Source organism: Geodermatophilus sp. SYSU D00703 (genome assembly GCF_054050155.1).
The window spans coordinates 57420-97840 of the sequence record NZ_JBJGYU010000018.1 but is presented as its reverse complement, the minus strand read 5'-3'; the positions used below and the strand labels follow the sequence as shown (position 1 = coordinate 97840).

General features: G+C 74.3%; 40 protein-coding genes and 4 tRNA genes (1 of these 44 only partly in view). 11 read left to right on the top strand and 33 right to left on the bottom strand.

Annotation, left to right across the window (positions count from 1 at the left end; genetic code table 11):
- Positions 1–148: 148 nt before the first annotated feature.
- From aspS to ACI782_RS17100, 4 genes are read right to left on the bottom strand one after another with little or no spacing between them, the layout of a single operon-like run.
- A complete protein-coding gene (aspS, locus tag ACI782_RS17115; protein ID WP_456911272.1) occupies positions 149–1936 on the bottom strand; it encodes an aspartate--tRNA ligase in 1788 nt (595 codons plus the stop codon).
- Positions 1937–1960: 24 nt separating this feature from the next.
- Positions 1961–2941, bottom strand: a complete 981-nt coding sequence (locus ACI782_RS17110; protein WP_456911271.1) for an aldo/keto reductase — start codon at positions 2939–2941, stop codon at positions 1961–1963.
- A gap of 5 nt (positions 2942–2946) precedes the next feature.
- Positions 2947–4215 carry a histidine--tRNA ligase gene (hisS, locus tag ACI782_RS17105; RefSeq protein ID WP_456911270.1) on the bottom strand — a complete coding sequence of 423 codons (1269 nt, stop codon included), beginning with the start codon at positions 4213–4215 and terminating at the stop codon, positions 2947–2949.
- Positions 4212–4907 (bottom strand): MBL fold metallo-hydrolase, encoded by a 696-nt coding sequence (locus tag ACI782_RS17100; protein WP_456911269.1) that lies wholly within the window; start codon positions 4905–4907, stop codon positions 4212–4214. The genes hisS and ACI782_RS17100 overlap by 4 nt, the downstream gene beginning before the upstream one ends.
- Positions 4908–5076: 169 nt before the next feature.
- On the opposite strand from ACI782_RS17100, the gene ACI782_RS17095 reads away from it, so the two are divergent.
- The 3 genes from ACI782_RS17095 to ACI782_RS17085 are packed head-to-tail and all read left to right on the top strand — an operon-like array spanning position 5077 to position 7165.
- Positions 5077–5898, top strand: a complete 822-nt coding sequence (locus tag ACI782_RS17095) for a peptidylprolyl isomerase (protein WP_456911268.1) — start codon at positions 5077–5079, stop codon at positions 5896–5898.
- Entirely contained in the window at positions 5895–6602 is a 708-nt protein-coding gene (locus ACI782_RS17090) for a peptidylprolyl isomerase (protein WP_456911267.1), read from the top strand. The genes ACI782_RS17095 and ACI782_RS17090 overlap by 4 nt, the downstream gene beginning before the upstream one ends.
- Positions 6602–7165 (top strand): DUF3105 domain-containing protein, encoded by a 564-nt coding sequence (locus ACI782_RS17085; RefSeq protein ID WP_456911266.1) that lies wholly within the window; start codon positions 6602–6604, stop codon positions 7163–7165. The genes ACI782_RS17090 and ACI782_RS17085 overlap by 1 nt, the downstream gene beginning before the upstream one ends.
- Before the next feature lie 51 nt (positions 7166–7216).
- On the opposite strand, the gene ACI782_RS17080 is transcribed toward ACI782_RS17085, so the two are convergent.
- The 24 genes from ACI782_RS17080 to ACI782_RS16965 all read right to left on the bottom strand — a co-directional run bounded on the left by ACI782_RS17080 (position 7217) and on the right by ACI782_RS16965 (position 29373).
- Positions 7217–9673, bottom strand: a complete 2457-nt coding sequence (locus tag ACI782_RS17080; protein WP_456911265.1) for a RelA/SpoT family protein — start codon at positions 9671–9673, stop codon at positions 7217–7219.
- An 88-nt stretch (positions 9674–9761) separates the two neighbouring features.
- Positions 9762–10349: an adenine phosphoribosyltransferase gene (locus ACI782_RS17075; protein ID WP_456911264.1), complete on the bottom strand. Its 588-nt coding sequence runs from the start codon at positions 10347–10349 to the stop codon at positions 9762–9764.
- On the bottom strand, positions 10346–11740 hold the full coding sequence (gene secF / locus ACI782_RS17070) for a protein translocase subunit SecF (RefSeq protein ID WP_456911263.1): 1395 nt from the start codon (positions 11738–11740) through the stop codon (positions 10346–10348). Before secF ends, ACI782_RS17075 begins: the two co-directional genes overlap by 4 nt.
- The gene (secD, locus tag ACI782_RS17065; RefSeq protein ID WP_456911262.1) at positions 11737–13413 is read right to left on the bottom strand and encodes a protein translocase subunit SecD; all 1677 of its coding nucleotides are present in this window, start codon (positions 13411–13413) and stop codon (positions 11737–11739) included. The genes secF and secD overlap by 4 nt, the downstream gene beginning before the upstream one ends.
- A 14-nt stretch (positions 13414–13427) precedes the next feature.
- Positions 13428–13778 (bottom strand): preprotein translocase subunit YajC, encoded by a 351-nt coding sequence (yajC, locus tag ACI782_RS17060; RefSeq protein WP_456911261.1) that lies wholly within the window; start codon positions 13776–13778, stop codon positions 13428–13430.
- Between the two features lie 162 nt (positions 13779–13940).
- Positions 13941–15065 (bottom strand): Holliday junction branch migration DNA helicase RuvB, encoded by a 1125-nt coding sequence (gene ruvB / locus ACI782_RS17055; protein ID WP_456911260.1) that lies wholly within the window; start codon positions 15063–15065, stop codon positions 13941–13943.
- Entirely contained in the window at positions 15062–15703 is a 642-nt protein-coding gene (gene ruvA, locus ACI782_RS17050; protein ID WP_456911259.1) for a Holliday junction branch migration protein RuvA, read from the bottom strand. Before ruvA ends, ruvB begins: the two co-directional genes overlap by 4 nt.
- Positions 15700–16266 carry a crossover junction endodeoxyribonuclease RuvC gene (gene ruvC / locus ACI782_RS17045; protein WP_456911258.1) on the bottom strand — a complete coding sequence of 189 codons (567 nt, stop codon included), beginning with the start codon at positions 16264–16266 and terminating at the stop codon, positions 15700–15702. The genes ruvA and ruvC overlap by 4 nt, the downstream gene beginning before the upstream one ends.
- 139 nt (positions 16267–16405) lie before the next feature.
- A complete protein-coding gene (locus ACI782_RS17040; RefSeq protein WP_456911257.1) occupies positions 16406–17158 on the bottom strand; it encodes a YebC/PmpR family DNA-binding transcriptional regulator in 753 nt (250 codons plus the stop codon).
- A gap of 76 nt (positions 17159–17234) precedes the next feature.
- The gene (gene pdxT / locus ACI782_RS17035; RefSeq protein WP_456911256.1) at positions 17235–17888 is read right to left on the bottom strand and encodes a pyridoxal 5'-phosphate synthase glutaminase subunit PdxT; all 654 of its coding nucleotides are present in this window, start codon (positions 17886–17888) and stop codon (positions 17235–17237) included.
- Between the two features lie 11 nt (positions 17889–17899).
- The gene (locus ACI782_RS17030) at positions 17900–19000 is read right to left on the bottom strand and encodes a heparan-alpha-glucosaminide N-acetyltransferase domain-containing protein (protein ID WP_456911255.1); all 1101 of its coding nucleotides are present in this window, start codon (positions 18998–19000) and stop codon (positions 17900–17902) included.
- 52 nt (positions 19001–19052) lie between these two features.
- Positions 19053–19958: a pyridoxal 5'-phosphate synthase lyase subunit PdxS gene (gene pdxS, locus ACI782_RS17025; RefSeq protein WP_456911254.1), complete on the bottom strand. Its 906-nt coding sequence runs from the start codon at positions 19956–19958 to the stop codon at positions 19053–19055.
- A gap of 50 nt (positions 19959–20008) precedes the next feature.
- Positions 20009–20560, bottom strand: a complete 552-nt coding sequence (locus ACI782_RS17020) for a hypothetical protein (RefSeq protein ID WP_456911253.1) — start codon at positions 20558–20560, stop codon at positions 20009–20011.
- A gap of 11 nt (positions 20561–20571) precedes the next feature.
- The gene (locus ACI782_RS17015) at positions 20572–21804 is read right to left on the bottom strand and encodes a glycosyltransferase family 4 protein (protein ID WP_456911252.1); all 1233 of its coding nucleotides are present in this window, start codon (positions 21802–21804) and stop codon (positions 20572–20574) included.
- On the bottom strand, positions 21804–22841 hold the full coding sequence (locus ACI782_RS17010; RefSeq protein ID WP_456911251.1) for a phosphatidylinositol mannoside acyltransferase: 1038 nt from the start codon (positions 22839–22841) through the stop codon (positions 21804–21806). The genes ACI782_RS17015 and ACI782_RS17010 overlap by 1 nt, the downstream gene beginning before the upstream one ends.
- Entirely contained in the window at positions 22838–23482 is a 645-nt protein-coding gene (gene pgsA, locus ACI782_RS17005; protein WP_456911250.1) for a phosphatidylinositol phosphate synthase, read from the bottom strand. Before pgsA ends, ACI782_RS17010 begins: the two co-directional genes overlap by 4 nt.
- Positions 23483–24067: an HIT family protein gene (locus tag ACI782_RS17000; RefSeq protein ID WP_456911249.1), complete on the bottom strand. Its 585-nt coding sequence runs from the start codon at positions 24065–24067 to the stop codon at positions 23483–23485.
- On the bottom strand, positions 24064–26100 hold the full coding sequence (gene thrS / locus ACI782_RS16995) for a threonine--tRNA ligase (protein WP_456911248.1): 2037 nt from the start codon (positions 26098–26100) through the stop codon (positions 24064–24066). The genes ACI782_RS17000 and thrS overlap by 4 nt, the downstream gene beginning before the upstream one ends.
- 107 nt (positions 26101–26207) lie before the next feature.
- Positions 26208–26759 carry an MOSC N-terminal beta barrel domain-containing protein gene (locus ACI782_RS16990; RefSeq protein WP_456911247.1) on the bottom strand — a complete coding sequence of 184 codons (552 nt, stop codon included), beginning with the start codon at positions 26757–26759 and terminating at the stop codon, positions 26208–26210.
- Positions 26756–27196 (bottom strand): HNH endonuclease, encoded by a 441-nt coding sequence (locus ACI782_RS16985; RefSeq protein WP_456911246.1) that lies wholly within the window; start codon positions 27194–27196, stop codon positions 26756–26758. Before ACI782_RS16985 ends, ACI782_RS16990 begins: the two co-directional genes overlap by 4 nt.
- 87 nt (positions 27197–27283) lie before the next feature.
- Positions 27284–27355, bottom strand: a tRNA-Val gene (locus ACI782_RS16980).
- 25 nt (positions 27356–27380) lie between these two features.
- Positions 27381–27851: a TIGR02611 family protein gene (locus ACI782_RS16975; protein ID WP_456911245.1), complete on the bottom strand. Its 471-nt coding sequence runs from the start codon at positions 27849–27851 to the stop codon at positions 27381–27383.
- 14 nt (positions 27852–27865) lie between these two features.
- Positions 27866–28744 (bottom strand): anti-sigma factor domain-containing protein, encoded by an 879-nt coding sequence (locus ACI782_RS16970; RefSeq protein ID WP_456911244.1) that lies wholly within the window; start codon positions 28742–28744, stop codon positions 27866–27868.
- A complete protein-coding gene (locus ACI782_RS16965) occupies positions 28741–29373 on the bottom strand; it encodes a sigma-70 family RNA polymerase sigma factor (protein WP_456911243.1) in 633 nt (210 codons plus the stop codon). Before ACI782_RS16965 ends, ACI782_RS16970 begins: the two co-directional genes overlap by 4 nt.
- Positions 29374–29499: 126 nt before the next feature.
- Here ACI782_RS16965 and ACI782_RS16960 point away from each other — a divergent pair, with 126 nt between their 5' ends.
- From ACI782_RS16960 to ACI782_RS16945, 4 genes are all read left to right on the top strand, one after another.
- Positions 29500–29949, top strand: a complete 450-nt coding sequence (locus ACI782_RS16960) for an SsgA family sporulation/cell division regulator (protein ID WP_456911242.1) — start codon at positions 29500–29502, stop codon at positions 29947–29949.
- A gap of 67 nt (positions 29950–30016) precedes the next feature.
- Positions 30017–30089: transfer RNA gene (locus ACI782_RS16955), tRNA-Gly, on the top strand.
- Between the two features lie 43 nt (positions 30090–30132).
- Positions 30133–30203, top strand: a tRNA-Cys gene (locus ACI782_RS16950).
- Positions 30204–30234: 31 nt separating this feature from the next.
- A tRNA-Val gene (locus tag ACI782_RS16945) sits at positions 30235–30306 on the top strand.
- Positions 30307–30475: 169 nt separating this feature from the next.
- Here the strand turns inward: ACI782_RS16945 and coaE are convergent.
- Positions 30476–31072 carry a dephospho-CoA kinase gene (gene coaE / locus ACI782_RS16940; RefSeq protein ID WP_456911241.1) on the bottom strand — a complete coding sequence of 199 codons (597 nt, stop codon included), beginning with the start codon at positions 31070–31072 and terminating at the stop codon, positions 30476–30478.
- A gap of 234 nt (positions 31073–31306) precedes the next feature.
- Between coaE and ACI782_RS16935 the strand changes: the two genes are divergently transcribed.
- Positions 31307–31489, top strand: a complete 183-nt coding sequence (locus ACI782_RS16935) for a hypothetical protein (protein WP_456911240.1) — start codon at positions 31307–31309, stop codon at positions 31487–31489.
- 289 nt (positions 31490–31778) lie between these two features.
- On the opposite strand, the gene rpsA is transcribed toward ACI782_RS16935, so the two are convergent.
- Positions 31779–33239, bottom strand: coding sequence for a 30S ribosomal protein S1 (rpsA, locus tag ACI782_RS16930; protein WP_456911239.1), 1461 nt, complete (start codon positions 33237–33239; stop codon positions 31779–31781).
- Between the two features lie 213 nt (positions 33240–33452).
- Between rpsA and ACI782_RS16925 the strand changes: the two genes are divergently transcribed.
- A complete protein-coding gene (locus tag ACI782_RS16925; protein WP_456911238.1) occupies positions 33453–34301 on the top strand; it encodes a class I SAM-dependent methyltransferase in 849 nt (282 codons plus the stop codon).
- A 344-nt stretch (positions 34302–34645) separates the two neighbouring features.
- Here the strand turns inward: ACI782_RS16925 and polA are convergent, their stop codons facing one another.
- Positions 34646–37321, bottom strand: coding sequence for a DNA polymerase I (gene polA / locus ACI782_RS16920; protein ID WP_456911237.1), 2676 nt, complete (start codon positions 37319–37321; stop codon positions 34646–34648).
- Between the two features lie 171 nt (positions 37322–37492).
- On the opposite strand from polA, the gene ACI782_RS16915 reads away from it, so the two are divergent.
- A complete protein-coding gene (locus ACI782_RS16915) occupies positions 37493–37897 on the top strand; it encodes a PaaI family thioesterase (protein ID WP_456911236.1) in 405 nt (134 codons plus the stop codon).
- 31 nt (positions 37898–37928) lie between these two features.
- On the opposite strand, the gene ACI782_RS16910 is transcribed toward ACI782_RS16915, so the two are convergent.
- Together ACI782_RS16910 and ACI782_RS16905 are read right to left on the bottom strand one after the other, a co-directional pair.
- A complete protein-coding gene (locus tag ACI782_RS16910; protein WP_456911235.1) occupies positions 37929–38324 on the bottom strand; it encodes a VOC family protein in 396 nt (131 codons plus the stop codon).
- 50 nt (positions 38325–38374) lie between these two features.
- Complete coding sequence (locus ACI782_RS16905) at positions 38375–39016, bottom strand: GNAT family N-acetyltransferase (protein ID WP_456911234.1); 642 nt, start codon at positions 39014–39016, stop codon at positions 38375–38377.
- A gap of 245 nt (positions 39017–39261) precedes the next feature.
- Here ACI782_RS16905 and ACI782_RS16900 point away from each other — a divergent pair, with 245 nt between their 5' ends.
- Positions 39262–40421: the 5' portion of an ABC transporter permease subunit gene (locus ACI782_RS16900; RefSeq protein ID WP_456911233.1), read on the top strand. Its footprint extends 145 nt past the window's final position; only the first 1160 of its 1305 coding nucleotides appear in the window; it begins with the start codon at positions 39262–39264; the stop codon falls past the right edge of the window.

The window sequence follows — 40421 nt, the reverse complement described above, 5'->3', positions numbered from 1 at the left end:
GGTCTTCTGTCGGGCGGGGCCTCAGGCAGTCTGAGGTCGGGGGGGAGGCCCCCCGGCCCCGCGCCGCGCCCCCGCCCCCCCCCCCCCCCCCCCCCCCCCCCCCCCCCCCCCCCCCCCCCCCCCCCCCCCCCCCCCCCCCACCGGGTGCTCAGGGGCGGATGGTCACGGAGGTCGACGTCGGCCCGGGGGCGCCGGGCTCGTCCGGCAGCGGCGGCTCCTCGGGCGCGACGTCGATGCCCGCCTCCTTGCGCTGCGCCTCGGTGATCGGCGTCGGCGCACCGGTGAGCGGGTCGTACCCGGCGCCGGTCTTCGGGAAGGCGATCACCTCGCGGATGGAGTCCACACCCGCGAGCAGGGCGGTCAGCCGGTCCCAGCCGAGGGCGGCACCGGCGTGCGGCGGCGGGCCGTAGGCGAAGGCCTCCAGGAAGAAGCCGAACCGCTCCCGGGCCTCCTCCCGCGACATGCCGAGCGTCTCGAACACCCGCTCCTGCAGCTCGGGGTCGGCGATGCGGACCGAGCCGCTGGCCAGCTCGTTGCCGTTGACCACCAGGTCGTAGGCGTCGGAGAGGGCGCCGGCCCTGTCCTCGGCGAACCGCTCCCGCCACTCCGGCGTGGGCGAGGTGAACGGGTGGTGCATGAACGTCCACTCGCCGTCCTCGGTCTCCTCGAACATCGGGAAGTCGACGACGAAGAGGAACGACCACGAGCCCGGCTCGACGAGCTCCAGCCGGCGGGCGATCTCGTTGCGCGCCGCGCCGAGCAGCTCCTGCGAGGGACGCCGCTGGCCGGCGGCGAAGAAGACGCAGTCGCCGGGCTGTGCCCCGACCGCGGCGACCAGGCCCTCGCGCTCGCGGTCGGAGATGTTCTTGGCGACCGGGCCGCCGAGGGTGCCGTCCTCGGCGATGGTCACGTAGGCCAGTCCCCGCGCGCCGCGGGACTTCGCCCAGTCCTGCCAGGCGTCGAAGGCCCGTCGCGGCTGCGACCCGCCGCCAGGCATGACCAGGGCACCCACGTAGGGCGCCTGGAAGACGCGGAACGGTGTCTCGGCGAAGTAGGAGGTCAGCTCGGTGAGCTCGAGGCCGAACCGCAGGTCGGGCTTGTCCGAGCCGAAGCGGTCCATCGCCTCGCGGTAGCTCATCCGCGGGACCTCGCCCACGTCGTGGCCGGCGAGCTCCCGCCACAGCGCCCGGACGACGTCCTCGATGACGGCCAGGACGTCGTCCCGCTCGACGAAGCTCATCTCGAAGTCCAGCTGGGTGAACTCCGGCTGCCGGTCGGCGCGGAAGTCCTCGTCCCGGAAGCAGCGGGCGATCTGGTAGTAGCGCTCCAGCCCGCCGATCATGAGCAGCTGCTTGAACAGCTGCGGGGACTGCGGCAGGGCGTACCACTTGCCTGGCTGCAGCCGGACCGGGATGACGAAGTCGCGCGCCCCCTCGGGCGTGGAGCGGGTCAGGTTCGGCGTCTCGACCTCGACGAAGCCGTGCTGCGCCATGACGCCGCGGGCCACCCGGTTGACCTCGCTGCGCAGCCGCAGGGTCCGCGCGGCGCTCTGCCGGCGCAGGTCGAGGTAGCGGTACTTGTAGCGGACGTCGTCGCTGGCCGCCTGGTCGGTCTCGATCGGGAACGGCAGCGGTGCCGACGGGCTGAGCACGCGCAGCTCGGCGGCCGCGACCTCGATCTCGCCGGTCGGCAGCTCCGGGTTCTCGTTGCCCTCCGGCCGCCGGCGCACCTCGCCGGTGACCAGCACGCAGAACTCGTTGCGGAGGTGGTGGGCCTCCTCCTCGCGGACGACGACCTGGACGTACCCCGAGGCGTCGCGCACGTCGAGGAAGACCACGCCGCCGTGGTCACGGCGGCGGGCGACCCAGCCGGCGAGGGTGACGGTGGAACCGGCGTCGGACGCGCGCAGCGTGCCGGCGTCGTGGGTGCGGAGCACTTCAGTGCCTTTCCGGGGAGGGGGTCACCAGCGGTCGTGCACGTGGGCGCGGATGCGCTCGTCGTACACGCGCTCGAGGTCGGTGAGCTGGGTGTCGGTCAGGGACGGGAGCGAGGCGGCGGCGACGTTGCCGCGGACCTGGGCCACGGTGCGGGCGCCCGGGATGACGGTGGTGACCCCGGGCTGGTCGATGACCCAGCGCAGGGCGAACGCCGCTGTCGGCGCGTCGCCGGCGATCTCGGCGACCTCGCGGGCGGCGGCGACGCCGACCTCGAACGGCACGCCGGAAAAGGTCTCGCCGACGTCGAAGGCCTCGCCGTGCCGGTTGAAGGTGCGGTGGTCGTCGGCCGGGAAGGTCGTCGACTCGTCGTACTTGCCGGTGAGCAGGCCGCTGGCCAGCGGCACCCGGGCCAGGACGCCGACGCCGGCCTCCACCGCGGCCGGCAGCAGCTCCTCCAGCGGCTTGCGCCGGAAGACGTTGAGGATGACCTGGATCGTCTGGACGCCGGGGTGCTCCAGCGCGGTCAGCCCCTCGGCCACGGTCTCCACGGAGACGCCGTACGCGGCGATCGCCTGCTCCGCCACCAGCACGTCGAGGGTGTCGTAGACCCGCTGGTCGCGGTAGACCGCCGTCGGCGGGCAGTGCAGCTGCACCAGGTCGAGGGTCTCGACGCCGAGGTTGCGGCGGGAGCGGTCGACCCAGGCGCGCAGGTTCTCCGGTGTGTACTGCGCGGCCTCGAACGGGTCGGCGCGGCGGCCGGCCTTGGTGGCCACGAAGGGCCGCTCCGACCGCGGCGCCAGCGCCTGGCGGATGCGCTGCTCGGAGCGCCCGTCGCCGTAGACGTCGGCGGTGTCGAGCAGGGTGACGCCCGCGTCGAGGGCGGCGTCGAGGACCTCGGCGGCGGTGTCGTCGTCGACGTCCCCCCAGTCGCCGCCCAGCTGCCAGGTGCCCAGGCCGACGACGCCGACGTCGGCCCCCGTCCGCCCGAGCGGTCGCTGCTCCATGCTCGTCACTCCCCCACCGTCGCACGCACGGTCTCGAACAGCTCGCCCACCGGAACGGCCCGCTGCTCGCCCGTGCGCATGTCCTTGAGCTGGCCGACGCCCTCCGCCAGGTCGCGCTCACCGATGACCACCACGTGCGAGGCCCCCGAGCGGTCGGCGGCCTTCATCGCGCCCTTGAGCCCGCGGTCGCCGTAGACGGTGTCGGCCGAGACCCCGGCCTGCCGCAGCCGCCCCACCAGCTCCACCGCCAGCCGCTTGGCCTGCGCCCCCAGCGGGACGACGAACGCCTGCACGCCCGGCTGCGCGCCCACGTCGAGCCCCTCGGCCTGCACCGCCAGCAGCGTGCGGTCCACCCCCACGGCGTAGCCGATGCCGGACAGGTCCGGGCCGCCGAGCGCCGCGGACAGCCCGTCGTAGCGCCCGCCGCCCCCGATCGCCGACTGGGCGCCCAGCCCGTTGTGCACGAACTCGAACGTCGTCTTCGTGTAGTAGTCCAGCCCGCGGACCAGCTTCGGCGCCTCGGTCCAGGTCACGCCGAGGTCGGTCAGGTGCTGGCGGACGGCGTCGTAGTGGGCCTTCGCCGAGTCCGACAGGTGGTCGACCATGACCGGCGCGTCGTGGAGCTGCGCCTGCACCTCGGGCCGCTTGTCGTCGAGCACCCGCAGCGGGTTGATCTCCGCGCGGCGGCGGGTGTCCTCGTCGAGGTCGAGCCCCGCCAGGAAGGCGACCAGCTTCTCTCGGTACTGCGGGCGGCAGGTGTCGTCACCCAGCGAGGTGAGCAGCAGCTCGAAGTCGGTCAGCCCCAGGTCGCGGAAGCCCTGCACGCCGAGGGCGACGACCTCGGCGTCCAGCGCCGGGTCGTCGACGCCGAGGGCCTCCATGTCGACCTGCGTGAAGTGCCGGTACCGGCCGGCCTGGGGACGCTCGTACCGGAACGCCGACCCGACGGTCCACAGCTTGACCGGCAGGGCGCCGGTGTGCAGCCGGTGCTCGATGAAGGCCCGCATCAGCCCGGCGGTGAGCTCGGGGCGCAGGGTCAGCGAGCGGCCGCCGCGGTCGTCGAAGGTGTACATCTCCTTCGTCACGACGTCGGTGGACTCGCCCACCCCGCGGGAGAAGACGGCGGTGTCCTCGAACACGGGTGTCTCGACGTAGCCGTACCCGGCCCGCCGGAGCGGTGCGGTGAGCGCGTCGCGGACGGCCAGGAAGCGCGCCGACTCCGGCGGGAGGGTGTCGAAGGTGCCCTTCGGCGCCCGCATGATCTCGCTGGTCACAGTCCTCTTCCCCTGGGGACCGGGCCCGTCCCCGCGGCGGCCTCGGCCAGGTACGGGTTCGTCGCCCGCTCCCGCCCGATGGTCGTCGCCGGCCCGTGCCCGGGCAGGACGACCGTCTCGTCGTCCAGCGGCAGGACGACGTCGCGCAGGGAGCGCAGCATCGCCTCCCACGACCCGCCGGGCAGGTCGACCCGGCCGACCGACCCGGCGAACAGCACGTCGCCGGCCAGCAGCCCGGGCGCCTCCCCGAGGTCGAGCGAGAAGACGACCGAGCCCTGCGTGTGGCCGGGGGCGTGCCGGACGGTCAGCTCCACCCCGGCCAGCGACAGGACGGCGCCGTCGTCCAGGGACCGCACGTCGGACGGGTCGGGCAGCCGCACGCCGGTGATCAGCGGGGCCAGCTGCGGACCGTGCCAGCGCACCGGGTCGGCGAGCATGCCGGAGTCGTCGGGGTGCAGGTAGGCGGGGATGTCGTAGCCGTCGCAGACCGGCAGCACCGAGAAGGTGTGGTCGAGGTGGCCGTGGGTGAGCACGACCGCGACCGGCTTGAGGCCGTCCTCGGCGAGTACCCGCGCCAGCGGCTCGACGGCGTCCATCCCGGGATCGACGACCACGCACTCCCGCCGCGGACCGGACGCGACCGCGTAGCAGTTCGTGCCGAACGCGCCGGCCGGGAACGAGCGGATGAGCACGCGTGCAGGTTACGCGGGGCCCCGTCGGCGCTCCGGGGCTTCCCGGCTGTCAGGGGACGGCCAGGTTCGCCACCTAGAATCGCGGATCGACCAGCGGTGCGCGGGCGCGCGTTCCGGTGCGACCGCCGCGCCCCGCCGCAGCACCCGTCCGTTCCGAGGAGTACCACCCGTGCCGAGCAACAAGCAGCGCCGGCAGGCCGCCCAGCGACGCCTGCAGCGCCAACTCGAGCGCCGTGCCGAGCTGGCCCGCAAGCGCCGCCGCAACCTGCTCATCGGGGTCACCGCGGTCGCGGTGCTGATCGTCATCGGCGCCGTCTGGCTGATCACCGGCGTCGGCGGCGACGACAGCGACAACGCCGCCGCGGACCCCACCAGCGCCGCACCCACCAGCCCGGCCGTCGTCGACGGCAGCGACGGCACGTGCGACTGGACCCCGGCCGACACCTCGAGCAACCCCGACCTGGAGGCGGACTCCGGGACGCCGCCCACGGAGGTGAACCCGACGGGCACCACCCCGGTCGCCATGACGACGAACTTCGGCGCCATCGGGCTGACCCTCGACAACGCCAACGCCCCGTGCGGCGTGGCGAGCATGGCCTTCCTGGCCCAGCAGGGCTACTTCGACGGGACCGTCTGCCACCGGGAGACCGACGGCGAGGGCCTCAAGGTGCTGCAGTGCGGTGACCCCAGCGGGACCGGCCGTGGCGGCCCGGCCTACGAGTTCCCCACCCAGGTCACCGGCGACGAGACCTACCCGCGCGGCACCGTCGCGATGGCCAACAGCGGGCAGGGCTTCGACGGCAGCCAGTTCTTCCTGGTGTGGGGCGACAGCCAGCTGCCGCCGAGCTACACCGTCCTGGGCACCATCGACGAGGGCGGCCTCGCGGTGCTCGACACCATCGCCGCCAACGGCAACGACGGCTCGAACGGCCCGGGTGACGGCGCGCCGACCCAGGAGGTCCGCATCGAGTCCCTGACGGTCGCCGCGTGAGGCTGCGGGCGGTCGCCGGCCTCGCGGGGGCGGTGCTGGCCCTGGGGGCCTGCTCGAACAGCGTCCCCGGTGAGGCCGGGTCCTCGGGCGCCCCCGGCGGGTCGGGGACCGGTGGACCGGCAGGCTCGGGCGAGGTGACCACCTGCGCGTGGTCGGACAACCCCGCCGGCAACCCCTACCTCATCGAGGTGGACCCCCCGGCCGACGAGGTGCCCGCCGCGGGGACCGCCGACCTGGTCTTGTCGACCGACCTCGGCGACCTCACCCTCACCCTCGACCAGGAGCGCACCCCCTGCGCGGCCGCCAGCCTGGTGCACCTGGCCGAGCGCGGCTTCTTCGACGACTCCCCGTGCCACCGGCAGGTCGACAGCGCCGGCCTGCAGGTGCTGCAGTGCGGCGACCCCACCGGGACCGGCGCCGGTGGACCCACCTACACGTTCCCCACGGACGTCACCGGCGACGAGACCTACCCACGCGGCACCGTCGCGATGGCCAACAGCGGGCAGGGCTTCGACGGCAGCCAGTTCTTCCTGGTGTGGGGCGACAGCCAGCTGCCGCCGGACTACACCGTCCTGGGCACCATCGACGAGGCCGGCCTCGCGGTGCTCGACACCATCGCCGCCAACGGCAACGACGGCTCGAACGGCCCAGGTGATGGCGCCCCCACGGTGCCGGTGACCATCGCGTCGATGACCGTCGCCTGATGGGGCCGGCCCGCTCGGTCGCCGTCCTCGCCACCGCGGTCCTCGCCGGCTGCACCACCGCCGTCCAGGGCTCACCGGAGCCGGCGGGTCCGCCGGTCACCCTGGACGGCACCCGGGTGGCGCAGTACGCGGCGGGCCAGCCGCACGTCCCGGGGGACGTCGACCACGCGGAGCGCCCGCCGGTCGGCGGTCCGCACGACCCGGTGTGGGCCGACTGCACCGGCAGCGTCTACGACGTGCCGATCCGCCCGGAGAACGCCGTCCACTCCCTCGAGCACGGCGCCGTGTGGATCACCTACGACCCCGACCTCCTGGGCGCGGACGGCGTGGCGGACCTGTCGGACGCGGTGCGGGGCGCCTACGGGCTGATGATGTCGCCGTACCCGGGGCTGGGCACCGCCGTCTCGCTGCAGGCGTGGAACCACGCGCTCCGGCTCGGGGCCGTCGACGATCCCCGGCTGGGCGAGTTCACCCGGCTGCTGACCGGCAACCCCGAGAACACGCCGGAGCCCGGCGCCCCCTGCGACAACCCGGCCTTCCTCGCTGCCCCGCGCACCGCCTGAGAGAGTGGACCTCGGTCGCCGGCGCTCCCTGCGGTGCTCCCGCGGCTGTCGTCACGCAGTGACGCGCTCGACGTCGAAGACGCCCTCCACGTTGCGCACCGTCTGCAGCACCGCATCGAGGTGTGCCGGGTCGGCCAGCTCGAAGGTGAACCGGCTGATCGCCACGCGGTCCCGGCTGGTCTGCACCGACGCGGACAGGATGTTGACCCGCTCGTCGGCCAGCGCCTTGGTGACGTCGGAGAGCAGCCGGTGCCGGTCGAGGGCCTCCACCTGGATGGCCACCAGGAAGACCGAGCCGGGCTGGCTGGCCCACTCCACCTCCACCAGGCGCTCGGGCTTGCGCTCGAGGTCCGCGGCGTTGGTGCAGTCGCGGCGGTGGACGCTCACGCCGCCGCCCCGGGTGACGAAGCCGAGGACGTCGTCCCCCGGCACCGGGGTGCAGCACTTGGCGAGCTTGGCCCAGACGTCGCTCATCCCGTGGACGACGATGCCCGGGTCCCCGCCCGCGGGCCGCCGGTGCGCCGGCCGCCGCATGGGGATGGTGGTCTCGGCGATGTCCTCGACCGCGCCCTCGGTGCCCCCCAGGGCCGTGATCAGCTTGTCGACGACGGAGGACGCCGAGATCTGGTTCTCCCCCACCGCCGCGTACAGCGCGGTGACGTCGGCGTGGCGGAGGTCCTTGGCCAGGGTCGAGAGCGCGTCGCCGCCGAGCAGCCGCTGCAGCGGCAGCCCCGCCTTGCGCATCGCCCGGGCCAGCGCCTCCTTGCCGGCCTCGACGGCGTCCTCGCGGCGCTCCTTCGTGAACCACTGCCGGATCTTCGTGCGCGCCCGGGAGGAGCCGACGAACGCCAGCCAGTCCTTCGACGGGCCCGCGGTGGGCGACTTCGACGTGAAGATCTCCACGACGTCGCCGTTGGTGAGCTTGCTGTCGAGGGAGACCAGGGCGCCGTTGACCCGGGCGCCGATGCAGCGGTGCCCGACCTCGGTGTGCACGGCGTAGGCGAAGTCGACGGGGGTGGAGTCGCCGGGCAGGCTGACCACGTCGCCCTTGGGCGTGAAGACGAAGACCTCCTGCGGACCGAGGTCGTAGCGCAGCGTCTCCAGGAACTCGCCGGGCTCCTGCGCCTCGCGCTGCCAGTCCAGCAGCTGGCGCAGCCACAGCATGTCGTCGGGCGAGCCGGCCTTGGCCGCGCCGAAGTTCCCGGCGTCGGGCTTGCCGCCGGCCTTGGCCTTCTCCTTGTACTTCCAGTGCGCGGCGATGCCGTACTCGGCGGTGCGGTGCATGTCGTGCGTGCGGATCTGCAGCTCGACCGGCTTGCCCTGCGGCCCGATCACCGTCGTGTGCAGCGACTGGTACATGTTGAACTTCGGCATCGCGATGAAGTCCTTGAACCGGCCCGGTACCGGCTGCCAGTGCGCGTGCATGATGCCCAGCGCGGCGTAGCAGTCGCGGACCGTGTCGACCAGGATCCGGATGCCGACGAGGTCCCAGATGTCGGCGAAGTCGCGGCCCCGCACGATCATCTTCTGGTAGATCGAGTAGTAGTGCTTGGGCCGGCCGGTGACGACCGCCTCGATCTTGGCGGCCTTGAGCTGCTCGGTCACCGACGCGGTGACCTCCGCCAGGTAGGTGTCCCGGGACGGCGCGCGCTCGGCGACCAGCCGCACGATCTCGTCGTACCGCTTGGGGTAGAGCGTGGCGAACGCGAGGTCCTCGAGCTCCCACTTGATCGTGTTCATGCCCAGCCGGTGCGCCAGCGGGGCCAGGATCTCCAGCGTCTCGCGCGCCTTCTTCTCCTGCTTCTCCGGCGGGAGGAAGCGCAGCGTGCGCATGTTGTGCAGCCGGTCGGCGAGCTTGATGACCAGCACCCGGGGGTCGCGGGCCATCGCCACGATCATCTTGCGGATCGTCTCCGCCTGCGCCGCGTCGCCGAGCTTGACCCGGTCGATCTTCGTGACGCCGTCCACCAGGTGGGCGACCTCGGGGCCGAAGGCCGCGGTGATCGACTCCAGGGTCTGGCCGGTGTCCTCCACCGTGTCGTGCAGCAGCGCGGCCACCAGCGTCGTGGTGTCCATGCCGAGGCCGGCGAGGATCGTCGCCACGGCCAGCGGGTGGGTGATGTACGGGTCGCCGCTCTTGCGCTTCTGCGTGGCGTGCGCGGTCTCGGCGACGTCGTAGGCCCGCTGCAGCAGCGCCAGGTCGGCCTTCGGGTGGCTCTGCCGGTGCAGCGCCGCCAGGGGCTCCAGGACCGGCCGCACCACGCCGCTGCGCTGTCCGGCGACGATCCGGCGGGCCAGCCGGTCGCGGACCCGCCTGCGCGGCGCACCCGCCGGCTCGTGCTCCCCCGCCGGCTCGGGGACGACGTCGTCGGGACGGCGGACGACCGGACGGCTCGGCAGGGGCGGGCGGTCCCCCTCACCCGGCGGCGCGGCCGCTCCGGTGCCGGCGGGGAGCGCCGGGGCGTCAGCCCGCGCTGCAGCCACGTTGGTGGCGGCGTCGGGGCCCATGGCGACTCCTGCAGGCCGGAGGAGGGACGACCCTCTCATGCTAGTCGGCCGACACTCCGGTGACGCGTGCGGAGGCGACCGCCATCCCTCAGGTGGCCCAGAGGGCGTGGACGGTGTGCGGCGCGAGCCGCTGCCGCCCGGCCAGGGCGGCCAGCTCGATGACGACCGACACGGCCACGACGACGCCGCCGAGCTGCTCGACCAGCGCGATCGCCGCGGCCAGCGTCCCGCCGGTGGCGAGGACGTCGTCGACGAGGAGCACCCGCTGCCCCGGCCGGATGGAGTCGGTGTGCAGCTCCAGGGTGGCTGTGCCGTACTCGAGCGCGTACTCGGCGGCCACCCGCTCGCGGGGCAGCTTGCCCGCCTTGCGCACCGGGACCACCCCCACCCCGGCGTCCAGGGCGACCGCCGCGGCGAGCAGGAAGCCGCGCGCCTCGACACCCACGACGACGTCGAAGCCCGGGTCGGTCCCGCCGGCCCCGTGCGCGGCGGCCCGGGGGTCGGCCAGCGCCGGGGTGGCGAGGCCGTCGATCATCCGTCGGAACGCGGGGCCGTCGGCGAACACCGGCGTCAGGTCCCGGAACAGCACGCCCGGCTGGGGGTGGTCGGGGACGTCGACGGTCAGCCCCGCGATCACCTCGTCGAGGGGCTGGTCCGCGGCCGGCTCGGCGATCACCGGCGCTTCTTCCCGGAGGGCCGGCCCGGCCGCTGCGGCCGGACCCTCGGCCGCGGCGCCGACGTCCCGCCGGTGCGCGGCGCGTCCGGGCGCACCGACGCCGGCGACTCGACCACGACGTCGGCCGCGGCCGGACCGAGGTCCGTCTCGCGCTCGGCGACGGCGACCCCACCGCTGCGTCGGGCGGTGCCCGCTGCGCGGCGGGCGCTGGCGACCGGGGCGGTGCCGGCGGTCGCGGTGGTCCCGGCCTGCCGGGCCTGGGCCGCGCGCCGGGCGAGCACCCGCTTGCGCAGCGCCTGGACCTCCGGCTCGCGCTCCTTGAGGTCGGCCACGATCGGCGTCGCCAGGAAGATCGACGAGTACGTGCCCGCCGCCAGGCCGACGAAGAGGACCAGGGCGAGGTCCTTGAGCGTGCCGACGCCGAGCAGGCCGGCGCCGACGAACAGCAGGCCGGCCACCGGCAGCAGCGCGATGACCGAGGTGTTGATCGACCGCATCAGGGTCTGGTTGACCGCGAGGTTGGCCGCCTCCCCCCAGGTCATGCGCGCGCTCTTGGCGAGGTCCTTGGTGTTCTCGTCCACCTTGTCGAAGACGACGACGGTGTCGTAGAGGGAGAACCCGAGGATCGTGAGGAACCCGATGACCGTCGAGGGGGTGACCTCGAAGCCGATCAGCGCGTAGACGCCCGCGGTGACGATGATGTCGTGCACCAGTGCGGCCATGGCGCCGATCGCCATCTTCGGCTGGAACCGCACGGCCAGGAACAGCACCACCGCGACGAAGAAGACCGCGAGGGCGATGAGGGCCTGGTCGGTGATGTCGCGGCCCCACTCGGCGCTGACGGCCTCGGGGCTGACCTGCGAGGGCTCGATGCCGGCCGCGCCGGCGACCGCGTCGACGACGGCCCGCTCGGCGTCGTTGTCCAGCGCGCCGGTGCGCAGCAGGACGGTGTCGCCGCCGACCACCTGGGCGCTGGCGACGTCGGCGCCCGCCTGCTCGGCCGCCTCCCGCACCTCGGAGAGCTGCGCCTCGGTGCCCGACAGCCGGAAGCTGTTGCCGCCGGCGAAGTCGATGCCGAAGTTGAAACCGCGGAAGACGATGGCCGCGATGCACAGCAGCACGACGACCGCGGTGACCTTGTAGATCAGCCGGCTGCGGCCGACGACGTCCAGCCCGGCCTCGCCGTTGTAGAGCCGGTGCGCCAGCGAGGCCCGGTGCGCGGGACGCACCATCGCGGAGTCACCCTCGCGGGGCAGGCCGGCGTCGGCCAGGGCGGCGTCGTCGGCTGCGGCCGCGGCGTCGTCGGAGGCCGAGCCGGCGTCGCGCGTCTCGTCCTCGGCGGTGCCCACGGGCAGCTCGTCGTCCTCGCGGCGGGGGTCGCGGCCGCTCATGAGTCGCTCCTGTCCTGCGCGGTGCCGGCGGACCCGCTGCCGGCACCGACGAGCTCACGCCGGGCGGAGGGGCGCCGCCCGGCGGGCCGGTCCGGGCGGTCGAGGCTGCGGCCCAGGCCGGAGAACCGGCTGCTGCCGAACGACCGGAAGCGGGCCAGCACCGCCATCAGCGGGTGGGTGAAGAGGAAGACGACGACCAGGTCGAGCACCGTCGACATGCCGAGGGTGAAGGCGAAGCCCTTCACGTCGCCGATGGCCAGCACGTAGAGGATCGCCGCGGCCAGGAAGCTCACCGCGTCGGCCGAGAGGATGGTGCGCCGCGCCCGCACCCAGGCGCGGGGCACCGCCGACCGCAGCGTGCGGCCCTCGCGGACCTCGTCCTTCAGCCGCTCGAAGTAGACGACGAACGAGTCCGCGGTGATGCCGATCGACACGATGAACCCGGCGATGCCCGCGAGGCTGAGGGTGAAGCCGATCTGCCGTCCGAGCAGCACGAGGACGGCGTAGACGACCACCGCCGACAGGACGAGGCTGGCGATCATCACCAGGCCGAGGAGCCGGTAGTAGACCAGCGCGTAGACGAAGACCAGCGCGATGCCGATGGCGCCGGCGATCAGGCCGGCCTGCAGCTGCTCCTCACCGAGCTCGGTGGAGATCGACTGCGCGGTCGCCTGGGTGAAGGTCAGCGGCAGCGCGCCGTAGCGCAGCTGGTTGGCCAGCTGCTCGGCCTCCTGCTGCGTGAACTGCCCGGTGATCGTCGTCTGCCCGTTGATCGCGCCCTGGATGGTGGGCGCCGACACGACCCGGCCGTCGAGGGTGAAGGCGACGTTCTTGCCGATGTTCGCGGCGGTGTAGGTCGCCCAGGTCTCGCGCCCGGTGGAGTTGAAGTCCAGCAGCACGACCCACTCGGCGGTGGCCTGCTGGGTGCCGGCCTGGGCGTTGACGATGTCGGTGCCCTCGAGGATCGCCGGGCCGAGCAGGTACTTGAACTGGCCGTCCTCCGAGCAGGCCGCGACGAAGTCCTCGGGCCGGTCGACGGCGGCCTCCGGGTCGGTGGTGTCGCAGGTCAGGGTGGCGTAGGCCGCCTGCGCCTGCTCCTGGGTCACCGGCGGGGCGTCCGGATCGGGGATCGACGGGTCGGCGACCGCCCCGTCGGTGGGGGTGGCTGCGTCCGTCGGGGCGGCGGAGTCGGTCGGGGCCGCGCTGTCGGTCGGCGTGGCGCCGTCGGTCGGTGTAGCCGCGTCGGTGGGCGTCGTCCCGTCGGTGGGGGCGGCGCTGTCCTCGGCGGCCGGGGTGGCCGGCTCCGGACCGGAGACCACCGGGCGGAACCGCAGCTGCGCGGTCTGCCCCAGTTCGCGGGCCTGGTCGCCGTCGTCCCCGGGGACGGAGATGACGATGTTCGAGTCGCCCTCGGTGACCACCTCGGCCTCGGCCACACCGAGGCCGTTGACGCGCTGCTCGATGATCTGCCGGGCGAGCTCGAGGTCCTCGGGAGCGGGGGCCTGCCCGTCGGGGGTGCGCGCGGAGAGGGTGACCGTCGTCCCACCGCGCAGGTCCAGCCCGAGCTGGGGGGTGCGGGTGTCGCCGGTGAGGAAGATCAGGCCGTAGAGGACGGCGATGATCAGCACGAACGCGCCGAAGTACCGGCGCGCGGGCAGCTGACGCTGGGCCACGGGGGGCTACCGGCTCAGTGCGCCCGGTCGGCCGGACCGCCGTCGGCCGGGCCGTTGGCGTCGTCCCCCGGGACGGCGGGACCGTCGGCGGCCGGGCCGGCCACGGCGGGCCGGCGGACCTCGAGGATCGCCTGCCGCGCGAAGGTGACCACCACGCCCGGGGCGATCTCCAGGTCGACGGTTGTGTCGCCCAGGGCGGCGACCGTGCCGTGCAGCCCGGCGGTCGTCATGACCGGGGTGCCCGGGGTCAGCGACTCCTGCATCGCCTGGGCCTGGGCCTGCGCCCGCTTGCGCTGCCGGGCGGGCAGCACGATGAGCAGGACGAAGGCCAGGGCCAGGAGGACGAGCGGGAAGTACTGCTCCACGACAGATGTGCCTCTCTACCGCGCGGCGTTCCGCGGTGGGTGCGGCCCGGGACGGGACCGCTCGGGTACGGCGGCTGTGGCGCGCCGCGTCATCCGCGTGCAGCGACCGGGCAGGACGCGCGCGGCCGCGGCCGGACGAGTTGCGCGCCAGCGCTCCGCAGTCTATGCGTCGAACAGCGTCTCTGACGACGAACCGGGGGCCGGTGGGTCGACCGTGACCCTCCCGAGGGGGATGCCGCCCCGGGGGACCGGCTGGCCCAGGTGCTGCCAGGCCGCCTCGGTGGCGACCCGTCCCCGCGGCGTCCGGGCCAGCAGGCCGGCGCGGACGAGGAACGGCTCGCAGACCTCCTCGACGGTGTGCGGCTCCTCCCCCACCGCGACCGCCAGCGTCGCGACGCCGACCGGACCGCCCCCGAACCGCATCACCAGCGCCTCCAGGACGGCGCGGTCGAGCCGGTCGAGGCCCAGGTGGTCGACGTCGTAGAGCGCCAGCGCCGCCTCGGCGACCTCCCGGGTGACCCGGCCGTCGGCCCGCACCTCGGCGTAGTCGCGGACCCGGCGCAGCAGCCGGTTGGCGATGCGCGGCGTGCCGCGGGACCGCCCGGCGATCTCCGCGGACCCCTCCTCGGTCAGCTCCACGCCCAGCAGCGACGCGCTGCGGGCCAGCACCCGCCGCAGCTCGGCCGGCTCGTAGAACTCCATCTGCCCGACGAAGCCGAACCGGTCGCGCAGCGGACCGGTGAGCAGGCCGGCGCGGGTGGTGGCGCCGACCAGCGTGAACGGGTTGATGTCCAGCGGGATGGCGGTGGCGCCGGGCCCCTTGCCGACCACGACGTCGACGCGGAAGTCCTCCATCGCCATGTACAGCAGTTCCTCGGCGGGCCGGGCGATCCGGTGGATCTCGTCGATGAACAGGACGTCGCCGGGGCCCAGGTTGGACAGCATCGCGGCGAGGTCACCGGAGCGCTCGATCGCGGGACCGCTGGTGATCTTCACCGAGGTGCCCAGCTCGGCGCCGATGATCAGCGCGAGGCTGGTCTTGCCCAGCCCGGGCGGGCCGGACAGCAGCACGTGGTCCGGCGGCCGGCCGCGCCGCTTGGCGCCCTCCAGCACCAGTTCCAGCTGGCGGGCGACCTTGGGCTGGCCGATGAAGTCGCCCAGCGAGTGCGGCCGCAGGGCCGACTCGACGACCCGTTCCTCGTCACCGGCCTGCGCCGAGACGGAGTAGTCACGGGTGGACCCCTCGGCCGGCTCCGCGGACAGGCCGCGGTCGAACGGGGCGCTCACGGCCTACCCAGCAGCCGGAGCGCCTGGCGCAGCAGCACCGCCACCTCGACGGAGCCGGTGTCGGCGACCTGCTCGTCGGCGATCGGCGCCAGCTGGGCGACCGCGGTCTCGGCCTCCTTGCTGGTCCACCCCAGACCGACCAGGGCCGAGGTGAGCTGGTCGCGCCACGGCGCGACGGGGGTGACCGACGGCAGGCCTGCGGGCGCGGCCGCGCCGTCCAGCTGCGTGTCGGTGGTCGTGGCACCCAACCGGTCGCGCAGTTCCAGGATCAGCCGCTCGGCGCCCTTCTTGCCGATGCCGGGCACCTGCATGAGCGCCTTGACGTCGGCCATCGACACCGCGCGCCGGACCTCCCGCGGCGGGTGGATGGCCAGCACCGCCTGCGCCAGCCGGGGCCCCACGCCGTTGGCCGTCTGCAGCAGCTCGAACAGCTGCCGCTCGTCGTCGTCGGCGAAGCCGTAGAGGGTCAGCGAGTCCTCGCGGACGACGAGGCTGGTCGCCAGCCGGGCGGACTCCCCCACCTGCAGCCGGGCGATGGTGCCCGGCGTGCACTGCACCGCGAGTCCGACGCCGCCGACCTCGACCACGGCGCCGTCCGGGGAAACGGCGGCGACCCGGCCGTTCACGCTCGCGATCACCGGGACACCCCCGTCCACCGGGGCAGGGTCGTCGACCGCACGGGGGCGCCGATCCCGCCGGCCAGCGCGGCGTGCCGCAGCCGCTGCTGCGCAGGCCCGCGCCAGGCGTGGCAGACGGCCAGCGCCAGCGCGTCCGCGGCGTCGGCGGGCTTGGGCGGGGACGACAGCCCCAGCACCCGGGTGACCATGAGGGTGACCTGCTCCTTGTCGGCTCGGCCGCTGCCGGAGATGGCGGCCTTGACCTCGCTGGGCGTGTGCCAGGCGACCGGCCGGTCGGCCTGCGCCGCGGCCAGCGCGGCGACGCCGGCGGCCTGGGCGGTGCCGGTGGCGGTGCCCTTGTTGTTCTGGGTGAACACCCGCTCGATCGCCACGACGTCGGGGCGGTGCTCGCGCAGCAGAGCGGTGACCGCGGTGTGCAGCTCCAGCAGCCGCAGCTCGAGGTCGAGCTCCGCGGCGGTGCGGACCACGCCCACGCCGACCGCCGTGGGACGGGCGCCGGGCCGCCCGTCGACCACGCCCCACCCGCACCGGGTGAGGCCCGGGTCGATGCCGAGCACCCGCATGGAGGAGCCTCCCGCCGTCAGCCGAACTGGTGTTCGACCCACGCTAACCGTCCGGGACGACGAGACGGCGCGACACGCCCACGGCCTCCCTGCACGGTCCCACCCCGAGGCTGCGAGGGGTGGGGGGCGGGGAGGTCCTTCAGCCGACCTTCTCGAGCACCTCGTCGGAGACGTCGTAGTTCGCGTACACGTTCTGCACGTCGTCGCAGTCCTCGAGGGCGTCGATGAGCCGGAAGACCTTGCCCGCCGCCTCCTCGTCGAGCTCGACGGTGACGCTCGGCACGAACCCGGCCTCGGCCGAGTCGTAGTCGAGCCCGGCGTCCTGCAGCGCGGTCCGGACGGCGACGAGGTCCGTCGGCTCGCTGATGACCTCGAACGAGTCGCCCTGGTCGCGGACCTCCTCCGCGCCGGCGTCGAGCACGGCCATCAGGACGCTGTCCTCGTCCACGCCGTCGGCCTTGGGCACCACGACGACGCCCTTGCGGGAGAACAGGTAGGAGACCGAGCCCGGGTCGGCCATCGAGCCGCCGTTGCGGGTCATCGCCGTCCGCACCTCGGAGGCGGCGCGGTTGCGGTTGTCGGTGAGGCACTCGACCAGCACCGCCACCCCGGCGGCCGCGTAGCCCTCGTACATGATCGTCTGCCAGTCGGCCCCGCCGGCCTCGAGACCCGCGCCGCGCTTGACCGCGCGGTCGATGTTGTCGTTCGGGACCGAGGACTTCTTCGCCTTCTGGATGGCGTCGTAGAGCGTCGGGTTGCCGCCGGGGTCACCGCCGCCGACCCGCGCCGCGACCTCGACGTTCTTGATCAGCTTGGCGAAGAGCTTGCCGCGCTTGGCGTCGATCGCGGCCTTCTTGTGCTTCGTCGTCGCCCACTTGGAGTGGCCGCTCACGAGTCCTCCTCGCTGGCGCTCGTCGGCCGCGTTCGCGGCCCCGCTGCTGTGCTCATCGGTGAGCTCGCGAGCTCGCTCACGGCAATCCCCTCTCGTTCCCGGCTGCGGAGCCGGCCCCCTCGGCCAGGTGGCTGCGGACGACGTCGACGAACAACGCGTGCACGCGGCGGTCCCCCGTCAGCTCGGGGTGGAAGCTGGTGGCCACCAGGTCGCCCTGGCGGACGGCGACGATCCTACCGTCGGCGTGTCCCCCGACGACCCGGCCGAGGACCTGCACGCCCGCGCCGGCCTCCTCCACCCACGGCGCCCGGATGAACACGGCGTGCACCGGGCCGCCCTCGAGGCCCTCGAACCGGACCTCGGACTCGAAGGAGTCCACCTGGCGGCCGAAGGCGTTGCGCCGCACGGTGACGTCGAGCCCGCCGACGGTCACCTGGTCCGGCGGTGCGTCGAGCAGCCGGTCGGCGAGCATGATCATCCCCGCGCAGGAGCCGTAGGACGGCAGCCCGCCGGCGATCGCCGCGCGCAGCGGTTCGAGCAGCCCGAAGCGGACGGCCAGCCGGGCCATGGTCGTGGACTCCCCGCCCGGGAGCACCAGGCCGTGGACGGCGGCCAGCTCCTCCGGACGGCGGACGGTCACCGGTTCGGCGCCCAGGGCGGACAGCACGGCCAGGTGCTCGCGGACGTCGCCCTGCAGCGCGAGCACACCGATGACGGGGACCTCGGGCACGACGAGACAGGCTACGGCCCGGCCGCCCGGCGCGAGCTCCAGGTCAGCAGCCGCTCCAGCGGGCCCCGGCCGAGCCGCAGCCGCCACACCGTGGCCAGCAGCAGCGCGGTGACGGTGAACCACAGCCACGACCCCCAGTCGTCGGACGAGTCGACGCCCAGTGCCCAGATCGCGACGATCTGCGCGGTGTAGACCGACAGCGCCATCGCGCCCACCGCCCCCAGCGGGAGGGTCACCCGCGGCAACCGGTCCGCGAGGACCAGGCACAGCCCGAGGACCGCGACCGCGACACCCGCGGAGCCGACCACCTCGAACGGCGTCCCGCTGTGCGGCTCCGCCCCGGCGAACCAGGCCGTCTCCCACTCGCCGGAGCGGCCGAAGCCCGCCTCCATCCCGGCGAACCGCCGGCCGGGGCCGGCCAGCCGGGCGCTCAGCCACCCGCCGCCGTACCCGAGCGCCGCGGCCAGCACCCCGCCGGTGACCAGACCCGCCCGCACCCGGGCGGCGCGCAGGTCGAGCCGGCCGACCGCCAGCCCCACCAGCACGAACGCCAGCCAGATGACCGCCGGGTAGTGCCCGGTGACGAGCAGCCAGGCGAACGGACCGCCCTCCTCGTCGCGGGCGGTCGCGAACCGGCCCACGGCGAGGACGACCGGCGGAGCGGCCAGCGCGACGACCCCGGCCGCGAGCAGCAACCGCCGCGGCGACCAGCGCAGGAACGGCAGCGCCAGCACGAAGAGGACCGCGTAGACCTCGAGGATGATCGCGACGAAGGTGTCCAGCAGCTCCAGGACACCGCCGATGGCGAACACCCAGGCGGCCCGGACGAGGACGCGCGTGCGGGCCCGGGACAGCTCCCGGCCGGTGTCCGGGGCGGCGCCGCCGGACAGCAGGGCGAGTGACACGCCGGCGAGCGTCGCGAAGAGGATCGACGACCGGCCGTCGACGACCGCGCTCCACGTGGCGGGGTCCCACGCCAGGTCCCCGGTCCGGCCCAGGTGCGCCCCGAACATGCCCAGGACCGCCAGCCCGCGGGCGACGTCGACACCGGCCACGCGGCCGGGCCGGCCGGGGACCTGCCGATCGGTGGTGCGCTCCCGCTCCAGGGTCACGCCGCGAGGGTAGGGGCGCTCCCTGCGCGGTCGGACCGGACCGGGTGCGGGGTCACCAGCCGCGGGTGGCGTACCGCTCGGACTCGGGCAGCGTGGTGACGTTGATGCCGACCATGGCCTCGCCCAGGCCGCGGGACACCTTCGCGATCACGGCGGGGTCGTCGAAGAAGGTGGTGGCCTGCACGATCGCCGCGGCCCGTTGCGCCGGGTTCCCGGACTTGAAGATGCCCGAGCCGACGAACACGCCCTCGGCGCCCAGCTGCACCATCATCGCCGCGTCCGCCGGGGTGGCGATGCCGCCGGCGGTGAACAGCACCACCGGCAGCTTGCCCCGCCGGGCGACCTCGGCGACCAGCTCGTAGGGGGCGCGCAGCTCCTTGGCCGCGACGAACAGCTCGGTCGCGTCCAGGGTGGCCAGCCGCCGGATGCCGGCCCGGATGGCGCGCATGTGCCGCACCGCCTCGACGACGTTGCCGGTGCCGGCCTCGCCCTTGGAGCGGATCATCGCCGCGCCCTCGGCGATCCGCCGCAGCGCCTCGCCCAGGTCGGTGGCGCCGCAGACGAACGGCACGGTGAACTCGCTCTTGGCGATGTGGTGGGCCTCGTCGGCGGGGGTGAGCACCTCGGACTCGTCGATGTAGTCCACCCCGAGGCTCTGCAGCACCTGCGCCTCGACGAAGTGCCCGATCCGGGCCTTGGCCATGACCGGGATGGAGACCGCGTCGATGATCCCGGCGATCATGTCCGGGTCGCTCATCCGGGCGATGCCGCCCTGCGCGCGGATGTCGGCCGGCACCCGCTCGAGGGCCATGACGGCGACCGCGCCGGCGTCCTCGGCGATCTTCGCCTGCTCGGGAGTGACGACGTCCATGATCACGCCGCCCTTGAGCTGCTCGGCCATGCCGCGCTTGACGCCCTCGGTGCCGGTGGTGGGGACGGTCGTGCTGTGCTCTGCCACGGTTGCTGCCTCGGTTCGGTCGGGAGCGGGCGCGATCATGGTACGGCCGCTCAGGGCCGCGGCCGTCCTCCGCCCGCCGCGCTGCTGGTGACCTCGCGCAGGCCGTCCTCGATGTCGAAGAAGCGGGGCAGCGGGCGCGCGGCGTGCAGCCGCAGCAGCGCCGTCAGCCGGCGGCCGCGCAGCAGGTGCGTGTCGCGCACCGCGTCGTTGTAGAACCGCCGCGCCAGACCGATCCGGGTGGCGGTGCCGTCGAGGTCGGCCCGCAACGCCAGAGGGACGCCGGGCAGGTCGTCCGGTAGGTCCCGCAGCTCGCGGCCGAGCGCGTTCTCCGCGAGCTCCCGGTCGCCGACCCGCGGGCCGCGGGCCTCCCGGGCCGCCTGCGCCAGCCGGGCCGCCCGCTCCTCCCCCACCGCCTCGGCGTGGTCGCGGGTCAGCTCGGCGGCCAGCCCGGCGCGCCGCTGCAGCTGGGTGTCGAGGGCGGTCCAGGCCCGGTCGACGCGCGCCTCCAGGCGGCGCAGCCGGGTCAGCGTCCACCCCGACCACAGCGCCAGGAACACCACGACGGCCGCGACCGCGAGCAGCAGCCAGACGTCGGGGGTCACGACGGGTCAGGCTAGCGCTGCACCCACCGCCGCAGGGCCGACCTCAGCGGGGCGTCGTCCGGTTCGTCGTCCGCGACCGCCGGCAGGCCGGCCAGGCCCTCGTCGGACTCCTCGGCGGTGACCTCGCCGGCGCCGGGGAGGACGACGGTCTCGTACACGTCGAGGATCCGCCGCGCGACGACCGACCAGTCGTAGGCCGCGGCGGCCCGCCGCCCGGTCTCCGACAGGTGCGCCCGGCGCTCCGGGTCCGCGAGCAGGCCGCCGAGCGCGCGGGCCAGCGCGCGGGCGTCACCGCGGCGCACGAGGACGCCGGCGGCGCCGTCCCGCAGCACCTGGGCGAACGCGTCGAGGTCGCTGGCGACGATCGGCGCCCCCGCGGCCAGGGCCTCGATCAGGATGATCCCGAAGGACTCGCCCAGCAGGTTGGGCGCGCAGTACACGTCCACCGAGCGCAGGAGGGCGGCCTTGTCCTCCTCGGTGAGCTCGCCGAGCAGCGAGACGTGCGGCCGCAGGTCGTCGCCGAGCTGCTCGTAGACCGCGTCGGGGTCCCCGCGGCCGGCGATGAGCAGCTGGGCGCCCGGGTGCTGCCGGACGACGGTGCGCATGGCCTCCAGCAGGACCGGCAGGCCCTTGCGGGGCTCGTCGTAGCGCCCGAGGAAGCCGATCGTGGGCCCGTCGACGCCGCGGGTGTGCCCGGGCAGCGACGGGCCGTCGGCGAACGCGGACACGTGCACGCCGTTCGGGATGATCACCGCGTCCCCGCCGAGGTGCTCGACCTGCACCCGGCGGGCGAAGTCGGACACCGCGATCCGGCCGCTGATCTTCTCCAGCCACGGCCGGATCACCGGCCCCCACGCGGCCAGCCACTTCGACCGGATGGTCGCGGCGTGGAAGGTCGCCACGATCGGGCCCTTGGCGATCATGCACACCAGCAGCCCGATCGACGGGGGCGCGGGGTCGTGCACGTGCACGACGTCGAAGTGGCCCTCGCGCAACCAGCGGCGCACCCGGGCGGCCGACACCGGGCCGAACTGCACGCTGGCCATCGAACCGTTGTACGGGATCGGGACGGTGCGCCCGGCCCAGGTGACGTGTTCGGCGGGCAGGGACTCCTCGCGCTCGGCCGGGGTCAGCACCTCGACGTGGTGCCCCAGCCCGCGCAGCGTCTCGGCCAGGTCGCGCACGTGGTACTGGACGCCCCCGGGGACGTCCCACTGGTAGGGGCAGACCAGCCCGATGCGCATCAGCGCCGCTCCGGCACGGTCCGGCTCGACGGGCTCACCGGAGCGCGCACGGGGTCGGGCGGGACGTCGGACCAGATCCGGCCCAGCACGTGCCAGTCCTCGGGGTGCAGCGCGATCCGCTCCGTGAACGCGTCGGCGACCCCCTGCATCGCGGTGGCGACGCGGTCGCGCAGCCGGCCGGGCCCGTCGACGGGGACCTCGGGGCGGACGTCGACCCGCCAGCCGCGTTCGGTGAACGAGCAGACCACGGGGTGCAGGGCGGCGCCGGTCTGGGCGGCAAGGACCGCCGGCCCGCCGGGCATGCTCGCCGTCCGGCCGAAGAACTCCACCGGCACCCCGCCCTGGCCGAGGTCGCGGTCGACGAGCAGGCAGACCCAGCCGCCGCCGGCCAGCCACTCGCGCAGCACCGTGGAGCCCGGCCGCGGCCCGCCGGTCAGCGGGATCACCCGCATGCCCAGGGACTCGCGGTAGGCGAGGAAGCGCCGGTACAGCGTCTCGGGCTTGAGCCGCTCGGCGACGGTCATGAACGGCCCGTCCAGGAAGTCGACGAGCCACACGCCCGCGGCGTCCCAGTTCCCGCTGTGCGGCAGGGCGAGGACGAGGCCGCGGCCGTCGGCCCGCGCCCGCTCCAGGTGCTCCCGGCCGAGCATCACCGAGTCGGCGACGATCCGGTGGGTCGACAGCCGCGGGAGCCGGAAGGCCTCCTGCCAGTACCGGGCGTAGGAGCGCACCGCGCGAGTGGTCAGCGCGTCGAGCTCCGCCTCGGGCAACCGGCCCCCGGTCGCCACGCGCAGGTTGGCGCGCAGCTGGCGGACGCCCCGCCCCTCCCTGCCCGCCGCCCACCGGCCGGCGGCGTCGAAGGCGCCGCGGGCCACCGGCTCGGGCAGCAGCCGCACCGCACGCCACCCCGCCGCGTAGATCAGGTCGGTGAGCCGCTCGCCGGCGCGGGACCGCAGCCCGGGCCGGCCGGGCACGACCGACAGCCCCGGCGGGCCGGGGACCTCCGCCGGGGAACCGGCGCCCGCCGTGTCCGTCACGGGGCGGAGCCGGGCGGCGGCGGGGACACCGGCAGAGACCGGCCGCGGCCCTGCCGGTGGACGGCGGCGAAGCGCTGCCCCACGGTGACGGCGCTGCCCACCAGCAGGACCCACAGCGCGACGTGGAGCGCGTACGGGATCCCCAGGCCGCTGAAGCCGGTGCCGACGAGCACGAGGATCAGCCGCTCGGTGCGCTCGACGATGCCCACGTCGCAGCGCAGCCCGACCCCCTCGGCCCGGGCCTTGACGTAGGAGGTGAGCACGCCCAGCACCAGGCACAGGAGGGCCAGCAGCACCAGCAGGCGGTTGTCCCCCGCACCGGAGAACCACCACACCAGCGCGCCGAAGACGGCCGCGTCGGCCGCGCGGTCGCCGGTGGAGTCCAGCACCGCGCCGAACAGTGAGCCGCCGCCGCGGGCGCGGGCCAGCGCGCCGTCGAGCATGTCGAGCAGCACGAACACCGTCACGGTGAACGCGCCCCAGAACAGCTGACCGGTGGCGATCAGCCCCACCGCGCCGGCGATGGCCCCCAGGGTGCCGACGACGGTGACCGCGTCCGCGGTCACCCCGGCCCGCAGCAGCCGGGCCGCCACCGGTGCCCAGAACCGCCCGACGGCGGCGCGGGCGTTGACACCGAGCACTCAGTCCCCCTGGATCGCGGCGGCGCCGTCGGCCGGCCACTGGGCCGCCAGCAGGGCACGGGTGTCGCTGAGCACCTGCGGCAGCACTCGGGTCAGGCCGATGACCGGCATGAAGTTGGTGTCCCCACCCCAGCGCGGCACGGCGTGCTGGTGCAGGTGGTCGGCGATGCCGGCGCCGGCGACCGAGCCCTGGTTCATGCCGATGTTGAACCCGTGCGCCCCGGAGACGGCGCGCACGACCCGCATCGCCGTCTGGGTGAACCGGCCCAGCTCGGCGACCTCGCTCTCGGTGAGGTCGGTGTAGTCGGGCACGTGCCGGTACGGGACCAGCATCAGGTGGCCGGCGTTGTACGGGTAGAGGTTGAGGACGGCGTAGACGCTAGGCCCGCGCGCGACGACCAGCCCCTCCTCGTCGCTCATCTGCGGGATGAGGCAGAACGGGCAGTCGTGGGCGCCGGTCGGCTTGCCCTCCCCGCGGATGTAGGCCATCCGGTAGGGCGTCCACAGGTGCTCGAAGACCGTCGCCGGGCCGCCGTCGTCGGCGGAGACGGCGAACCGGTAGCCCTCCTCCGCGCCGGTGCTCATCCGGCCACCAGGGCGTCGGCGGTCGGGTCGACGTTGGCGCGGGCGGTCACCCACGCGGCGATCGCCTCCACCGCCTGCTCGACGGGGACGCCGTTGTGCTGGCTGCCGTCGCGGAACCGGAAGGAGACCGCGCCCGCCTCGGCGTCGGTGGCCCCGGCGATGAGCACGAACGGCACCTTCTGCTTGCTGGCGGTGCGGATCTTCTTCTGCATCCGGTCGTCGGAGTCGTCGATCTCGACGCGGATCCCGCGGGCCCGCAGCCTCAGGGCGACGTCGGTCAGGTAGCCGACCTGGTCGTCGGTCACCGGGATGCCGACGACCTGCACCGGGGCCAGCCAGGCCGGGAAGGCACCGGCGTAGTGCTCGGTGAGGACGCCGAAGAACCGCTCGATCGAGCCGAACTTCGCCGAGTGGATCATCACCGGCTGCTGCCGCGAGCCGTCGGCGGTCGTGTACTCCAGGCCGAACCGGGCCGGCTGGTTGAAGTCGTACTGGATGGTCGACATCTGCCAGGTGCGGCCGATGGCGTCCCGGGCCTGCACGGAGATCTTCGGGCCGTAGTACGCCGCGCCGCCCGGGTCGGGGACGAGCTCCAGCCCGGTCTCCTTCGCCGCGTCCTCCAGCACCCGCGTGGCGACCGCCCACTCCTCGTCGGACCCGATGAACTTGGGCGAGTCGTCGCGGGTGGACAGCTCCAGGTAGTAGTCGTCGAGGCCGAAGTCGCGCAGCAGTCCGAGCACGAAGGCCAGCAGGTGACGGATCTCCCCCGGCGCCTGCTCGGGCGTGACGTAGCTGTGCGAGTCGTCCTGGGTCAGCCCGCGCACCCGGGTCAGGCCGTGGACGACGCCGGACTTCTCGTACCGGTACACCGAGCCGAACTCGAACAAGCGCAGCGGCAGCTCCCGGTAGGACCGCCCGCGTGACCTGAAGATCAGGTTGTGCATCGGGCAGTTCATCGCCTTGAGGTAGTACTCGCTGTTCTCCAGCTCCATCGGCGGGAACATGGTGTCGGCGTAGTACGGCAGGTGCCCGGAGGTCTCGAACAGGCCGCGCTTGCTGATGTGCGGGGACCCGACGTAGAGGAAGCCCTCCTCGATGTGCCGCTGGCGGACGTAGTCCTCCATCTCCCGCTTGACGACGCCGCCCCTGGGGTGGAAGACGACCAGCCCGGAGCCGATCTCGTCGGGGAAGCTGAACAGGTCCAGCTCGACGCCGAGGCGCCGGTGGTCACGGCGCTCGGCCTCCGCCAGGTGCTCCAGGTGGGCCTTGTGCGCCTCCTTGCTCTCCCACGCGGTGCCGTAGATGCGCTGCAGCTGCGGGTTCTCCTCGCTGCCGCGCCAGTAGGCGGCCGCCGACCGGGTGAGCGAGAACGCCGGGATGTTCGACGTCCGCGGCAGGTGCGGGCCCCGGCACAGGTCGGTCCAGACCAGGTCGCCGGTGCGGGCGTCCCGGTTGTCGTACATCGTCAGCTGCGCGCCGCCGACCTCCACGTCGGCGCCCTCCGCGGCGGGGTGGGCGGGGTCGCCAGCAGAGCCCTTGAGCCCGATCAGCTCGAGCTTGTACGGCTCGTGCGCCAGTTCGGCCTGGGCGTCGGCGTCGCTGATCTCCCGCCGGGAGAAGTACTGACCGGCCTTGACGATCTCCTGCATCCGCTTCTCGAGGGCCTCGAGGTCCTCGGGGGTGAACGGCCGCTCGGGGTCGAAGTCGTAGTAGAAGCCGTTCTCCACCGGCGGTCCGATGCCCAGCCGGGTGCCCGGGAAGAGGTCCTGCACGGCCTGGGCGAGGACGTGCGCGGTGGAGTGCCGGATCACCGAGCGGCCCTCGGGGCTGGCGGCCGGCACCGCCTCCACCTCGGCGTCGGCGTCGGGCACCCAGGCGAGGTCCTTCAGCTCCCCGGTCGCCACGTCGCGGACGACGACCGCGCCGTCGGGGCCCTTGAGCGGCACCCCGGCGTCCTTGAGCGCGTCCTGGGCCGTCGTCCCGGCCGGCACCCGGACGGGACCGACGGCGGTGGGCGAGGGCGGGGTCGACACGAGGGCGCTCCAGAGGATCGGCGGACGCAGCCCCCCGAGCGTAGTGCGCGACCCCCGTCACCCCTGGCCGACTTCTGCAGGCGGCCGCCCGCGCCGGTCCCTGCCCGTCAGGGCGCGAGCAGCTCCACGGGGTCGCCGACGCGCACCCGCCCCGGCTGCTGCACCTCGGCGTAGACCCCGAGGCAGTGCTTGGGGGTGCGGGTGACCCGCAGCTCCACCGCACCGACGCGCAGCGTGCGGCCGACCCAGCCGCGCTCGTCCTCGCCCGCGGGCAGGTCCAGCAGGAGGTTGGCCCGCGGGTCGTCGGCCGAGCAGCCCTCGGGGACGTCCCCGCCGGCGGCCCGGTCGACCGCTGCCCGGCTGACCAGGTGCACGGCGGCCGCGTCGACCTGCGGCGCGCCGGCCCGGTCCAGCCGCACCGGCCGGCCGAGGACCGCTGTGAGGGTGGCCGTGTCGGCCTCGGCGTCCCCCGTGGCGACCACGCCGGCCATGGCCGGGGTGCCCTTGACCGTCATCCGCTCCCCCGTCGTGGCGTCGACCACCAGCCAGCTCCGGTCACCGGCGAGCCCCGCCGGCCCGACCTCGGCCTCGGCGACGGTGCGCCCGCCCAGGCTCTTCACCAGGTACACGCTGATCTGCACGAGCCTGCCCGCACTCACGAGGCGACCGTACGGCCCAGCCACCCGCGGGACCGGCGCAGCCGGCGCAGCTGGGCGTCGAGGTAGGGCCGGGCGCGGCGCTGGCCGCCCTCGCGGGCGATGGCGGCCTCCAGCGCGGTCAACGCCCGCACCACGCGGGCGGCGTCGGCGGGCCAGCCGCGCCGTTCGCACTCCTCCAGCCAGTCGACGGGGGTGCGGTGCCCGCGCTCGGCGTTGCAGCGGCTGCAGGCGGCGACCTCGTTCTCGATCCAGGACGGGCCGCCCTTCACCCGCGGGACGACGTGCTCGGTGGTGGCCCGCACCAGGCCGCCGAGCTCCCGGCCGCACCAGGTGCACGTGCCGCCGTCCCGCTCGAGGACGGCGGCGAGCCGCTCGGCCCGCCCGGGCGCCCGCGGGCGGATCGGCTCGGGATCGGGCGGGCGCCGGCGCGGGGACATCGCCCCCATCGTCCCCCTGACGGCTCCTCGGGGGGCGGAACGCGGAGAGCCCGGCCCGCTGCGCGCGGACCGGGCCTCTGCCGGGAGTGGGCGATACTGGGTTCGAACCAGTGACCTCTTCGGTGTGAACGAAGCGCTCTACCACTGAGCCAATCGCCCGTGCGTCCTCCATTGTGCCAGACGGTCACCGCCAGAGCGGCACCCACCCCGGGACCCAGTCGGGGACGCCCATCACGTGCAGCGTGACCACGAGGACGCCGTACACGAAGGCCGCCGTCGCGGCGGCGACGAGCAGCCGCAGCCAGAGGGCCTGCCGGCCCAGCCAGTCGGTCCAGCGCTTGACGTGCTTCTTGGTGAACTCCAGCAGGCGCTCGGCCCAGAAGAACTCCGTCGCGAGCACGAACAGGCCGGCGATCACGGTGAGCCAGCCCGGCCCCGGCAGCGGGATGGTCGCCAGCCCGACGGCGACGATCAGGCCGCCGACGACGCCGACGCACAGCCGGTAGGTCGAGTCGACGGTGCGGCTGCCGGCCAGGCGGCGCCGCCAGCGGGTCTCGGCCACCCGCTCCCGCAGGCTGCGGAAGCCGTCCTCGGCGAAGTGCGCCCGCAGCTGCTCGGGCGACTGGTGGTGGCGCCGCTCGCGCTCCGGCTGCACCGTCTCTGGCCCGGTCAGTTGGTCACCTCCCCGCGTGCGACGACGTCCGTCGGTGCCGACGGAGCCTGACGGCCGGGCTCGAGGCTGATCCCGTACTCGGGGGGGTCGTCGAGACCGGTCGCGGCGGAGCCTACGGCCAGGAGGTCCATCCGGGGGCGGAGCACGTCGAAGGTGCCCAGCGCCACGGGCGCGTCGCCGCCCAGACCCCACACGACGTAGGTCTGCGCGCGGGCGTCGTTGACCGGCAGCCCGTGGGCCACGACCTGCACCTGCCCGGTCCGCGCGACCACCGTGGCCACCGGCGTGCCGTCGTCCGCCGACAGCGGCGCGACGACCGCACGGCCCGGGGTGAGGAGTGCGTCGATCATCCGGGCCTGCTCGGCCACCGCGGCCTGCGCGTCGTCCCGCGCCGTGCTGAGGACGACGTTCCAGGTGCCGAGGGCGAGGATCGCCGCCACCGCCGCGGCGGCCAGGGCGCTGGGCAGCACCCGCCGCCACGGGGTCGGGAAGCCGCCGCGGTGCACCGGCTCCGGGACGACGGGGGCGCGGAACCCCGCGGCGGGCCGGTCAGGGGCGGTGACGCCGGGACGGGGCTCCGGGACGGTCGGCTCGGCGGACGGGGGCAGCGGCAGTTGCTCGGTGCGCTCGACCGCGGTCCGCAGCCGTTCCCGGAGCCGCTCGGCGGGCTCGGCAGGCGGCAGTTCGGCCGCCAGGGCGGCCATCACCTCCGCGGTCTCGGCGACCGTGCCGCGACACCGGGCGCACTCGGGCAGGTGCGCCGCGACGAGCGTCTCCTCCTCGGGCTCGAGGGCGCGCAACGCCCAGCCGACGGCCAGCTCGTCGAACAACTCGTGGTCCTCGCGCCGCGGCCCGACGCCCCCGGGGACGCTCACCGGCTCGACCCCTCGACGCGGGCTCCCCCGCCCAGCGCACCGCCGAGGGTCGCGCCGCCGAGCTCCTCCCGCAGCCGCCGCATCCCGGCCAGCATGCGCGTCTTCACCGTGTCGAGCGGCGCACCGGTCAGGGCGGCGACCTCCCGCTGCGTGTACCCGCCGTAGCAGGCCAGCGTCAGCGCCTCCCGCTGCGCCGCGGGCAGGCCGCCCAGCGCGCTCCGGACGCGGTCGGACACCACCCGCGCCCAGACGTCCTCCTCCCCGTCGTGGGCGGCGGCGGCGCGGGCGAGGTCCTCCCCGGCGCGGTCCCGGCGCCGGCGGAGCGACTCCTCCCGGCGGACGGCGTCCACGGCCTCGTGGTGCACCAGCGCGATGAGCCAGGCCGAGACGGTGCCGCGGTCGCGGTCGTGGGCCCCGGGGTCCCGCCACACGCCGAGGAACACCTCCTGGACGACGTCCTCGGCCGGCGTGTCCTCGCCCAGGACCCGCCGGGCGAGGGTGAACGCGAGGCGGCCGTAGCGGTCGTAGAGGTCGTCCACGGCCCTCCGGTCACCGGCCCTCATCTGCGACAGGAGGTCGACGTCCGCGGGGTCCCCCGCGCGCCGTGCCGGACGACTCACGGTGACCATCGTCACACGTCCTCGCCTCCGGGGAGAGCGAGCGGTTCAGGACGGCCCGAAGCGGGCACCCATGGAGTCGACACGCCCGGAACACCGTCGGCGTGACCACTTCCACGAAAGGTCGTTGTTGGGAACATGACCAGCCGCTCGACGCCCGGGTACACCTGCCCCACGACCCTGCACCTCGTCGGACCGCAGTCGTGGACCGAGGTGCCCGCCGTGCTGTCCTACGACGTCAGCGACCCGTTCGCGGTCCGGATCACCTTCGGCGACGGCGGGGCCGCTGACGGCGACGGCATCGCCTGGCTGGTCGGCCGTGAACTGCTCCAGGCCGGGCTCGAGCGCCCCGCCGGCGAGGGCGACGTCCGGCTGTGGCCGTCCCGCACGTCCGGCGACGTCCTGTTCCTGCACCTGCGGGCCCCTTCGGGCGAGGCGCTGTTCGAGGTCTCCCGTGGCACGGTGGCCGGGTTCCTGCGGCTGACGGAGAACATCGTGCCGGTCGGCGAGGAGGCCTCCGTCCTCGACGTGGACGACGAACTGGCCGCCCTGCTGTCCAACGGCGGCGCCGATCCGAGCGGGCGCTGACCCGCGCAGGGACCCCCCTGAAACCCGGTCTCCGGGTCCTGTATCGTTCTCCCTGCACGACAGCAACGCGGACGTGGCTCAGTTGGTAGAGCATCACCTTGCCAAGGTGAGGGTCGCGGGTTCGAATCCCGTCGTCCGCTCGGAACCTCGGGCGCTGGTCGCGAGACCGGCGCCCGTGTGTGCGGTGGAGTGGCCGAGAGGCGAGGCAACGGCCTGCAAAGCCGTCTACACGGGTTCAAATCCCGTCTCCACCTCGGCGTCTCGCCGAGCCTGGTGAGGCGGAACGGGCGATTGGCTCAGTGGTAGAGCGCTACCTTGACACGGTAGAGGTCACTGGTTCGAACCCAGTATCGCCCACAACGCGCCGAGAGGCCCGGGTCCGGTGGACCCGGGCCTCTCGGCGTCTCGGCGCTCCCCGGCGGGAGCGCGGCCCTCGTCACGGGATCCCTCGGTCGGTGCTGCCCGGCTCGTCAGGGCACCTGGCGGGCCCGGCGCCTGCCGTCCGGAGCACCCGGCGAGGGTGCCGTCAGCCCAGCGCGGGCGCCACGTGCTCGGCCCAGAAGTGGTCGACCTGCGCCTCGAGCTCCTCCGGCGTGCCGCTGTTGTCGAGGACGACGTCGGCGACGGCACGGCGCTGCTCGTCGGTGGCCTGCGCGGCGATCCGCGCACGGGCGTCCTCGGCACCGAGCCCCCGCTGCACGAGCCGCCGGACGCGGGTCTCCCGGTCGGCCTGCACCACCAGCACGAGGTCGTAGGACGCCGCCTGGCCGGTCTCCACGAGCAGCGGCACGTCCTGCACCACGACCGCGTCCGCCGGCGCCTCGGCGACCAGTTCGGCGGCCCGCGCGCGCACGAGCGGGTGGACGATGCCGTCGAGGCGGGCCCGCGCCTGCGGGTCGGCGAAGACCACCGCCGCCAGGGCCGGGCGGTCCAGGGCGCCGTCCGCGGTGAGGACCTCCGGCCCGAAGGCCTCCGCCACCGCCGCCAGCCCCGCGCTGCCCGGCGCGACGACCTCGCGGGCGATCCGGTCGGCGTCCACGATCCGGGCACCGCGCGCGGCCAGCAGCCCCGCCACGGTGCTCTTGCCCGATCCGATCCCGCCGGTCAGTCCGATCCGCAGCACGCACGGACAGTAGCCAGCACGCGGTCGACGGTCACGGACGGGTAACACCCGTCCGTCCTGTCCGGCGCGTCGCTCCAGTCACACGAGTCCCGTGGACAACTCTGTCCTCGGCGCACTTCCCCGCCGAGAGAGGCAGAACCGACCATGTCCCGATCCGCCCACGCGGCTCCCACCCCGGCCCCCGCAGCGTCCCGCCGGGGCCCCGGCCGACACCGGCTGGACCGCCCCGCCGGCGTGCGGTGCACCGACCTGCCGGCCGTGCGGGAGCGGATGGAGCGCAACGCCGGCGTCCGCCCGCGCAACGCCTTCATGCGCTGGCTGTCGGCGACGGCCCCGGCCGGTCGGCACACCTGGCAGTTCCTCGCCAACACCGGCGGCCGGCCGCGCACGGCGTTCGCGATCATCCTCAGCCTCTGAGAGGGGACCCCGTCCCCCTCGCCGGAGAGGGACCCCGCCCTCCCCACCCTTCGCGAGCTCAGGGCGGGCCCCGGGACGGGGCCACGGCGAGCCTCTGGACGGGGCCGCGGTGGGCCGGTGCGCGGCGCATCGCCCCGCCGGCCCCGAACGGCACGAGAGAAGGCCCGAGGACCCCGGTCCTCGGGCCTCGTCGGCTGCCCACCGCCCGGCGGCGGGAACGACGGAGGCCCGGAACCCCGCAGGGTCCCGGGCCTCCGCCTCGGGTGCTGCTCAGCTCAGCCGAGGACGATCACTCGCCGCCGGCCAGCTTGGCGCGCAGCGCCGCGAGCGCCTCGTCGCTGGCGAGGGTGCCACCGGAGGTGTCGCTGGGGGCGGCGTCGCCGCTGGAGTAGTTGCCACCGGCCGCAGCCTCGGCGTCGGCCGCGCGGGCCTCGGCGATCTGCTTGCGGTGCGCCTCGAAGCGAGCCTGGGCCTCGGCGTACTGCCGCTCCCACTCGTCGCGCTGGGCCTCGAAGCCCTCGCGCCACTCCCCGGTCTCCGGGTCGAAGCCCTCGGGGTAGATGTAGTTGCCCTGCTCGTCGTAGGACGCGGCCATGCCGTAGGCGGCGGGGTCGAACTGCTCCTCGTCGCCGATGACGCCCTCGTTGGCCTGCTTGAGGGACAGCGAGATCCGGCGCCGGTCGAGGTCGATGTCGATGACCTTGACCAGGATCTCGTCGCCGACCTGCACGACCTGCTCGGGGATCTCCACGTGGCGCTCGGCCAGCTCGGAGATGTGCACCAGACCCTCGATGCCCTCGTCGACGCGGACGAACGCACCGAAGGGCACCAGCTTGGTGACCTTGCCGGGCACGACCTGGCCGATCTGGTGGGTCCGGGCGAACTGACGCCACGGGTCCTCCTGCGTCGCCTTCAGCGACAGGGAGACCCGCTCGCGGTCCAGGTCGACGTCGAGGACCTCGACGGTGACCTCCTGGCCGACCTCGACGACCTCGGACGGGTGGTCGATGTGCTTCCAGGACAGCTCGGAGACGTGCACCAGGCCGTCTACGCCACCCAGGTCCACGAACGCACCGAAGTTGACGATTGAGGAGACGACGCCGGTGCGGACCTGGCCCTTGGCGAGCTTGTTGAGGAACTCGCTGCGGACCTCGGACTGCGTCTGCTCCAGCCACTGCCGGCGGGAGAGGACGACGTTGTTGCGGTTCTTGTCGAGCTCGATGATCTTGGCCTCGAGCTCGCGGCCCACGTAGGGCTGCAGGTCGCGGACGCGGCGCATCTCGACCAGCGAGGCGGGGAGGAACCCGCGCAGGCCGATGTCGAGGATGAGACCGCCCTTGACGACCTCGATGACGGTGCCGGTGACGACCTCGTCGGCTTCCTTCTTCGCCTCGATCGTGCCCCAGGCGCGCTCGTACTGGGCGCGCTTCTTGGACAGGATCAGGCGGCCTTCCTTGTCCTCCTTCTGGAGGACGAGGGCTTCCACCTCGTCGCCGACGGTGACGACCTCGTTGGGGTCGACGTCGTGCTTGATGGACAGCTCCCGCGAGGGGATGACGCCCTCGGTCTTGTAGCCGATGTCCAGCAGCACCTCGTCGCGGTCGACCTTGACGATGACGCCTTCGACGATGTCGCCGTCGTTGAAGTACTTGATCGTCTGGTCGATGGCCGCGAGGAAGTCCTCCTCGGTGCCGATGTCGTTGACGGCGACCTGAGGGGTGCTGTTAGGACGGACCTGGGTGGAGGTCATGTGGTCGAGTGCTCCGGACGGGGGATGAGTAGGGACGGGGCGACCCGCGGCCGGGTGACCGCGGGGAGCGGGGAGACCGGCGCGCGCCGACCCCGTCGGGGACAGCACTGACAGACCTCTGGCGCATTCCCCATGGTACGGACGCCCGCGGGGGTGGGTCCACCTGGGTGCACGTCCGCTGCCGGCACCCCGGCGTGTCACGATCGGCGTGTCATGGAGACTCCCCCGCACCCGCCCGGGCTGCCCCTCGCCGAGGACGGCTACCCGGCTCCGGGCGGGGTGACCCGGCGCCCGGCCGGGACCGCCGAGTCGGTCCGGGCCAGCCGCCGGTGGTGGGACGCCGCCGCGCCGGCCTACCTCGCCGAGCACGGCGCCGACCTCGGCGACGTCGACTTCCTCTGGTGTCCGGAGGGGCTGCGGGAGAGCGAGGCGCACCTGCTCGGGGACGTCGCCGGCCGCCGGGTGCTCGAGGTGGGCTGCGGGTCGGCGCCCTGCTCCCGGTGGCTGCGTCGGGCGGGCGCCGAGGCCGTGGCGCTGGACCTCTCCGGCGGCATGCTGGCCCGCGCCGCGGAGCTCAACCGGTCGACCGGCACCGCCGTCCCGCTGGTGCAGGCCGACGTCGGGGCGCTGCCGCTGACCTCGGAGAGCGTCGACCTGGCCTGCTCGGCGTACGGCGGCCTGCCGTTCGTCGCCGACGTCGAGGGCGCCCTGGCCGAGGTGGCGCGGGTGCTGCGCCCGGGCGGGCGCTTCGTCGCGTCGGTCAACCACCCGATGCGCTGGCCGTTCCCCGACTCCCCCGACCCCGAGGACCTGCGGATCGTCTCCTCCTACTTCGACCGCACCCCGTACGTGGAGACCGACGACGAGGGCCGGGCGGTCTACGTCGAGCACCACCGCACGGTCGGCGACTGGGTGCGGGCCGTCGTCGGCGCCGGCCTCGTCCTGGAGGACCTGGTCGAGCCGGAGTGGACGCCGGGCCGCACGCAGTTGTGGGGCCAGTGGTCGCCAGAACGCGGAGCGCTCGTCCCTGGCACGCTCGTCCTCGTCTGCCGCCGGCCCTGAGCCTGGACCTCAGGTCGAGGGTGAGGACCGGCCTCGGCCGCGGCAGCGGTGCCTCGTCAGGGGGCGCTCACCGGACCCGCTCGCCGGTCCGGTGAGCGTCGGGCGCGCGGTCGAGGACGGTGACGGGGATGCCCGCCCGGGCCAGGCCCAGGGCGTCGAGGATGCCCACCGGTCCGGCACCCCCCCACCAGCACTGTGCCGTCGGTCACGGACCGAACGTCGCCGAGCGGGCGGAGGGGGTCGACCCGCCCTCCGCCCACCGGGAGCAGACGGACCCCGTCCTCGGCCCCGGTGCAGGGTCCCGCGCCGAGCCTGCGAGGCGTGGGGTGCACCGGGGTCCTCCATCAGTGCGCGGCGTCGTCCCAGCTGGAGCCGAAGCCGACCGAGACCTCCAGCGGCACCGAGAGGTCGGCGGCGCCGGCCATCTCCCGGCGCACCAGCGCCTCCAGGACGTCCTTCTCCCCCGGTGCCACCTCGAGCACCAGCTCGTCGTGGACCTGCAGCAGCATCCGCGAGCGCAGCCCCTCGGCGGCGATGGCCTTCTCCACGTCGAGCATCGCGACCTTGATGACGTCGGCCGCCGAGCCCTGGATGGGCGCGTTGAGCGCCATCCGCTCGGCCATCTCCCGGCGCTGCCGGTTGTCGCTGGTCAGGTCGGGCAGGTAGCGGCGCCGGCCGAGGGTGGTCTCGGTGTAGCCGCTCATCCGGGCGTCCTCGACGACGCTGTCGAGGTAGTCGCGGATGCCGCCGAAGCGCTCGAAGTAGGCGTGCATCTGCTCGCGCGCCTCCTCGGTGGAGATGCGCAGCTGCTGGGACAGGCCGTAGGCCGACAGCCCGTAGGCCAGCCCGTAGCTCATCGCCTTGATCCGCCGGCGCATCTCCGGGTCGACGTCCTCGATCGGGATGTTGAACGCCCGCGCGGCGACGAAGGAGTGCAGGTCCTCCCCGGAGGTGAAGGCCTCGATGAGCCCCTCGTCGCCGGAGAGGTGGGCCATGATCCGCATCTCGATCTGGCTGTAGTCCGCGGTCATCAGCGACTCGTAGCCGGAGCCGACGACGAACGCCTGTCGGATGCGGCGGCCCTCGGCGGTGCGGATCGGGATGTTCTGCAGGTTCGGGTCGGTGGAGCTCAGCCGGCCGGTGGCGGCGATCGTCTGCCCGAACGTGGTGTGGATGCGGCCGCCGTCGTCCACCATCGGGATCAGCCCGTCGATGACGGTGCGCAGCCGGGTGACGTCGCGGTGCCGGAGCAGGTGCTCGAGGAACGGGTGGCCGGTCTGCGCCAGCAGCCAGGTCAGCGCATCGGCGTCGGTCGTGTAGCCGGACTTGATCTTCTTGGTCTTGGGCAGGCCGAGCTCGTCGAAGAGCACCGCCTGCAGCTGCTTGGGCGAGCCCAGGTTCACCTCGCGGCCGATCACCGCGTAGCACTCCGCGGCCGCGGCCGCGACGCCCTCGGCGAACTCCCGCTGCAGCTCCTGCAGGAACTGCAGGTCGGCGGCGATCCCCCGCTGCTCCATGCGGGCCAGGACGAAGGTGAGCGGCAGCTCCATCGCCCCGAGCAGGTGGTCGCCGCCACGCTGGCCGAGCACCGACTCCAGCGCGTCGGACAGGTCGTTGACCGCGACGGCCTTGAGCACGTCGGCCGTCGCCGCCTCGCGGGCGAGGTCGGCCTCCGACGGGCCCATCCCGTCGAGGGTCAGCTGCGCCTCGTCCGCGGCGGCGTCCTTCAGCTCCCGGCGCAGGTACCGCACCGCGAGGTCGGCGAGGTCGAAGGAGCGCTGGCCGGGCAGCGCGAGGTAGGCGGCGAGCGCGGTGTCGCTGACCACGCCGTCGAGCTCCCAGCCCCGGGCCCAGACGGCCAGCAGCGGACCCTTGACCTCGTGGACGACCTTGGGCCGGTCGGCGGCGGCCAGCCACGCGGCGAGCGCCTGCTCGTCGGCGACGTCCAGGCCGGGGCCGAGGTCGACGAAGGTCGTGTGGTCGTCGGCGGCGGCCAGCGCGAGGCCGCTGAGCTCGCCGGTGCCGCGGCCCCACGTGCCGCGGAAGATCACGCCGGTGCGCCCGGTCCGGGCGTGCTCGTCCAGCCAGGTCCCGAGCCCGCCGGCCGGCACCTCGTCGACGACGACGTCGAAGCCGCCCTCCACCTCCGGCTCGGCGCTGGTGAGCGTCGCGAACAGCCGGTCCCGGAGCACCCGGAACTGCAGGTTGTCGAAGAGGGTGTGCACCTCGTTGCGGTCCCAGGGCTGGACGGCGAGGTCCTGCGGGCCGACCTCGATCGGCACGGCCCGGTCGAGCTCGGTCAGCCGGCGGTTCTGCAGCACCGAGGACAGGTGCTCGCGCAGCTTGTCGCCCACCTTGCCCTTGACCGTGTCGACCTGGTCGACCAGCGCGTCGAGCGAGCCGTACTCCCGCACCCACTTGGCGGCGGTCTTCTCCCCCACGCTCGGGATGCTCGGCAGGTTGTCGCTGGGGTCGCCCCGCAGCGCGGCGAAGTCCGGGTACTGGGACGGGGACAGCCCGTACTTGGCCTCGACCTCCTCCGGCGTGAAGCGGGTCAGGTCGGACACGCCCTTGCGCGGGTACAGCACGGTGACGTGCTCGTTCACCAGCTGCAGGGCATCGCGGTCGCCGGTCGCGATGAGCACGTCCATGCCCTGCTCGACGGCCTGCACGGTGAGGGTGGCGATCACGTCGTCGGCCTCGAACCCCTCGGCGGTGATGACCGGCACGCGCAGCGCCCCGAGCACCTCCTGGATGAGGCTGACCTGGCCGCGGAAGTCCGTCGGGCTCTCGGCCCGGTTGGCCTTGTACTCCGCGTAGATCTCGCTGCGGAAGGTCTTGCGCCCGACGTCGAAGGCGACCGCGAGGTGCGTCGGCTGCTCGTCCCGCAGGATGTTGATCAGCATCGACGTGAACCCGTAGACGGCGTTCGTCGGCTGTCCGGTGGTGGTGGAGAAGTTCTCCACGGGCAGGGCGAAGAAGGCGCGGTACGCGAGGGAGTGCCCGTCGAGCAGCAGCAACCGCGGGCGGGGTGGGCTGGGTCGAGCGCCAGCGGTCGGGGCGGCGGAGCGGGACGCGGGGGCGGAGACCGGAGCGGACATCGGGCCCGATCCTAAGTCCGGGTACCGACGTCGCCGACGTCCCGACGGGCACCGGCGGGCCGCGGAGCCCGTGCTGGTTACCGTGCCGGGGTGACCCTCGCCCGCCCCGACTGGCTGCCACCGGGCTTCTCCAGCCCGCTCGACGAGAAGCTCGGCATCGAGATCACCGACTACGACCCCGACCACCTGGTCGCGACCATGCCGGTCGAGGGCAACCAGCAGCCGGCGGGGCTGCTCCACGGCGGGGCCACCTGCGCGCTGGTCGAGACGGTCGGCTCCTGGGCCGCGGCCCTCGGCGCGGGCCCGGGCCGGCGCTGCGTCGGTGTCGAGCTCAACGTCAGCTACCTGCGGGCGGCCACGAGCGGGACGGTCACCGCCGTCGCCACGCCGGTGCGGCGCGGCCGGACGCTGGCCACCTTCCGCGTCGAGGTCAGCGACGAGGCCGGCCGGCCCACGGCCACCGCCCGGCTGACCTGCATGCTCCGCGACGGCTGAGCGGCGGACCGCTCGCCGCTCCTCCTCGCCGCTAGGGGAGGTTCAGCTGCCAGGAGACGCCGAACCGGTCGTCCACCCAGCCGAAGCGGCGGCTGAAGCCGTAGTCACCCAGAGGCATCAGGACGCCGCCGCCGTCGGACAGGCCCGCGAACAGCCGGTCGAGCTCCTCGGCCGAGGCGACGTCGACGAAGACCGAGAACGACGGCGTGAAGGTGAAGGCGTGCACCGGGGGGCTGTCGAAGCAGCGGAACACCTGCCCGGCGATGGAGAAGGTGGCCTGCTCGACCGTCCCCTCCACGCCCTGCCCCTCCGCTCCCCAGCGGGTGAGGGTCAGGACGCGTGCGTCGTCGAACAGCGACGTGTAGAGCTCGATGGCACGCTCCGCGTCACCGGTGAACATGAGGAAGGGGGTCACCTGCTCCGGCATGGCGGCAGGCTAGCCGGGGTCCCCGACAGCCCCGCCCGCGTGGACGGCGGTCAGCCCTCCGCCGCATCCACCGTCGGGACCACCCGCGCGACCGGCCGGCGGCGCACCGCGGGACGGCGCGGCACCGGGATGACCAGCCCGCCGCGCTGCCAGGCCGACAGGGCCCGGGCGAGGGTCTCCCGCGGCACGATCCGACGGGTGGTGAGCGGTGCGAACCCCATGCGGGCGAAGAACCGCTGGCGCTCGGCCTCGTGCCCGCCGACGGCGGCGACGACGTGGTCGGCGCCCGCCTCGGTCGCGTAGGCCACCGCGGCACCCAGCAGCGCCGCCCCCGCCCCGCGACGGCGGTGCTCGCGGTGGACCACGAGGTTGTCGACCGTGACCTGCGGGACGCCGAGGACCACCGAGAGCGGGTCCAGCCCGAGGATCGCCAGGCCCACCACCAGCTCGCCGTCCACCCCGCCGTCCGGGGCGTTGGGGCCCGGCAGCACCGCCAGCGCCACCCGGTGCTCCGGATCGGCGAGCAGCCTGCGGAACCCGGCCGCCGCGGCCGCTCCCGGGGTCTGTCCGGTGAGCACCCCCTCGGCGTGCGCCTCGGCCCGGTGCTGACGCACCAGGGCGAGGACGGCAGGCAGGTCGTCGGGACGCGCCGCGCGCGTCGTGACGAGGGACCGCGAACCGGATCCTGACACCGGAGTCCTCCCCTGGACGGTGGCAGCAGAGTGCACCTCCCGGAGCCCCTGGGCACGGCGGCGCGCCGCTGGCGCGACGGGGGTGACAGGGACGGCGTGTCGCGGAAAGGTCACAGCTCACGGTGAGGGCAGCGACCTCGAACACAGCCGGGTTAGGGTCCCCCCTCACTCAGCACGCCCAGGGAGGTCGAGTGACGCACGCGCCAGGCCGTGTCCGACGGCACGGTCGACGACCAGGTCCGCCGGTGGACCCCGCCGGATCGACAGGCCGGTCCGGTTCCGCCGTCCGGCGCCGCCACCTGGTCCGGGTGCTCCTGGTCGCCGCGTTCGGGCTGGGGCTCGCCGCGTTCGCCCCGGGCATCGCCCAGGCCGAGGGCGAGCAGGTCGCCGGGACGCTGCAGACCAGCCGCAGCGGGCCCATCGAGGGCGTCGAGATGACCGTCACCACGGCGGACGGTCAGGAGGTCGACTCGGTCGAGACCGACGAGCAGGGCCGGTGGGAGGTCGACCTCCCCGGCCCCGGCCAGTACGTCGTCACCCTCGACTCCGGGGACCTGCCCGAGAACGTCCAGCTGGCCGGCGAGGACAACCGCACGGTCACCGTGGAGGAGGGCCGCCGGCAGGCGGTCATCATCGGCCTCAACGACGGCAGCCGGGAGGGCGGAGGCGGCAGCGTCCGCGCCATCCAGCTGCTGGTCGACGGCATCCGCTTCGGCCTGCTCATCGCCATGTGCGCGGTCGGCCTGTCGCTCATCTTCGGGACGACCGGGCTGACCAACTTCGCGCACGGCGAGCTGGTCACGATCGGCGCGGTCGTCGCGTGGTTCATCAACGTCGAGGGCGGGGTCCCGCTGATCCCGGCCGCGCTGATCGCCATGGTGGTCGGGGCGGCGGTCGGAGCGCTCAACGAGGTGGGGCTGTGGCGGCCGCTGCGCCGCCGCGGCACCGGCCTCATCGCGGCCCTGGTCGTCTCGATCGGCCTGTCGCTGGCCCTGCGCTACCTCATCCAGCTGGTCTACGGAGGCCGCTCCAACCCCTACCAGGGCGTCGGTGGCGGCCGAGCGGTCGACTACGGCCTGTTCCGGCTGACCAACGCCGACCTCATCTCGATCGTCATCTCGATCGTCGTGCTCCTGCTCGTCGCCCTGATGCTGCAGCGCACCAAGATCGGGAAGGCCATGCGGGCGGTCGCGGACAACCGGGACCTGGCCGCCTCCTCGGGCATCGACGTCAACCGGGTGATCCTGGTCGTCTGGATGATGGGCGGAGGCCTCGCCGCGCTCGGTGGGGTGCTGCTCGGCCTGTCCGACCAGGTCCAGTGGGACATGGGCTTCCGGCTGCTGCTGCTGATGTTCGCCGGCGTGACCCTCGGCGGTCTGGGCACCGCCTACGGCGCCCTCATCGG

Excerpts from the sequence above, each read along its gene's own strand:
- ACI782_RS17110 (WP_456911271.1), bottom strand. The coding sequence starts at position 2,941 with ATGGAGCAGCGACCGCTCGGGCGGACGGGGGCCGACGTCGGCGTCGTC.
- ACI782_RS17085 (WP_456911266.1), top strand. The coding sequence starts at position 6,602 with ATGGGGCCGGCCCGCTCGGTCGCCGTCCTCGCCACCGCGGTCCTCGCC.
- ACI782_RS17080 (WP_456911265.1), bottom strand. The coding sequence starts at position 9,673 with ATGGGCCCCGACGCCGCCACCAACGTGGCTGCAGCGCGGGCTGACGCC.
- secF (WP_456911263.1), bottom strand. The coding sequence starts at position 11,740 with ATGAGCGGCCGCGACCCCCGCCGCGAGGACGACGAGCTGCCCGTGGGC.
- ruvC (WP_456911258.1), bottom strand. The coding sequence starts at position 16,266 with ATGCGGGTGCTCGGCATCGACCCGGGCCTCACCCGGTGCGGGTGGGGC.
- ACI782_RS17015 (WP_456911252.1), bottom strand. The coding sequence starts at position 21,804 with ATGCGCATCGGGCTGGTCTGCCCCTACCAGTGGGACGTCCCCGGGGGC.
- ACI782_RS17000 (WP_456911249.1), bottom strand. The coding sequence starts at position 24,067 with ATGAGCACCGGCGCGGAGGAGGGCTACCGGTTCGCCGTCTCCGCCGAC.
- ACI782_RS16985 (WP_456911246.1), bottom strand. The coding sequence starts at position 27,196 with ATGTCCCCGCGCCGGCGCCCGCCCGATCCCGAGCCGATCCGCCCGCGG.
- ACI782_RS16965 (WP_456911243.1), bottom strand. The coding sequence starts at position 29,373 with ATGGTCACCGTGAGTCGTCCGGCACGGCGCGCGGGGGACCCCGCGGAC.
- ACI782_RS16960 (WP_456911242.1), top strand. The coding sequence starts at position 29,500 with ATGACCAGCCGCTCGACGCCCGGGTACACCTGCCCCACGACCCTGCAC.
- rpsA (WP_456911239.1), bottom strand. The coding sequence starts at position 33,239 with ATGACCTCCACCCAGGTCCGTCCTAACAGCACCCCTCAGGTCGCCGTC.
- ACI782_RS16925 (WP_456911238.1), top strand. The coding sequence starts at position 33,453 with ATGGAGACTCCCCCGCACCCGCCCGGGCTGCCCCTCGCCGAGGACGGC.
- ACI782_RS16910 (WP_456911235.1), bottom strand. The coding sequence starts at position 38,324 with ATGCCGGAGCAGGTGACCCCCTTCCTCATGTTCACCGGTGACGCGGAG.